55 protein-coding genes (1 of these 55 cut by a window edge) are annotated in these 56,461 nt (G+C 75.7%); 35 read left to right on the top strand and 20 right to left on the bottom strand.

Features of this window, described 5'->3' with window-relative positions:
* On the top strand, positions 1–445 hold the final stretch of the coding sequence (secA, locus tag ACI79Q_RS13245; RefSeq protein ID WP_456613633.1) for a preprotein translocase subunit SecA. It extends 2,588 nt beyond the left edge of the window; the window shows 445 of its 3,033 coding nt (coding positions 2,589–3,033); the start codon falls outside the window, past its left edge; its stop codon occupies positions 443–445.
* An 86-nt stretch (positions 446–531) separates the two neighbouring features.
* Here secA and ACI79Q_RS13240 read toward each other — a convergent pair whose 3' ends face one another.
* A complete protein-coding gene (locus tag ACI79Q_RS13240; RefSeq protein ID WP_456614826.1) occupies positions 532–1,074 on the bottom strand; it encodes an Rv3235 family protein in 543 nt (180 codons plus the stop codon).
* A 40-nt stretch (positions 1,075–1,114) separates the two neighbouring features.
* Positions 1,115–1,843 carry a LysM peptidoglycan-binding domain-containing protein gene (locus ACI79Q_RS13235; protein ID WP_456599929.1) on the bottom strand — a complete coding sequence of 243 codons (729 nt, stop codon included), beginning with the start codon at positions 1,841–1,843 and terminating at the stop codon, positions 1,115–1,117.
* A gap of 96 nt (positions 1,844–1,939) precedes the next feature.
* On the opposite strand from ACI79Q_RS13235, the gene ACI79Q_RS13230 reads away from it, so the two are divergent.
* Positions 1,940–2,509, top strand: a complete 570-nt coding sequence (locus ACI79Q_RS13230; RefSeq protein ID WP_456599928.1) for a hypothetical protein — start codon at positions 1,940–1,942, stop codon at positions 2,507–2,509.
* 4 nt (positions 2,510–2,513) lie between these two features.
* Here ACI79Q_RS13230 and ACI79Q_RS13225 read toward each other — a convergent pair whose 3' ends face one another.
* A complete protein-coding gene (locus ACI79Q_RS13225; protein ID WP_456599927.1) occupies positions 2,514–2,768 on the bottom strand; it encodes a helix-turn-helix domain-containing protein in 255 nt (84 codons plus the stop codon).
* 201 nt (positions 2,769–2,969) lie between these two features.
* Between ACI79Q_RS13225 and ACI79Q_RS13220 the strand changes: the two genes are divergently transcribed.
* The 5 genes from ACI79Q_RS13220 (at position 2,970) to ACI79Q_RS13200 (ending at position 7,702) form a co-directional block, all read left to right on the top strand.
* The gene (locus tag ACI79Q_RS13220) at positions 2,970–3,794 is read left to right on the top strand and encodes an SAF domain-containing protein (RefSeq protein ID WP_456599926.1); all 825 of its coding nucleotides are present in this window, start codon (positions 2,970–2,972) and stop codon (positions 3,792–3,794) included.
* A complete protein-coding gene (locus ACI79Q_RS13215; RefSeq protein WP_456589916.1) occupies positions 3,794–5,089 on the top strand; it encodes an AAA family ATPase in 1,296 nt (431 codons plus the stop codon). The genes ACI79Q_RS13220 and ACI79Q_RS13215 overlap by 1 nt, the downstream gene beginning before the upstream one ends.
* Positions 5,090–5,151: 62 nt before the next feature.
* Positions 5,152–6,531, top strand: a complete 1,380-nt coding sequence (locus tag ACI79Q_RS13210) for a WS/DGAT/MGAT family O-acyltransferase (RefSeq protein ID WP_456589915.1) — start codon at positions 5,152–5,154, stop codon at positions 6,529–6,531.
* A 56-nt stretch (positions 6,532–6,587) separates the two neighbouring features.
* Positions 6,588–7,100: a DUF6912 family protein gene (locus tag ACI79Q_RS13205; protein WP_456589914.1), complete on the top strand. Its 513-nt coding sequence runs from the start codon at positions 6,588–6,590 to the stop codon at positions 7,098–7,100.
* A 92-nt stretch (positions 7,101–7,192) separates the two neighbouring features.
* The gene (locus tag ACI79Q_RS13200; protein ID WP_113798727.1) at positions 7,193–7,702 is read left to right on the top strand and encodes a MaoC family dehydratase; all 510 of its coding nucleotides are present in this window, start codon (positions 7,193–7,195) and stop codon (positions 7,700–7,702) included.
* Between the two features lie 23 nt (positions 7,703–7,725).
* Here ACI79Q_RS13200 and ACI79Q_RS13195 read toward each other — a convergent pair whose 3' ends face one another.
* Positions 7,726–8,142 (bottom strand): NUDIX hydrolase, encoded by a 417-nt coding sequence (locus ACI79Q_RS13195; RefSeq protein ID WP_456589913.1) that lies wholly within the window; start codon positions 8,140–8,142, stop codon positions 7,726–7,728.
* A gap of 82 nt (positions 8,143–8,224) precedes the next feature.
* On the opposite strand from ACI79Q_RS13195, the gene ACI79Q_RS13190 reads away from it, so the two are divergent.
* The 5 genes from ACI79Q_RS13190 (at position 8,225) to ACI79Q_RS13170 (ending at position 11,618) form a co-directional block, all read left to right on the top strand.
* Positions 8,225–8,848 (top strand): DUF6758 family protein, encoded by a 624-nt coding sequence (locus ACI79Q_RS13190; protein ID WP_456589912.1) that lies wholly within the window; start codon positions 8,225–8,227, stop codon positions 8,846–8,848.
* Between the two features lie 162 nt (positions 8,849–9,010).
* A complete protein-coding gene (locus ACI79Q_RS13185) occupies positions 9,011–9,169 on the top strand; it encodes a hypothetical protein (RefSeq protein WP_456589911.1) in 159 nt (52 codons plus the stop codon).
* Between the two features lie 4 nt (positions 9,170–9,173).
* A complete protein-coding gene (locus ACI79Q_RS13180; RefSeq protein WP_456599924.1) occupies positions 9,174–9,809 on the top strand; it encodes a PH domain-containing protein in 636 nt (211 codons plus the stop codon).
* A 50-nt stretch (positions 9,810–9,859) separates the two neighbouring features.
* Entirely contained in the window at positions 9,860–10,717 is an 858-nt protein-coding gene (locus ACI79Q_RS13175) for a PHP domain-containing protein (protein WP_456589909.1), read from the top strand.
* Between the two features lie 37 nt (positions 10,718–10,754).
* Complete coding sequence (locus ACI79Q_RS13170) at positions 10,755–11,618, top strand: RecB family exonuclease (RefSeq protein ID WP_456589908.1); 864 nt, start codon at positions 10,755–10,757, stop codon at positions 11,616–11,618.
* 66 nt (positions 11,619–11,684) lie between these two features.
* Here the strand turns inward: ACI79Q_RS13170 and ACI79Q_RS13165 are convergent, their stop codons facing one another.
* From ACI79Q_RS13165 to ACI79Q_RS13150, 4 genes are read right to left on the bottom strand one after another with little or no spacing between them, the layout of a single operon-like run.
* Positions 11,685–12,560, bottom strand: coding sequence for an oxygenase MpaB family protein (locus ACI79Q_RS13165; RefSeq protein WP_456589907.1), 876 nt, complete (start codon positions 12,558–12,560; stop codon positions 11,685–11,687).
* Positions 12,557–13,477, bottom strand: coding sequence for an alpha/beta fold hydrolase (locus ACI79Q_RS13160; RefSeq protein ID WP_456597106.1), 921 nt, complete (start codon positions 13,475–13,477; stop codon positions 12,557–12,559). Before ACI79Q_RS13160 ends, ACI79Q_RS13165 begins: the two co-directional genes overlap by 4 nt.
* 49 nt (positions 13,478–13,526) lie before the next feature.
* On the bottom strand, positions 13,527–14,726 hold the full coding sequence (locus ACI79Q_RS13155) for an outer membrane protein assembly factor BamB family protein (RefSeq protein ID WP_456614825.1): 1,200 nt from the start codon (positions 14,724–14,726) through the stop codon (positions 13,527–13,529).
* Complete coding sequence (locus tag ACI79Q_RS13150) at positions 14,726–16,423, bottom strand: DEAD/DEAH box helicase (RefSeq protein ID WP_456614824.1); 1,698 nt, start codon at positions 16,421–16,423, stop codon at positions 14,726–14,728. The genes ACI79Q_RS13155 and ACI79Q_RS13150 overlap by 1 nt, the downstream gene beginning before the upstream one ends.
* A 317-nt stretch (positions 16,424–16,740) precedes the next feature.
* On the opposite strand from ACI79Q_RS13150, the gene ACI79Q_RS13145 reads away from it, so the two are divergent.
* Positions 16,741–17,391 carry a ferritin-like fold-containing protein gene (locus ACI79Q_RS13145; protein ID WP_456589903.1) on the top strand — a complete coding sequence of 217 codons (651 nt, stop codon included), beginning with the start codon at positions 16,741–16,743 and terminating at the stop codon, positions 17,389–17,391.
* 186 nt (positions 17,392–17,577) lie between these two features.
* Here ACI79Q_RS13145 and ACI79Q_RS13140 read toward each other — a convergent pair whose 3' ends face one another.
* Positions 17,578–17,820 (bottom strand): DUF3107 domain-containing protein, encoded by a 243-nt coding sequence (locus ACI79Q_RS13140; RefSeq protein WP_346619940.1) that lies wholly within the window; start codon positions 17,818–17,820, stop codon positions 17,578–17,580.
* A gap of 101 nt (positions 17,821–17,921) precedes the next feature.
* Positions 17,922–18,566 carry a TetR/AcrR family transcriptional regulator gene (locus ACI79Q_RS13135; protein ID WP_456589902.1) on the bottom strand — a complete coding sequence of 215 codons (645 nt, stop codon included), beginning with the start codon at positions 18,564–18,566 and terminating at the stop codon, positions 17,922–17,924.
* A gap of 71 nt (positions 18,567–18,637) precedes the next feature.
* Here ACI79Q_RS13135 and ACI79Q_RS13130 point away from each other — a divergent pair, with 71 nt between their 5' ends.
* The 10 genes from ACI79Q_RS13130 (at position 18,638) to ACI79Q_RS13085 (ending at position 32,318) form a co-directional block, all read left to right on the top strand.
* Positions 18,638–19,684 (top strand): alpha/beta fold hydrolase, encoded by a 1,047-nt coding sequence (locus ACI79Q_RS13130; protein ID WP_456614823.1) that lies wholly within the window; start codon positions 18,638–18,640, stop codon positions 19,682–19,684.
* A 148-nt stretch (positions 19,685–19,832) separates the two neighbouring features.
* Positions 19,833–20,606 (top strand): DUF3152 domain-containing protein, encoded by a 774-nt coding sequence (locus ACI79Q_RS13125; protein WP_456614822.1) that lies wholly within the window; start codon positions 19,833–19,835, stop codon positions 20,604–20,606.
* 71 nt (positions 20,607–20,677) lie between these two features.
* Positions 20,678–22,183: a hypothetical protein gene (locus ACI79Q_RS13120; protein ID WP_456614821.1), complete on the top strand. Its 1,506-nt coding sequence runs from the start codon at positions 20,678–20,680 to the stop codon at positions 22,181–22,183.
* A 156-nt stretch (positions 22,184–22,339) separates the two neighbouring features.
* Positions 22,340–23,500, top strand: coding sequence for an adenylyltransferase/sulfurtransferase MoeZ (gene moeZ / locus ACI79Q_RS13115; RefSeq protein ID WP_456589898.1), 1,161 nt, complete (start codon positions 22,340–22,342; stop codon positions 23,498–23,500).
* Between the two features lie 214 nt (positions 23,501–23,714).
* Positions 23,715–24,302: a TIGR03086 family metal-binding protein gene (locus ACI79Q_RS13110; protein WP_456614820.1), complete on the top strand. Its 588-nt coding sequence runs from the start codon at positions 23,715–23,717 to the stop codon at positions 24,300–24,302.
* 29 nt (positions 24,303–24,331) lie between these two features.
* A complete protein-coding gene (locus ACI79Q_RS13105) occupies positions 24,332–24,727 on the top strand; it encodes an MGMT family protein (protein ID WP_456589896.1) in 396 nt (131 codons plus the stop codon).
* 53 nt (positions 24,728–24,780) lie between these two features.
* Positions 24,781–25,494 (top strand): transglycosylase domain-containing protein, encoded by a 714-nt coding sequence (locus tag ACI79Q_RS13100; protein ID WP_456614819.1) that lies wholly within the window; start codon positions 24,781–24,783, stop codon positions 25,492–25,494.
* A gap of 36 nt (positions 25,495–25,530) precedes the next feature.
* Positions 25,531–25,692 (top strand): hypothetical protein, encoded by a 162-nt coding sequence (locus ACI79Q_RS13095; protein WP_456589894.1) that lies wholly within the window; start codon positions 25,531–25,533, stop codon positions 25,690–25,692.
* Between the two features lie 63 nt (positions 25,693–25,755).
* Positions 25,756–28,938, top strand: a complete 3,183-nt coding sequence (locus ACI79Q_RS13090; RefSeq protein ID WP_456614818.1) for an ATP-dependent helicase — start codon at positions 25,756–25,758, stop codon at positions 28,936–28,938.
* Positions 28,935–32,318, top strand: a complete 3,384-nt coding sequence (locus ACI79Q_RS13085) for an ATP-dependent helicase (RefSeq protein WP_456614817.1) — start codon at positions 28,935–28,937, stop codon at positions 32,316–32,318. The genes ACI79Q_RS13090 and ACI79Q_RS13085 overlap by 4 nt, the downstream gene beginning before the upstream one ends.
* 29 nt (positions 32,319–32,347) lie before the next feature.
* On the opposite strand, the gene ACI79Q_RS13080 is transcribed toward ACI79Q_RS13085, so the two are convergent.
* A complete protein-coding gene (locus ACI79Q_RS13080; RefSeq protein WP_456614816.1) occupies positions 32,348–33,262 on the bottom strand; it encodes a DUF4349 domain-containing protein in 915 nt (304 codons plus the stop codon).
* 405 nt (positions 33,263–33,667) lie between these two features.
* Positions 33,668–34,519, bottom strand: a complete 852-nt coding sequence (locus ACI79Q_RS13075) for an alpha/beta fold hydrolase (RefSeq protein WP_456614815.1) — start codon at positions 34,517–34,519, stop codon at positions 33,668–33,670.
* 56 nt (positions 34,520–34,575) lie between these two features.
* On the opposite strand from ACI79Q_RS13075, the gene ACI79Q_RS13070 reads away from it, so the two are divergent.
* Positions 34,576–35,988, top strand: coding sequence for a M20/M25/M40 family metallo-hydrolase (locus ACI79Q_RS13070; RefSeq protein ID WP_456589889.1), 1,413 nt, complete (start codon positions 34,576–34,578; stop codon positions 35,986–35,988).
* 30 nt (positions 35,989–36,018) lie between these two features.
* Here ACI79Q_RS13070 and ACI79Q_RS13065 read toward each other — a convergent pair whose 3' ends face one another.
* Positions 36,019–36,819 carry a putative protein N(5)-glutamine methyltransferase gene (locus ACI79Q_RS13065; RefSeq protein ID WP_456589888.1) on the bottom strand — a complete coding sequence of 267 codons (801 nt, stop codon included), beginning with the start codon at positions 36,817–36,819 and terminating at the stop codon, positions 36,019–36,021.
* Positions 36,820–36,882: 63 nt separating this feature from the next.
* Between ACI79Q_RS13065 and ACI79Q_RS13060 the strand changes: the two genes are divergently transcribed.
* From ACI79Q_RS13060 to nudC, 4 genes are all read left to right on the top strand, one after another.
* Complete coding sequence (locus tag ACI79Q_RS13060; protein ID WP_456589887.1) at positions 36,883–37,785, top strand: DUF2510 domain-containing protein; 903 nt, start codon at positions 36,883–36,885, stop codon at positions 37,783–37,785.
* A gap of 137 nt (positions 37,786–37,922) precedes the next feature.
* Positions 37,923–39,233, top strand: a complete 1,311-nt coding sequence (locus ACI79Q_RS13055; protein ID WP_456589886.1) for a M16 family metallopeptidase — start codon at positions 37,923–37,925, stop codon at positions 39,231–39,233.
* Entirely contained in the window at positions 39,230–40,594 is a 1,365-nt protein-coding gene (locus ACI79Q_RS13050; protein ID WP_456614814.1) for a M16 family metallopeptidase, read from the top strand. Before ACI79Q_RS13055 ends, ACI79Q_RS13050 begins: the two co-directional genes overlap by 4 nt.
* The gene (gene nudC / locus ACI79Q_RS13045) at positions 40,591–41,478 is read left to right on the top strand and encodes an NAD(+) diphosphatase (protein WP_456589884.1); all 888 of its coding nucleotides are present in this window, start codon (positions 40,591–40,593) and stop codon (positions 41,476–41,478) included. The genes ACI79Q_RS13050 and nudC overlap by 4 nt, the downstream gene beginning before the upstream one ends.
* On the opposite strand, the gene ACI79Q_RS13040 is transcribed toward nudC, so the two are convergent.
* From ACI79Q_RS13040 to ACI79Q_RS13030, 3 genes are all read right to left on the bottom strand, one after another.
* Positions 41,475–42,029 (bottom strand): uridine kinase, encoded by a 555-nt coding sequence (locus ACI79Q_RS13040; protein ID WP_456614813.1) that lies wholly within the window; start codon positions 42,027–42,029, stop codon positions 41,475–41,477. The genes nudC and ACI79Q_RS13040 overlap by 4 nt on opposite strands.
* 95 nt (positions 42,030–42,124) lie before the next feature.
* Positions 42,125–42,640, bottom strand: coding sequence for an ANTAR domain-containing protein (locus ACI79Q_RS13035; protein ID WP_456614812.1), 516 nt, complete (start codon positions 42,638–42,640; stop codon positions 42,125–42,127).
* Positions 42,641–42,784: 144 nt separating this feature from the next.
* Positions 42,785–43,051 (bottom strand): mycoredoxin, encoded by a 267-nt coding sequence (locus tag ACI79Q_RS13030; protein WP_456589881.1) that lies wholly within the window; start codon positions 43,049–43,051, stop codon positions 42,785–42,787.
* A gap of 189 nt (positions 43,052–43,240) precedes the next feature.
* Between ACI79Q_RS13030 and ACI79Q_RS13025 the strand changes: the two genes are divergently transcribed.
* From ACI79Q_RS13025 to ACI79Q_RS13010, 4 genes are all read left to right on the top strand, one after another.
* Positions 43,241–45,235: an ATP-dependent helicase gene (locus ACI79Q_RS13025; protein WP_456589880.1), complete on the top strand. Its 1,995-nt coding sequence runs from the start codon at positions 43,241–43,243 to the stop codon at positions 45,233–45,235.
* A 195-nt stretch (positions 45,236–45,430) separates the two neighbouring features.
* Complete coding sequence (locus ACI79Q_RS13020; RefSeq protein WP_456614811.1) at positions 45,431–45,730, top strand: hypothetical protein; 300 nt, start codon at positions 45,431–45,433, stop codon at positions 45,728–45,730.
* A gap of 269 nt (positions 45,731–45,999) precedes the next feature.
* Positions 46,000–46,215 carry a WhiB family transcriptional regulator gene (locus tag ACI79Q_RS13015; protein WP_456589878.1) on the top strand — a complete coding sequence of 72 codons (216 nt, stop codon included), beginning with the start codon at positions 46,000–46,002 and terminating at the stop codon, positions 46,213–46,215.
* Positions 46,216–46,295: 80 nt separating this feature from the next.
* On the top strand, positions 46,296–46,460 hold the full coding sequence (locus ACI79Q_RS13010) for a hypothetical protein (protein WP_456589877.1): 165 nt from the start codon (positions 46,296–46,298) through the stop codon (positions 46,458–46,460).
* Between the two features lie 303 nt (positions 46,461–46,763).
* Here the strand turns inward: ACI79Q_RS13010 and ACI79Q_RS13005 are convergent, their stop codons facing one another.
* The 3 genes from ACI79Q_RS13005 to ACI79Q_RS12995 form a co-directional block, all read right to left on the bottom strand.
* Positions 46,764–48,086, bottom strand: a complete 1,323-nt coding sequence (locus ACI79Q_RS13005) for an ABC1 kinase family protein (protein ID WP_456613778.1) — start codon at positions 48,084–48,086, stop codon at positions 46,764–46,766.
* Complete coding sequence (locus ACI79Q_RS13000) at positions 48,083–49,261, bottom strand: ThiF family adenylyltransferase (protein WP_456614810.1); 1,179 nt, start codon at positions 49,259–49,261, stop codon at positions 48,083–48,085. Before ACI79Q_RS13000 ends, ACI79Q_RS13005 begins: the two co-directional genes overlap by 4 nt.
* A 171-nt stretch (positions 49,262–49,432) precedes the next feature.
* Positions 49,433–49,558: a DUF5679 domain-containing protein gene (locus tag ACI79Q_RS12995; RefSeq protein WP_456613777.1), complete on the bottom strand. Its 126-nt coding sequence runs from the start codon at positions 49,556–49,558 to the stop codon at positions 49,433–49,435.
* A gap of 437 nt (positions 49,559–49,995) precedes the next feature.
* On the opposite strand from ACI79Q_RS12995, the gene ACI79Q_RS12990 reads away from it, so the two are divergent.
* Entirely contained in the window at positions 49,996–50,586 is a 591-nt protein-coding gene (locus ACI79Q_RS12990; RefSeq protein ID WP_456589874.1) for a M48 metallopeptidase family protein, read from the top strand.
* A gap of 5 nt (positions 50,587–50,591) precedes the next feature.
* Here ACI79Q_RS12990 and ACI79Q_RS12985 read toward each other — a convergent pair whose 3' ends face one another.
* On the bottom strand, positions 50,592–52,025 hold the full coding sequence (locus tag ACI79Q_RS12985; protein ID WP_456589873.1) for a zinc-dependent metalloprotease: 1,434 nt from the start codon (positions 52,023–52,025) through the stop codon (positions 50,592–50,594).
* A gap of 178 nt (positions 52,026–52,203) precedes the next feature.
* Here ACI79Q_RS12985 and ACI79Q_RS12980 point away from each other — a divergent pair, with 178 nt between their 5' ends.
* Together ACI79Q_RS12980 and ACI79Q_RS12975 are read left to right on the top strand one after the other, a co-directional pair.
* Positions 52,204–53,226 carry a YlbL family protein gene (locus ACI79Q_RS12980; protein ID WP_456597127.1) on the top strand — a complete coding sequence of 341 codons (1,023 nt, stop codon included), beginning with the start codon at positions 52,204–52,206 and terminating at the stop codon, positions 53,224–53,226.
* A gap of 163 nt (positions 53,227–53,389) precedes the next feature.
* Complete coding sequence (locus tag ACI79Q_RS12975; RefSeq protein ID WP_456589958.1) at positions 53,390–56,344, top strand: UPF0182 family membrane protein; 2,955 nt, start codon at positions 53,390–53,392, stop codon at positions 56,342–56,344.
* Positions 56,345–56,461: the final 117 nt, after the last annotated feature.

Below are 56,461 nucleotides of genomic sequence, written 5' to 3'. Positions count from 1 at the left end.
CCGGCAGGCCGCGGCGGCGAAGGCGGCCGCCGGTGGCGCTGCGGCCGCGACGGCGCGCCGCTCGTCGGCGCCCGCGGCACCGAACGCCCCGCTGGTGGAGGCCCCTGATCCGGCGGCCGCTGTCGCGGATGCCCCTGCTCCGGCGCCCCCGTCGGAGGTCCCTGCTCCGGCAGCTCCCGCGCCGGCTGCCGAGGCAGCCGAGGAGGCGGCCACGGCCGGCACCGGGCCGGTGCTGGCGGTCAAGGGTCTCGACGAGCCGCGCCGTGCGCCGGAGAACCTCACCTACTCCGCGCCCAGCCTGGACGCATCCCCGGCCGAGGGTGGAAAGGCCAAGGCCGCCAAGACGGCGACGGTCTCCGGCACCAAGGAGACCCCGCGCAACGCGCCCTGCCCGTGCGGGTCGGGCCGGAAGTACAAGCAGTGCCACGGGGCGGCCGGCAACTAGCAGAAGGACCCCGTCCGGACGCCACGACGCCCCGCCGACCGGCACACGGTCGGCGGGGCGTCGTGGCGTCCGGGGGCCCGCGGGGCTCAGCCGATCTGCAGCACCGTGCAGCGCCAGTGGCCGTCCATGCCCTCCAGTCGAGCCGCCACGGCGTGCGCGCGGCCGCCCCGGTGCGCGACGGCGCTGACCTCCGCGACCCCGTCCACGGGCTCGCAGACGCGCACCCGGCCGATCACCACCGGCGCGTTGCCCTCGGCGCACCACCGCGGGCGGCGGCCGGCCGACAGCGCCGCGTAGACGCCGGGCGAGGCCAGGGGCCGAACCTGGGCGAGTGGTCGCCGTCCGGCCAGCGCCTCCAGCGCCGTGGTCACCAGCCGCCGGGCCGCCGCGCCGACCGGCGGGAGTTCGTCCCGCCCCGTCAGGACGGGTCCGAACTCGTCGCGCGCGGCGGCGGGGGCCGCGACGCTCGGCCGGGGGCCCGGGCGTGGGACGGGTTGGGGGAGCGGCCGTCCCGGGTGCACCAGCCGCAGAGCCGGCAACGGGTCGGCCGGCGGCTGCGGTGTGGGGACGACGGTCAGGCGCAGGGCCGGGCGTGCGGTGGGCGGGGCGTGGCGGGACGGCGCGGTCATCGGGGCTCCCGGGAGTGGCGGTCGGTGGCGGACGGGCGGGTCACGGCAGGGCGGGCGGGCGCAGCACCTGGCCGGGCAGCAGCAGGTCGGGGTCGGGGCCGATCACCTCGGCGTTGGCGCGCCACCAGGCCGTCACGGCGGTGGCCACCTGGGCGGTGGCGGGCGCGCGCCCCGCGGTGCGCGCCAGGTGGTCTCCGGCGATGCGCCAGAGGCAGTCGCCGCGCACGACGACGTGCTCGTCGGCGGAGGGGGCCGGCGGCCAGTCGGGCGGCGCATCGGCCCGCGCACCGTCGTCCGGCGTCGGGGCGGCAGGCGGTGCCGGGGCCGGCCAGTCGGGGACGGCGCTCCCCGCTCCCGGACCGGGCCGGGCCGGGACCTCCTCCGCCGCGGCCGCGGCCGGCAGCCCGGGCGCGGCGGTCACCAGCAGCGGTGGGGCGATGCCCAGGCCGACGCCCAGGGCGAGGGAGGCGGCCCGGCGTGCGGATCGGGGGAGCAGCCCGCGGAGTGCGCCGTCGGCGAGGGCTCCGGCCGCGCCGGGCAGGGCCGAGCACGCGGTGAGCGCGAGGCCGAGCGCGCCCCAGCCCCACACCGCCCAGGCGAGCAGCCCCACCAGGTGGAGGACGAGGACGTCGGCGCCCCCCGTGTCGGCCGTGCGCTGCGCGGCGCCGAGCGCGGCGAGGGAGGCAGGGACGGCTGGTGTCAGCAGCCCCAGCAGGACGGCGATCGCGGCCATGCCGAGGCCCGTGCCGAGCAGTCGTCGCGCCGACATCCGCGCCTCCTCCGTGTTGACGTTGCATCACTAAAGCAATCAAACGCAAGCAAATGCAAGTATCCGCACGATCTAGGCTGTCGGCGGAGGTGGGAGATGCGGTGGCAACAGCTGTTCGCCGACCTGCAGGCGCAGTTCGAGGCGGCGGAGGAGGCGGAGGAGCGGGCCGAGTGGGCGTCGCGTGCCCGCGCGGAGATCGGCGCCGTCCGGCTGGCCGACCGCATCGGGGGCGCGCTCGGCGCGGAGCTCGTGGTGACCTGCCGCGGCGCGGGACGGGTCCGGGGGGTGCTCGCCGACCGGGGGAGCGACTGGCTGCTGCTCACCGACGAGCGGGCACGCGACCAGCTCGTGGCGGTCGCCGCGGTGCGGGCCGTCGACGGGCTGGGCCGGTGGACCGCGCCGGCGGAGGAGGCGGGCCCGGTGCGGGTGCGGCTGGACCTGCGGCGGGCGCTGCGCGGGCTCGCGCGGGACCGGAGCGCCGTCCAGCTCGTGCTGGACGACGGCACGCAGCTGACCGGGACGATCGACCGGGTGGGCGCCGACTACCTGGAGGTGGCCGAGCACGCGGCGGACCAGCCGCGTCGCCCGCACGCGGTGCGGCGGGTGTCGGCCGTGGTCGTGGACGCGGTGGCCGTGGTGCGCACCCTGGTGCCGGGCTGGGACTGAGGCGTCAGGCCCGCTGGTCGGCAGCCTCCTCCGCGCCGGCACCCGGAGCCGGCTCGGCGGGCACCGTGCCCGCGCGGGCCTCGGCGTACTTCTGCTGGATGAACCGCTCCAGCTCGTCCACCTCGACGCGCCACTGGCCGCGGCCGCCGATCTGGATGGCGATCAGCTCCTTGCGGCGCACCAGCGCATAGGCCTGCGACCACGAGACGTTGAGGATCTCGGCGACGTCGTCGAGGGTCAGGAAGCGAGGTGTGGGCATCGGCGTCTCCATCCGGTCGTCGTCCAGTCTGTCAGCCGTGCCGGTGGTCCGTGGCGGCCGTCCACACCCGAACGTGTGGACGGCGGATGCACGAGTACGCACGCGTGCCGCATCATCGGCACCCCATTGCCGCCATCGGCCCGTACCCGCGGGTCGACGCGCCCGACCGGGCCGGTGGCCTGCCGGCAGAGAGAAGGTCGTGTGACCGCCGTGCGCACCCCGGGCGCCGTCCCCGACGCCCCCGAGCTGCCGGCGGGGCCCACCCCGCGGCGCGTCCGGGCACCGGGGTGGCTGGACCTCCGGCTGGTGCTGGGGGTGCTGCTCGTCCTCGCCTCGGTCCTGCTCGGCGCGCGGGTGGTCAGCGCAGCGGACGCCACCGTGCCGGTCTGGAGCGCCGCCGACGACCTCGCGGCCGGGACGGTGCTGACCGCGGACGACCTCGTGGTGGTCGACGTCCGGCTCGACGACGCCGCGGACCGGTACCTGGCGGGCAGCACCCGCCCGGACGGCAGCACCCTCGCCCGCGGGGTCCGGGCCGGGGAGCTCCTGCCCCGCTCGGCCCTCGAGGAGCCGTCGGACCTGGTGCAGCTGGCGCTCCCGGTCCAGGCCGGCTACGTGCCGCCGGGCCTGCGCCGGGGGCAGCTGGTCGACGTGTACGCCGTCGCCGACCCGGCGGCCGGGGCCACCGGGCCGGCCGTCGGCAGCGTGGACCTCGTCGTCGGCGCCGCGCCGGTGCAGGCGCTGTCGGGCAGCTCCTCGGGCGTGCTCTCCACGCCGACCACCACGGTGCAGGTCGTGGTGAGCGTCGCGGCCGACGACGCCGCCGACGTGCTGGCGGCCATCGCCGGGCGCCCGCTCGTGGTCGTCGCCCACCCGGCCGGGGCAACCGCGGTGCAGCGGACCGGCACCCCGGCGCCGTCGAGCGCGGCGCGCGCCACGCCCGCACCGTCGTCCGCGCCCGGCCCTGCTCCGGGGCCGGCCGTGGCCACCGAGGGAGCACCCGCACCGGCGGGACCGACCGGCTGATGGCACTGCAGGTCTTCACCGCCGTGACCGGGGCCGGCTGGGAGTCCGAGCTCGTCGGCGCCCTCGACCGCGACGACCACGGGGTGACCGTCGTCCGGCGCTGCGTCGACATCTCCGACCTGCTGGCCGCCGCCGCCACCGGCACCGGTCAGGCAGCCCTGCTGTCGGCGGAGCTGCGCCGCCTCGACGGCGACACGGTGGCCCGGTTGCACGCGGCCGGCGTCGCGGTCGTCGGGTTGGTGGAGCCCGGCGACGACGCCGCGGCGCAGCGGCTGCGCCGGCTCGGGGTCGCCCAGGTGCTGCCGGCCGATGCAGATCCGGAGCTGATCGCCCGGGCGCTGCGGGAGGCGGTCACGGGCGTACCGGCGTCCGGCCACGACGTCGCCGACCTGCGCGCGGCGCTCCCCGGGCCCGGTGCCCCCGTCGAGCCGGCGCGGCCGCCGGGAGAACGGGGCCGGGTGGTGGCGGTCTGGGGACCGACCGGGGCCCCCGGCCGGACGACGGTCGCGGTCGGCGTGGCCGACGAGTCCGCTCGGCTGGACGTGCCCACCCTGCTCGTGGACGCCGACGTCCACGGCGGGGTGGTGGCGCAGGTCCTCGGGCTCCTCGACGAGTCGCCCGGGCTCGCCGGCGCGGCCCGGCAGGCCGGCCTCGGATCACTGGACGGCGCGGCGCTGGCCGCGCTGGCGTGGGCGGTCCGCCCCCACCTGCGCGTGCTCACCGGCCTGGCCCGCGCCGACCGCTGGCCGGAGCTCCGGCCGGCCGCGGTCACCGCGGTCCTCGAGCAGGCGCGCCTCCTCGCGCGGCTGACCGTCGTCGACTGCGCCTTCGCCGTGGAGGACGACGAGGAGCTCTCCTTCGACACCGCGGCGCCGCGCCGGAACGGCGCCACGCTGGCCGTCCTGGAGCACGCGGACACGGTGCTGTGCGTGACCGGGGCCGACCCCGTCGCCCTCCAGCGGTGCGTGCGGGCGCTGGAGCAGCTGCGCGACGTGCTGCCCGACGTCGAGCCGCTGCTGGTCGTGAACCAGCTGCGCCGCGGACCGGTCCCGGGTGAGCCGCGCCGGGAGATCGGGGAGGCCCTGGAGCGCTTCACCGGCCGGCGGCCCCGGTTCTTCCTCCCGGCCGACCGGCGCGCGACCGATGCGGCGCTCGCGGCCGGCCGCACCCTGGCCGAGGCGGCGGCGGGCTCGGCGCTGCGCACGGAGCTGCGCGCCCTGGCCGCCCAGCTCGCGGGGGTCCCCGTCCCCGTGGCCGGCCGACGCGGGGCGGTGCGCGGTCGGCGGGCGGGCTGAGCGCCGGGCTGTCCGGAACCGCGTCGCCGTCGTAGCGTGAGGGCCCCGTCGGGAGGAGCACGATGGTCGAGCGGTTGGGCACCCTGGAGGCCTCGTTCCTCTACCTGGAGGAGCCGGGCGTCCCCATGCACGTCGGCGGGGTGCTGATCCTCGAGACGCCTCCCGGTGGCCTCGACGCGCTCGCCGCGCTGGTCGAGGCGCGGCTGTCCCTGGTGCCGCGGTACCGGCAGCGGGTCGCCGAGGTGCCGGGGCACCTGGCCAACCCCGTGTGGGTCGACGACCCCGACTTCGACATCACCTACCACCTGCGCCGGTCGGGGCTGCCGCGGCCGGGCACGGAGCAGCAGCTGCTCGACCTGGTGTCCCGGCTGATGTCCCGCCCGCTGGACCGGCGGCGCCCGCTGTGGGAGGCGTACCTCGTCGAGGGCCTCGGTGGAAACCGGGTGGCGGTGGTGACCAAGACGCACCCCGCGCTCGTGGACGGGCTCAGCGCCGTCGACATCGGGCAGGTCCTGCTCGACGTCTCGCCGGACGCGCCGGCACCGGAAGCGGCGGAGTGGCGACCCCGCCGGCCGCCCTCAGGCGTCGAGCTCGTGTGGTCGGCCCTCGAGGACTACCGGCAGCGCCCGTCGTCGCTGGTCGGGCTGGCGCGCTCCGCGGCGACCGACGCGCGCGCCACCGCCGTGCGGATCGGCGGGGTGACCGGCGGCCTGCTCCGCACGGCCCGCTCGGCGATCCTCCCGGCGCCGCACAGTCCGCTCAACGCCCCGATCGGGCGGCAACGTCGGGTCGCGGTGGCGTGCGCCGACCTCGACGACCTGAAGCGGGTGCGGAAGGCGCACGGCGGCACGGTGAACGACGTGCTGCTGACCGTCGTCGCCGGCGCCCTCCGGGAGTGGCTGCTCTCGCGCGGTGAGCCGCTCGTCGGCGGCACCTCGGTGCGGGCCCTGGTGCCGGTGTCGGTGCAGGACGAGGACGGCTCCGCGGGCAACCAGGTCACCTCCCACCTGGTGGACCTGCCGGTGGGGGAGCCCAACCCGAGGGTCCGGCTCGCCCGGCTCACCTACGCCATGCGCGGGCTCACCCAGCACGGGCAGTCGGTCGGGGCGGACAGCCTGATCGCGCTCAGCGGGTTCGCCCCGTCGACGCTGCACGCGCTGGGCGCCCGGGCGGCCCGGGGGCTCTCCCGGCGGCTGTTCAACCTCGTGGTGACCAACGTGCCGGGCCCCCAGGTGCCGCTGTACGCCGCCGGTGGCCGGGTGCTGGAGGTGTTCCCGGTGGTGCCGCTGGCCCGCGGGCAGGGGCTGTCGATCGGCATGACCTCCTACGACGGCACGGTGTTCTTCGGCCTCAACGCCGACCGGGACAGCATGGGTGACGTCGACGTGCTCGCCGACCTCATCGAGCAGGAGGTCGCCGGGCTGGTCGAGACCTCGTCCTGACCCGCCGTCCGGCGGCGGCTACGGTCGTCCTTCCACCGACGAAGGGGGTCAGCCGGGTGCGCGTGTACCTGCCGGCGACGACGAACGTGCTCCGCACCCTGGTCGAGGAGGGGCACCTGCCCGCTCCGCAGACCGTCTTCGCGGTCACCCCGCAGCTGCGCGAGTTCTACGCGCTCAGCGACGCGGAGGCCGACACCGAGGAGCTGGAGTACGCCGCGCTCCTGGCCGCGGCGCGGGCGAGCCTGCGGCTGCTCGACCTCGACCCCCTGGCCGCCCGCCGCCGGGTCGTGCTCGCCGCCGACGTGCCCGACGACGCGGTGACCCCGATGGACGACCCGCACGTGGAGCGCGGCGCGGCCCGGCTGGCCCACGAGGTGCGGCTGCCCGAGGTCGTGAGCGCGCACATCGACGACGCCGAGGCCGAGGAGGACGTCCGCCGGGCGGTGGGCGTGGTCCTGGAGGCCGACCTCGGCAGCGAGGACGCGCAGTTCGTCGTCGACCAGGCCGAGGGGCACGAGCTCGGCTGGTACGCCAGGCAGGAGCTCGGACCGGTCCTGGAACTGCTCTGACGCCCGGGGCCCGGGCGCCGGCGGGTGCCGGCCCGTGCCGCGTCCGTAGGATCACCAGCCGTCTGTCAGCGTCGACGTCGGGAGCCAGCGAGATGCAGTTCGGTCGGTACTACGAGGAGTTCGAGGTCGGGGCCGTCTACAAGCACTGGCCCGGGAAGACCGTCACCGAGTACGACGACCACCTGTTCTGCCTGCTGACGATGAACCACCACCCGCTGCACATGGACGTGAACTACGCGGAGAAGACCACCGACTTCGGCAAGAACGTCGTCGTCGGGAACTACATCTACTCGCTGCTGCTCGGCATGAGCGTGCCCGACGTCTCGGGCAAGGCGATCGCCAACCTGGAGATCGAGTCGCTGCGGCACGTCGCCCCGACCTTCCACGGCGACACGATCTACGGCGAGACGACGGTGCTGGACAAGACGCCGTCGAAGTCGAAGGACGACCGCGGCGTGGTGTACGTGGAGACCATCGGCTACAAGCAGGACGGCACCGTCGTCTGCATCTTCCGGCGCAAGGTCATGGTGCCCAAGCGCTCGTACGGGGAGGCCCGCGGCGGCGAGCAGCCCGGCCGCCCGGAGCCCACCCCCCGCGGCTGACGACGGCGGGGCGTGCGGTCGGGTCAGCCCGGCAGCACGCCCCACTCCTGCAGGGTCTCCACGAGTCGCGGCGTGCACCGCAGGGCGGCGATCGTCGCCGCGTCCGCGAAGACGACGTCGAGCGCGTCGTCCCCGGCGACCGGCTGCGCCCCGGGCTCCAGCAGGGCGCACGCGAGGTCGACGACGTCGTAGACGACCGCACCGCCGTCGATGCGGATCCGGCCCACCTCCGCCCCCGCGCGGACCCGCAGCCCGGTCTCCTCGCGGACCTCCCGCTCGACGGCCTGGCCGACGGTCTCGCCCGGCTCGACCCGGCCACCGGGGAGCGACCACAGGCCCCGCCCCGGCTCGTTGCCCCGGCGCACCAGCAGCAGGCGGCGCTCCGCGTCGTGCACGACGGCGCCGACGCACGGCACCGCGGGAGGCTCGGCGGCGGTCACACCCGGGAGGCTACGCACGCCGGCCGCGGCCCCGCACCGCTGCGCTTGACGATCGGGGCCGCTCCCGCGACCGTGTTCCCCGATGAGTGCGTCACCGGTCTGCCCGCGCTGCGGTGAGCCAGTGGCCGTCCGCCCCGGATCCGAGGCGCACGCCTGGTGCCACCGGCACGGCGCGGTCACGCCGCTGCACCACACCGCCCTGGTCGCCCACGACGCGATCGCCGCCGTCACCGCCGACGCGCGGGTGCCGGCGTGGGTGCCGGACCCGGTGCCCCCGGGCTGGGCGGTGACCGGGCTGGCCTGGGGTGGTGAGCCGGGCGCCCGGGCGATCGTCGTCGACTGTGCCGGACCGGCCCCGCTCGGGGGCGCCGCCGAGCTCGTGCTGGTGGCCGAGGAACCCGGTACCGGCGTCGGCTGCGGCTACGCCGGTCTCCCGGGGCTCGACCCGGGGGACGTGATCTCCGGGCCGAGCTCGGTCGACGTCGAGGCCGCCGGCCAGCACGCCCCGCTGTGGGCGGTGCCGACGAGCCAGGACCGTGCGGCGTTCGTGGGGGAGGCCTACGGGGTCTGGCTGTGGCTGGTGATGTGGCCGATGAGCGCCGCCTGGCTGCTGGTCGAGGAGCTGCGGCTGCTCGACCTGCGGGAACGGATCTACCCCGACCTGCCGCTGGGGCCGGTGGGGGAGCACCTGCTGCCCGGCCGCTGATCCCCGGTCGCGGAACCGACCGGGCCGCTCGTGACCGGCGCGTCGGTGCGGTGCGCCGTGGGGCCTGTGTTACTCATGGGACGAACGCGTCCGCCGCACCCGGCGGACCCTCCTGCCGGCCCGGACGCCCGGGCTGCCTCGTCCCACACCACGGAGGTGGCGGTGAACCTCAAGAAGGTCCTCACCTGGGTGGTCGTCGCCTTCGTGCTCTTCTACGTGATCCAGGCGCCGGAGTCCTCGGCGGAGATCGTCCGCAGCGCCGGCGAGGCGCTCGGCGAGGCGGCGTCGTCGCTCGCGCAGTTCGTCGGCTCCCTGGTCTGAGCCGGTGGCCGATCCTGTCGGGCTCCCGACCAGGGCCGCCAAGGACGTCCGGAAGTACCTGCTCGACGACGAGGACGCGGTGGTGGTCACCCGCCGGCACTGGGCGGTGCTCGTCGTCCCCACCCTCAAGTTCCTGCCGGTCCTGTTCGTCGGCGGCTGGCTGCTCGTGCTGGACCCGGAGAACCGGGTCACCAGCACCGTCGGGATGCTCGTGGTCCTGGTCGCGTTGGCCACCTACGCGATGCGGGTCGGTGAGTGGTGGATGCGGCACTTCATCGTCAGCCGGCGGCGGGTGCTGCTGACCTCGGGCGTGATCGTCCGGACCGTCACGCTGCTGCCGCTGCGCCGGATCACCGACCTGACGTGGAAGGAGACCTTCTTCGGCCAGCTGCTGGGCTACGGCACCTTCCGGTTCGAGTCCGCCGGGCAGCAGCAGGGGCTGTCGGAGATCACCTTCCTGCCGCGCGCCGGCGACCTCTACCGCGAGGTCAGCGGCCTGCTGTTCGGCAGCGACTGGGGCAGCGCCGGCGCCGGGGACGACGAGGGCAACCCCGAGTCGCCGGCACCGGCCGGGCCGGTCGCCACCGGCGGACGGCGGGACACCGAACCCATCCCGCCGCTCCCGCCGCGAGAGCCGTGACCGGCCGCTCCCCGGGTGGTGCATGCCCGCGTGCGGCAGGCTGACCGGTGATGCGGATCGACCTGCACACCCACTCCTCGGTGTCCGACGGGACCGACGACCCCGCCGCGCTGCTGGCCGCCGCGCGGGCCGCGGGCCTCGACGTCGTGGCGCTCACCGACCACGACACGACGGCCGGCTGGGCTGCGGCGGTGGAGGGCCGTCCGGCCGGGCTGACCGTCGTCCCCGGCATGGAGATGTCCTGCCGCTGGTTCCCCTCCGACCAGCCGCCGATCAGCGTGCACCTGCTCGGCTACCTGTTCGACCCGCTGCACCCGGTGTTCGCGGCGGAGCGGGCCCGGCTGCGGGACGAGCGCCTCGGTCGCGCCGAGCGGATCGTGGCGGCGCTGGCCGCCGACGGGTACCCGGTGGTCTGGGCGGAGATCGTCGCGCACGCCGGCGGCGGGGTGATCGGCCGGCCGCACGTGGCGCAGGCGCTGATCCGTGCCGGCGTCGTCGGCACCGTCGCGGAGGCGTTCGCCGGGCTGCTGCACCACCGCAGCCCGTACTACGTCAGCAAGGCCGACACCGACGTCCGCGAGGGGATCGCCCTCGTGCGGGCGGCCGGCGGCGTGCCGGTGTTCGCCCACGGGCTGGCCACCGCGCGCGGCCGGGTGGTCGGGGACGACGCGATCGCCGCCATGGCCGCAGCCGGGCTGCTCGGCCTGGAGGTCGACCACCCCGACCACACCGCCGAGCAGCGCGCCCACCTGCGCGGGCTGGCCGCCGAGCTCGACCTGATCGCCACCGGCTCCAGCGACCACCACGGCACCAACAAGGCGACGCCGCTCGGCGCGTGCACGACGGACCCGGCGCAGTTCGAGCGGCTGCTGGCGGCGGGCACCGGCACCGCGCCGTGGCGCGACTGATCCGGAAGCGTCGCCCCCCGCGGCTACCGTGACCGGTATGCGCAACCCCACGGACGGCGGGCAGGGCGTCCTGCCCGGCATGCCCCGGCGGCTGCTGCGCGCGAGCCCGAAGTCGCTTGCCGACTTCTCCGACTGTCCACGGCGCTACCGGTTCGCCAACGTGGACCGGCCGAGCCCGCCGCGCGGCCCGCGGTTCGCCCACCACACCGTCGGCACGGCGCTGCACCAGGTGCTCTCCTCGTGGTGGGACCTGCCTGTCGAGCGCCGCACGCCCGGGGCCGCGCGGCAACTGCTCGTCGCGGCCTGGAGCCCCGCGGGGTTCCGCGACGACGAGCAGTCCGACCGCTGGCGGGCCCGGGCGGCCGGCTGGCTCACCGACTACCTCGCCGGCGTCGACCCGACCGAGGAGCCCCGCGCCCGGGAGCGGACCGTCAGCACGATGACCGAGCGGATGACGCTCTCGGGCCGGGTGGACCGCATCGACGAACGCGGCGAGGAGCTCGTCGTCGTCGACTACAAGACCGGCCGTGCACCGAGCACCGATGACGAGGCGCGCGGCTCCCAGGCGCTGGCGCTCTACGTCCTCGCCGTCCGCCGCACGCTCCGCCGGCCGTGCACCCGGGTCGAGCTGCACCACGTGCCCTCCGGCACGGTGGCCGCCTTCGAGCACACCGAGCGGTCGCTGGCCAACCACGCCCGGCGGGCCGAGGACGTCGCCATCGACATCCAGGCGGCGAGCGAGGCGGTGGCCGCCGGGCAGGACCCCGACGCCGCCTTCCCGGCGGTCCCGGGCAAGCAGTGCGGGTGGTGCGACTTCCGGCCCAGCTGCCCGGCGGGGCAGGCCGCCGGCCCGGCCCGGGAGCCGTGGAGCTTCCTCCCCGAGGACGACGCGGCCACCTGATGGAACGGCCACGCTGCAGGGTCCCGCCCCGAGCTCGCAAGGGGTGGGGGGCAGCGTGGTCCTCTCTCAGGCGGCCGGCGCCACGGGCGCGCGGACGAGCCCGGCGCGCACGATCGGTGACCGGTACGCCCGATCGGGCAGCGCCAGGAACGCGGTCCGGAACGCCCGGAGCCCGGCGGTCGCCGCGGCGTCGGTCAGCGCCAGCCCCGGCAGGGAGTACATCCTCCGGGCCCAGGCGGGCAGCAGCGCGAAGCAGAGCGCCGCCAGGGTGCCCCACACCGGCCTCGCCGGCGTCAGCACCTGCAGCCACCCGGGCATCGGCGGCAGGAAGAGGTCCCGGACACCCTTCACGGCCGCCGGGGTGGCCGCCAGCGAGGGCCGCATGCCCTCGAAGTACGCGTCGAGCTCGGCCACCGACCTCGGCACCGTCGCCAGCGGCACCCCCACGAGGTGCGCGAAGGTCACCTGCTCGTCCACGTAGCGGTCGGCCTCGTCGTCCGTCAGCGCCACCCCCGCCCGGCGGGCCGTCGTCAGGATCGACGCGACGGCGCAGGCGTGCACCCACAGGAGCAGGTCCGGGTCGTCGACCCGGTAGGCGCGGCCGGTCGTCTCCTCGACGCCGGAGAGCTTCCGGTGGTAGCCCCGCACCCGGGCGGCCATCCGGCGCGCCTCGGTCCGCCGCCCGAAGACGACCGTCTCCATGTACTGGCCGGTGCGGGTCATGCGCATCCACCAGTCGTCCTTGAAGCCGGCGGAGTTGCGCGCGACGCCGTCCATGGCCACCGGGTGCAGGGCCTGGAGCATCAGCGCCCCCATCGCGCCGACGTGGTATGCGGGGTCGCCGTGGATCCGCCAGGTCACGCTCCCCGGGCCGAAGAAGCCCAGCCGGTCCTCCTCCTCGGTCCAGTCGTCGGGCGAGGGCAGCGGTGCCAGCCGGCTCACGACCGCTCCTCGGCGCTCGACCAGAAGTCGCAGAGCACCTCGAGGGTGCGCGGCGGGTTCTCGACGGCGGGGGAGTGGATCGCGTTGTCGATCACCTCGTGCCGGGCGCCCAGCCGGCGGGCCATGTCGGCCTGCACGTGCGGCAGCCAGGCGTCGTCGGCCTCCCCGTGCGCCACCAGGACCGGCACACCGGCCTCCTTCAGCTCGGCCACCCGGTCGGGTTCGGCCAGCATGGCGTCGGCCATGCCCCGCAGCCCGGCGGCGGAGTTGCGCAGGAAGCGGCGCGAGTAGAACTCCCGGGTCGGCGCCGGTACGGCCTGCGCCTTGGGATCGGTCATCGCCAGCTGCTCCAGCGTCTCGTGGACCAGCGGCACGCCTCCGGCGTCCAGCAGGGGGCCGAGGTGGTCCAGCAGCTCGGCGCGGCGTCCGGTGAGCCGGGAGGGCCCCGACCCGAGCAGCGTGAAGGTGGTGAACAGGCCCGGTTCGGCGAGGACCGCGGCCCGGGTGACCAGCCCTCCGAAGCTGTGCCCCACCAGGTGGAGGGGCGCACCGGACTCCTCCCGCAGCACCTGCGCCACCGCGACGACGTCGGCGCCGAGGGCCGCCACCGAGTACTGGGCTGGCTCGTCGGGGCCCGGTGACTCGTACTGCCCCCGCTGGTCCAGCGCGACCACCCGGTACCCGGTGGCGGCGAGCGGGCTCAGCAGCGGGGCGAAGTCCTCCTTGCTGCCCGTGTAGCCGGCCACCATCAGCACGGTGCCGCGGGCGGCGCTTCCCCCGGTGTCCAGGGCGGCGAGCGGCCCGGCGCCACCGGGAAAGGTGCGCGCGACCGCGTCGTGCCGCGCGAGCTGGCGGAGGTCGTCGGGCGCGATGGCGAGGGACACGGGTCGGGCATCGGGGCCGCCGGGCAGGACCATGGCCCCCAGTGAACCCCGAACGCAGCGGGCGCGCCGGGGCGGGGCGGCCTCAGCGGTAGACGCGGACCTCGCCGGGCAGCGCGAGGACGACCGCAGGGCCGACGACGGTGGCCACCGCACCCTCGGGCAGGTCGCTCGCTCCCGACCGGCCCAGCTCGTCGCCGGTGCCGGGGTCGAGGTGGACGATCCCGTCGGACGTCGGGACGGGCAGCGTCGTGGTGCCGTCCGCGGTCGCCTCCCCGGGTACACCGGTGGCGGGAGCCGTCCACAACGGTCGGGCGGACTCCGGGTCGAGCGCGGTGAGCGTGCCCCCGGCGGAGACCAGCACCGCGGTGTCGGTGGCCGACGCCCGCACCGCGGACCCGGGGCCGGCGGCCAGGGTGGCGAGCAGCGAGCCGTCGGCGGCGGAGAGCAGCTGAACCTCGTCGCCCAGGCGCACCGTGACGAGCTGGTCCGCGCCCACCAGCTCGGTGGTCCCACCGTCGGATCCCGGCAGGTCGCGGGTCCAGTGCGGGGCGCCGTCGAACCCGTCCAGCAGCTCGAGCTGCGCGGTGTCGGAGCCGGCGCACTGCTGCAGCACCGCCACGCCTGCGTCGCCGGCCGCGGACCGCAGCAACCGGCAGCCCTCCGGAGGGGCGTACCGCCAGCGGATGCCGCCGGCGGTGGGGTCGAGCGTGACGATCCCGGTGGGGCTGCGGGCCAGCACGATGCGGTCGGTGGAGGAGAGGGTCGCGTCCGCGCGGAAGTCGACGTTCCGGGTCCATGCGCGGACGCCGGTGCCGGCGTCCAGGGCGACCGCCTCGTCGCACCGGTCCTCGGTCCGGAAGACCGCCACCGCGACGCCGTCGGTCGCCGTGAGCCCGCAGAGCCGGGCGTTGGCCCGCGTGTAGTGCCAGGCCTCCTCGCCGGTCGCCGGGTCCAGCCCGCGCACCCCTTGCGGCGAGCCGACCAGCACGCGCCCCTCCTCGACGACGTCCCCGGGCACGGGGTCGCCCTCGGTGGACCACGCCTCGGCGACGGTGTCGGCCGGCGCCCCCGCAGGGGGATCGGCCGCGGGCGCGGTGCTGCTCGACGTGGCGGCCGCGTCCGAGCCCCGCCACAGCAGCGCGGCGACGACGACCAGTGCGACCGTGGCCGCCGTCCAGACCCACACCCGCAGCGGCGGCGCGCCGACGGTGGTGGACCGGCCACCCGCCAGGGGTCCGCGCCGAGCGTGCGAGGCGTGGGCCCCCGGGAGGTGCTCCGTCATCAGCCCTCGGAGCCGGCGCCCGAACTCTCCGCGCCGGCGCCACCCGCGCCCGAGCCGCCGCGTCCGGCACCGCCACGCCGGCGCCGGCGGCGCGGCCTGGCGCTCCCACCCTCGGCGGAGGCCGCCGGGGTCGTTCCGGCCGGTGCGGCGCCCTCTGCCGCCGGGCCGTCGGCAGCGGCCGCCGTCTCCCCGCTGCGGCGGGTCCGCCGCCGCGGACGGCTCTTGCCGCTGCCCGCGGACTGCTCGTCGCCGGGCTCCTGGCGCTGCGCCGGGCCGCGCGAGTCGCCGCGACCCGCGGGGCGGTTCCGCTTGCCGGTCTCGCCGAGGTCCTCGAGCACCTCCGCGTCCAGCCCCTCACGGGTCCGCTGCGAGCGCGGCAGCCGGCCCTTGGCGCCCTCGGGGACGTCGAGGTCGGTGTAGACCCACGGGGAGGTCGAGTAGGTCTCCGGTGGGTCGGCGAAGTCCAGGTCCAGCGCCTTGTTGATCAGCTGCCACCGGGGGATGTCGTCCCAGTCGACCAGGGTGACCGCGACACCGGTCGACCCCGCGCGGCCGGTGCGGCCGATGCGGTGCACGTAGGTCTTCTCGTCCTCCGGGCACTGGTAGTTCACGACGTGGCTGACGCCGGTGACGTCGATGCCGCGGGCGGCGACGTCCGTGGCCACCAGCACGTCCACCTTGCCGCTGCGGAAGGCCCGCAGCGCCTGCTCCCGGGCGCCCTGACCCAGATCGCCGTGCACGGCCGCGGCGGCGAAGCCGCGGTCGACGAGCTCGTCGGCGACCTTCTGCGCGGTGCGCTTGGTGCGGCAGAAGACCATGACCAGGCCGCGGTCGCGGGCCTGCAGCACGCGGGAGAGCAGTTCGGGCTTGTCCAGGTTGTGCGCCCGGTAGATGAACTGGGTGGTCTGCGGAACCGTCGAGCCCTCGTCGTTGCCGTGAGCGCGGATGTGCGTCGGCTGCGTCATGAAGGTCCGCGACAGGGTCACGATCGGGCCGGGCATCGTGGCCGAGAAGAGCATCGTCTGCCGCTTCTCCGGAACCATCGCGAGGATCCGCTCGATGTCGGGCAGGAAGCCGAGGTCGAGCATCTCGTCGGCCTCGTCGAGGACGAGCGCCTTGACCTTGCCCAGGATCAGGTCGCCCCGCTGGGCCAGGTCGAGCAGTCGCCCCGGCGTGCCGACGACGACCTCGACACCCTTGCGGAGCGACTCGATCTGCGGCTCGAAGGCGCGGCCGCCGTAGATCGCCTCCACGCGGATGCCGCGCTTGGCGCCGGCGGCGCCCAGGTCGCGGGCGACCTGCACGCACAGCTCGCGAGTGGGGACGACGACCAGTGCCTGCGGCACCCCGTCACCGCCCTCGGCCGGCGGGACGACGCGCTGCAGGAGCGGGACGCCGAAGCCCAGGGTCTTGCCGGTGCCGGTGCGCGCCTGGCCGATGAGGTCGTTGCCGGCGAGCGCCAGCGGGAGGGTGAGCTCCTGGATGGCGAAGGTGCGGTGGATGCCCACGTCGGCCAGTGCGGCGACGATGTCGGGGTGCACGTCGAAGTCGCTGAACAGCGGGCTGTCGGCGGCGACGGGGGCGCCGCCGAGCTCCTCGACGGTCTGCGCGAGCTCCTCGGGAGCGGGCGCGCCGGTCTCGGCGTGCTCCAGCTCGGGGGCGGTGGTCTCGGTGGAGGTCTTCTCGGTGGAGGTCAAACTCTCGCCTCTGGTCTGCTGGGGACCGGCTGCGGCAGCGGTGTCGCCGCCTCGCGCCCGTCCCGGGTCGGTTGTCGCGGGATCGGTTCCTGCGCCGACGCGGCCAGCGGAACCGGGCCTCGCCACGGCCCGGGAGACAGCCCGGGGGGCGTCGTCCAGCGATCGTCAGCGCACAGATGTTCGAGCGCGCCCGGAGGCTCGCCGATTCCCATGCTAGCGCGAGCACCGGTTAGCCTCTCGGCGCCGCGCTGCCCGGTGTCGGGTGCGTCACCCCTCCGGGGCACGCGGCGCCACCGCTGCCGAGCCCAGGAGTTGCCGTGCCACCGGTCCAGAACACGGCGGTCGCCGACCTGCTGGGGGTGCTCGCCTACGCCGAGCTGACCGCGTTCGACCGGCTGGCCGAGGATGCCCGGATGGCGCCGTCGCTCACCGGCCGGGCTGCGCTCGCCCGGATGGCCGCCGCCGAGATCGCGCACCACTTCCGGCTCACCGCGCGGCTGGAGGAGCTGGGCGTCGACCCCGCGACGGCGATGGCGCCGTTCGTCTCGGCGCTGGACACCTTCCACGAGAGCACCCGGCCCAGCACGTGGCTCGAGGGGCTGGTGAAGGCCTACGTCGGCGACGGGCTGGCCGCCGACTTCTACCGCGAGATCGCCGGCTTCCTGCCCGAGCCCGACCGGGGGCTGGTGCTCGACGTGCTCGCCGACACCGGCTACGCGGACTTCGCCGTCCGCGAGGTGCGCGCGGCGATCGCCGCCGACCGCGCGGTCGCCGGCCGGCTGGCGCTGTGGGGCCGCCGCCTGGTGGGGGAGGCCATGACCCGGTCGCAGGCGGTGATCGCCGAGCACGACCCGCTCGCCGAGCTGATCGTCTCCGGCACCGGCGACCTGTCGGGGATCGGCCGGCTCATCGAGCGCATCACCAGCGCGCACACGGCCCGGATGAAGACCCTCGGCCTGAACCCCTGAGGCGATGACATCGTCGGCCTCCGGCCGACACCGCGGCCACGTGCCGTCCCCCTGGTGCGCCGAGCGCGTCCGTCGGGCCTGCGCGGGACCCTCCGGGCCCCACTCGGCACGACCATGCAGAAGGGGGCGGCTCCGCCGCAGCGGGGACGCCCCCTTCGCTCAGGTGCTGCTCGTGGCCGGCTGCGGTCAGCTGCCGGTGCCGGCGATGAAGCCCACGCGGCGCTGGTCGGCCTGCGCAATCTCCACGTAGGCGATCCGGTCGACGGGGACCAGGACCTGGCGCCCCCGCTCGTCGACCAGGGTGAGCAGGCCGTCCTTCGTCGAGCCCGACATGGCCTTGGCCACCTCGGCCGCGATCTCATCAGGGGTCTTGGGGCTGTCGATGACCAGCTCCCGGGGCGAGTGCTGGACGCCGATCTTGACTTCCACGTGGGCGATGCCTCCTCGGTTCGCGCGACTGAGGCCAACGCTAGTCCAGCCGTCGTCGCGGGCACCGTCCGAACCCGTGCGCCGTCAGCGAACGCCGCCGCTCAGCCCTGGGCCGGCTCGCCGTCGACGCGGGGGAAGCCGGAGATGCCCCGCCAGGCCAGCGCGGACATCAGCGAGACCGCCTCGTCGCGGGAGACGGTGCCCTTCCGCGGTAGCCACCAGCGGGCGCTGCTCTCGGCCAGCCCCGACAGCCCCGAGGCCAGCAGCAGCGCACGCTCCGGGTCGGCTCCGGTGTCGGCGGCGATGACGCCCGCGATGGCCTCGACGCACACCGCCGTACCGCGGTCGACGACGGCGCGGACGTCGTCGTCGTTGCGCAGGTCGGACTCGAAGACCAGGCGGAAGGCCTCGCCGTCGGCGTCGATGAAGTCGAAGTAGGCGCCGACGGCGGCGTCGACCCGGGCCCGGTTGTCGGCGGTGCGGCCCATCGCCTCGCCCACGCGGTCGGCCAGCTCGGAGACGTGCTCCTCCAGCAGCGCCAGGTAGAGCTCCCGCTTGCCCGGGAAGTGCTGGTAGAGCACCGGCTTGCTGACTCCGGCCCGGACGGCGATGTCGTCCATGGCCGCCGCGTGGAAGCCGTGGGCGACGAAGACCTCCTGGGCCGCGCGCAGCAGCTGGAGACGGCGCGCGCCGCGCGGCAGTCGGGACGTGCGCCGGTTGGCCGCGGCGGGGCGTGAGGGCTGCATGGCGAGGGGGATGGTACCGGCGGGCTGCCGGAGTGATCGACAGACGGCACTCAGCGTTACCGTCGCCGGTGATGTCCGAGGCCCCGCTCTCCACCACCCCGCTACCGGCGCTGGAGGTCGCGGTGCCGCCGTGGCCGGGCGAGGAGGTGCCGGTACGCGGCGGGGCGGTGTTCGTGCGGCGCACGCCGTGGCGGGGTCCCGTCGGGGACGGGCCGCCGGCGGGCGCGCCCCGGGAGCGTGCGCTGTACGTCCACGGTCTGGGCGGCGCCTCCACGAACTGGACCGACCTCGCGGCCCTGCTCGCGGTGCGGTTCGACGGCTGGGCGGTGGACCTGCCCGGGTTCGGCCGGTCACGGCCCCCGGCGCGCGGGCGGTACTCCATCCGCAGCCACGTGCGCGCCGTCGTCGACGTCCTCAAGCACGTCGCGGCCCAGCCGGGCGCGGGCGCCGGGGATCCGGTGCACCTGGTGGGCAACTCCCTCGGCGGCCTGGTGAGCCTGCTCGTCGCCGCGCTGCGCCCCGACCTCGTGGCGACGCTGACGCTGGTCTCCCCGGCCATGCCCGTCTACCGGGTGCCGTCGGCGTTCAGCCGGGCGCTGCTGCTCCTGCTCGTCCCCGGCGTGCCGACCCTCGCGGAGCGCCGGCTGGCCGCCGTCTCCCCGGAGGAGAGCGTCCGGTCGATGGTGCGGATGTGCTTCGGGAACCCGCATGCCGTGCCGCCCGAGCGCGTGGAGCAGGCGGTCCAGGAGATGCACGAACGGGCCCAGCAGCCCTGGGCGGACCGGGCCTTGGCCCGGAGCATGCGCGGGCTGATCACCTCCTACCTGAGGCTCGGCCCGGCCAACGCCTGGCGGACGGCCCGGGGGCTGCGGATGCCGGTCCTGGTGATCTGGGGCGGGCGCGACCGGCTGGTCGATCCCGCCCTCGCGCCGCGCCTGGCCGCGACCGTGCCGGACGGTCGGCTCCTGCTCCTCGACGACGTCGGGCACGTGGCCATGCTGGAGGCCGCGGAGCCGACGGCGCGGGCGGTGCTCGGGATGGTGGAGGGCCGAACCACGGGGCCGGGCGTGGCGGACCCGCCGGCTGTCGCCGACGCGCCACGCAGCGTGAGACGCTGAACGCACCGGGGGACGGAGCGAGCGAGCGGGGAGGCGACCGGTGGGAGGACGTCTGACCGACGGCCGACCCGTGGCCCGTCCCGGCCCGCCCCCCGCCCGCGGTCGGCCGCGGCCGACCGCCGGCCCCCGGGGTCGGCTGCGCCGGTTCGTGCGGCGCCACGGCTGGCGGGCCTACGCGATCCCCTTCCTGGCGCTCGCCACGGTCGCCGTCCTCGTCGACCTCGCGCTGCACCCTCCGGGCGCGACGCCCGCCGCCCCCGCCGCGGTGGCCACCTCGGCCCCGGCGGTCGAGACCTCCGCCCCGGCGCCCTCCCCACCGGCCGAGCCGGTGGCCCCCGCCGAGGGGGATGCCGGCCCGTCGGAGACCGCCCCGCCGGAAGCGGTTGCGGAGGAGTACGTGCAGCAGGGGGCGGGCAGCGTCTCGCTGGTCGGCGGCGGCTCGGAGGTGTACGGCACCGGCCCGCTGCAGCGGTTCATCGTCGAGGTGGAGGACGGCATCGGCGTGGACGGCGCGGCGTTCGCGGACGCCGTCACGGAGACGCTCGGCGACCCGCGGTCCTGGGGCAACGGTGGGCGCTACTCCTTCCAGCGGGTGGGCGAGGGCGCGGCGTTCGACTTCCGGGTGAGCCTGGTCAGCCCCGGCAGCATGGAGACCTACTGCCCGGGCGTGGGCACCGGCGGTTACACCTCCTGCCGGTACGGCGACCGCGCGGTGATCAACCTCGCCCGGTGGGCGACCGCCGTCCCGCACTACGGGGGCGACATCGCCACCTACCGGCGGTACGTGGTCAACCACGAGGTCGGGCACGTGCTCGGGAACGGGCACGTGCAGTGCCCCGGGCCCGGGCAGCTCGCCCCGGTGATGCAGCAGCAGACCCTCGGGCTGCAGGGGTGCGTCCCGAACGCCTGGCCCTTCCCGTGACGCCGGGTGCACGTGGCCGGGGGGCGAGCCGGCCGGTCCCTCGGTGGCCGAGTCGGTGGGCGCACGACCCGATGCTGCGGACGTTCGAGGAGCAGGTGCGGCACCGCCCGGACGAGCCGTTGTCGCCGCTGGTCGAGCACGACCTGACCGACGGGCTCGATGCGCCGGCCGGGACGCTTATGAGGCTGGGGCCGGGGCCGCGGGCGCCCTTCTGCGCCGTCGTCCTGGACGTCGCGCGGATGGCTGACGGCGGAACGGTGGTGTGCGGGCTCGCCGGCCCCGGGGGCGTGCTCGCCGGGTACCGCGACGCCGACGGCGCGGTCGTGCTGGAGGTCGAGGGACCCGACGGGCCGGTCGTGGTCGGGACGGCGCCGGTGACGCTGGCCGCCCCCTTCCGGCTGGCCTGCGTGGTCAACGAGAACCGGGTGACCGTGCTGGTGGCCGCCGACGACGGCTGGCGTCCCGTGCTCAGCCTGCGCGACGAGATCGTCCGCACGACCGACCTCCGGGACCCGCAGGTGCTGGGCGCGCTGGAGTACGCCGCAGGGGTCCGCGGCCCGGAGGGGACGGTGCTGGCCCGGCTGGCCGCCGGTTACTCCGGGGCCGTGGGGCTCCGGGATCCCCAGGTGGTCCGGCGCCCCGACGGCCGCCCGGTCGTACGCGACGGGCAGCTCTACCTCACCGCCACCAACGCGGGACTGGGCTTCTTCGAGCACGCGCACTGGGGGGTGTGGACCCTCGACCTCGCCGACCCCTCCCGGCTGACCCAGGTGGGCGCGGTGTTCTCCGAGCGGGACGGTCTGCTCCTCGGTGACCACGCCGGCGCCATCGTGTGGGAGGAGGAGTCCGACCGGTACCTGGTGTTCGTCTCCTCGTGGGGCGACCACACACCCGAGCGTGGCGTCCACGTCCGGCATGCAACCGTCACCGGCACCGACCTGCTCCGGGGGGTGCACGTGCTCCGCACCGAACGGTTGGCCCTGCCCACCGAGGTCAGCGCCTGGGATCCCTCGCTGGCCCGTGTGGGTGACCGCTGGTACCTGGCCTTCACCGAGTGCCCGTCGTTCGGGCCCCCGCGCTACGTCTTCCGCCCGGCGCTGGCCACCACGACCGCCGCCGAGCCCGTCACGGGCCTGGAGCGGGTCGGGTCCGACGACGCACTCGAGCAGGCGGAGGGCACGATCCTGCAGCGGCTCGGGCGCTCCTGGTACGTGCTGGCCAGCGACCGGGATGCCGCGGCGTACCCGGTGTACGACCTCGGCCTCCGGCGGATCGGGGCGTTGCGGGCGCCCTACGGCTCGAACATCCCCCACCCCATGGTGGTCCCGGTGGGCGACCACTCCGGGCCGTGGTGGATGGTCACCTTCGACGGCACCTCCTGGCACGAGCCGGTGCTGGGGTACGGCACCCACGGGGACCTCGTGGTGCACATCGCGCACCCGCCGTCGGCTCGGACGTCGCTGGCGGCGGCGGCCCGGGCCGCCGCCCGGCGGCTGCCCGATCCCCTCCGCGATCGCCTCGGCGTCGCCCTCGCCGCGGGCCGCGGAGCGGCGCAGCGGGTCCGCACGCGCCGCTGATCGCGGTCCGCCGCGCCCGGGCCGGGCCCCGGTGCCGACCGGCCGGGTGCGTCGGCAGGGACCTCCGGGGTCGGTGGGATTAGGGGCGCGTGCCACGCTGTTGTCGCCAACGACTACCGGCCCGTGGGGCCGTGTCCGCGACGTGAAGGAGCAAGCGTGTCCCTGCCACCGCTGGTGGAGCCGGCCGCCGACCTGTCGATCGACGAGGTCCGCCGCTACAGCCGCCACCTGATCATCCCCGACGTCGGCATGGACGGTCAGAAGCGCCTGAAGAACGCCAAGGTTCTGGCCGTGGGTGCCGGGGGTCTGGGCTCGCCGGTGCTGATGTACCTGGCCGCGGCCGGAGTCGGCACGCTCGGCATCGTCGAGTTCGACACCGTCGACGAGTCCAACCTGCAGCGTCAGATCATCCACGGGCAGTCCGACGTCGGGCGGTCGAAGGCCGAGAGCGCGCGGGACTCCATCAAGGAGATCAACCCGCTGATCGACGTCCGGCTGCACGAGACGCGGCTGGACAGCGACAACGTCCTCGACATCTTCGGCCAGTACGACCTGATCGTCGACGGCACCGACAACTTCGCCACGCGCTACCTGGTCAACGACGCGTGCGTGCTGCTGAACAAGCCCTACGTGTGGGGCTCGATCTACCGGTTCGACGGCCAGGTCTCCGTCTTCTGGAACGAGCACGGCCCCAACTACCGCGACCTCTACCCCGTGCCGCCGCCGCCCGGCATGGTCCCCAGCTGCGCCGAGGGTGGCGTGCTCGGCGTGCTGTGCGCGACCATCGGCGCGATCCAGGCGACCGAGGCGGTCAAGCTCATCACCGGCATCGGCGAGACGCTGCTCGGCCGGCTCATGGTCTACGACGCCCTGGAGATGACCTTCCGCGAGATCAAGGTCCGCAAGGACCCCGAGGGCGAGCCGATCACGGAGCTCATCGACTACGAGGCGTTCTGCGGCGTCGTCTCCGAGGAGGCCCAGGAGGCGGCCGCGGGTTCGACGATCACCGTCGACGAGCTCAAGGACATGATGGACGCCGGCAAGGAGTTCGAGCTGATCGACGTCCGGGAGCCCAACGAGTACGAGATCGTCTCGATCCCCGGCGCCACGCTGATCCCCAAGGACGAGATCCTCTCCGGCCGTGCCCTGGCGCAGCTGCCGCAGGACAAGCCGATCGTGCTGCACTGCAAGACCGGCGTGCGCTCGGCCGAGGCGCTCGCCGCGGTCAAGAACGCCGGCTTCAAGGACGCCGTGCACGTCCAGGGCGGCGTGACGGCGTGGGCCACCCGCATCGACAAGGCGCTGCCCACCTACTGAGAGGACCCTGTCCCTCCCCGCGACACGCTTCGCGCGCCGCGGGGCCCTGGGACGAGGCCGCCCTCGCCCCCGACCCTCGCTCCGCTCGGGCCGGGACCCTGCGAGGGGGCCGTTCCAGGCCCTCACCACGGGGCCGTTCCAGCAGCTCACCGGGGCCCGGTCCGCTTCCCACCAGGGGAGGCGGGCCGGGCCCTCGGCATGTTGGACTGGCGCCATGGCCGACTTCTCGCCCGTGGAGCTCCTCGAGCTCTTCCAACGCGCCCAGAACCAGTTCACCGACCGGGTCGACGCCGTGGCGCCGGACCAGTGGGAGGGCGAGTCGCTGCCCGGGTGGACGGTCGCCGACCTGGTGGCGCACCTGGTGAACGAGGCGCTGTGGGTGCCCCCGCTGCTCGCCGGTGAGCCCTACGACGTGATCGAGGGCCGGTTCCCCGACGACACCACCGACCTCCTGGGCGACGATCCGCTGCTGGGCTGGGAGTCCGCGGCCGACGGCGCGCTGTCGGCGTTCGCCGAGGACGAGGGCCTCGTCCGCACCGTGCACCTGTCGCGGGGCCCGACGCCGACCACCGAGTACATCTTCGAGATGACCACCGATCTGACCGTGCACGCCTGGGACCTCGCCCGGGCCACGGGCGGCGACACCGAGCTGGACGGCGAGCTGGTGACCGCCGCGCTGGTCTACGCCGAACGTCTCCCCGAGGACGGGGTGCCCGGGCTGTTCGACCCGCCGCTGGACGTCTCCCCGGCGGCGCCGCCGCAGACCAGGCTGCTGGCCCGCTTCGGGCGAAAGGACTTCTGACCCACCGCCCGGCGTACCACGATGGGCGCGTGACCGATGCCGCGCTCGACGTCGACGAGGCCGTCTTCGACGAGGTGGAGCGGATCCCGCCCGGGCGGGTGAGCACCTACGGCGCCATCGGCCGGCTGGTGGGCGTCGGGCCGCGCAGGGTGGCGCGGGCGCTGAGCTCCGGCGGGGGCGCAGTGCCTTGGTACCGCGTGGTGCGCGCCGACGGCTCGGCCGCCGAGCCGGTGCGCGCCCGCCAGCTGGAGCTGCTGGCCGGCGAGGGGGTTCCGGTGCGCAACGGGAAGGTGGACCTGGCGGCCGTCGGCTGGCCCGACCGGGGTGCCGGCGGTGTCCTCCCTCGGGATGATCGCGGACCGGTGCCGGATCGCCCTCCGGGGCGATGCGCGCCGACCGGGCCGCACGGTGAGCTGACCCGGTGACGTCCCCGGCCCGGCAGCAGCCCCTTCCGCCCGCTCCGGCGCGGTCCCGACCCGTGCGGTCCCGCGGCGCCCGCATCCGGCGGGCCTGCGTCCGCCTGGTGGCCGGCGTGCTCGTCCTGCTCTGCGCGGCGTTCGCCGTCGGCTGGGCGGTGACCCCCGACGTGGTCGACGCCCAGGAGCGGGTGGCCGAACGGCTGGCGGAGCACGGCGGCACTCCGACGACCGGGGAGGTGCCACCGCGCATCGCCGACGCGCTGCTGGCCACCGAGGACAGCCGGTTCGGCTCGCACCCCGGGATCGACTGGCGCGGCGCGCTGCGGGCGCCGCTCGGGCTGGTCGTCGGGCGCGACCTGGGCGGCTCGACCCTGCAGCACCAGCTGGCCCGGGTGCTCTACGAGGACGGCGCCACGGACACGCCGGCCAGGGCGCGATCGCTGGTGCTGGCCGTCAAGCTCGACCAGACCTGGACCGACGACCAGATCCTCCGCATGTACCTGGACGCCGTGTACTTCGGCCACGGGTTCTACGGGGTGCAGGCGGCGGCCGAGGGCTACTTCGAGCTGGCCCCCGACGAGCTCGACTGGGCGCAGGCCACCGTGCTCGTCGGGCTGGTGCAGGGTCCCAGCGCCTACGACCCCTTCGTGTACCCCGAGCGCGCGGCCGCCCGGCAGGCCCACGTGCTCGACCGGCTGGTGGCCGTGGGAACCCTCTCCCGGTCGGAGGCCGACCGGATCGCCGCCGAACCGTGGAACCTCACCGGCGGATGACTCCAGTTCCGGTCCCCGGCTGCCGACGACATGGACATGAACACCATGGCGTGCAGGGCAGTGGCCCAGGCCGGACTGGTCGCCGGAACCGCGTCGCTGGACCGGGAGCAGGCATTCCCGCTGCTCCTGGTGGCCGGCTGGCTGACCACCGCGGCCGACCTGATGCTCGAGCAGTCGTTGCTGGACTCCCTGGCCTGACCCACCCGCTCCATCCACCCCGCCCGTCCCCGGATCGTCGTACCCCCGTGCTTCCATCGAGAAGTGGCACAGCGCGGGGGTGAGGGCGGTCCGGTCTACCGGTTGCTGCCGGGGGAGCCGCCGCGCTCCACCGCGCCGCTGCTCGATCCCACCCAGCAGGCCGTCGTCGACCACCCGGGCGGGCCGCTGCTGGTGCTCGCCGGCCCCGGCACGGGCAAGACGACGACGATCGTCGAGGCCGTCGCGACGCGCATCGACGCCGGCGTCGACCCCGAGCAGATCCTCGTCCTGACCTTCAGCCGCAAGGCCGCCGCCGAGCTGCGCACCCGGATCACCTCCCGGGTCGCCCGCACCATCCGCGAGCCGCTGGCGCGCACCTTCCACTCCTACGCCTACGGCGTGCTCCGGCGCGCCGCCGTGCTGCGGGGGGATCCGCCGCCCCGGCTGCTCACCTCCGCCGAGCAGGACGCCGTCGTCGCCGAGCTGCTGCGGGGTGACGCCGAGGGTGAGGGCACCGTCCGGTGGCCCGACGACCTCGCGCCCGCGCTGGGCACCGAGGGCTTCCGGGCGGAGTTGCGGGAGCTGCTGCTGCGGGCGACCGAGCGGGGGGTCGACGCCGAGCGCCTGGCCGCCTGGGGCCGGGAGACCGGCCGCGAGCACTGGGTGCACGCGGCCGCGTTCCAGCAGCAGTACGAGAACGTCAGCGACTTCTGGGTGGCGTCCCGGGGTGACGCCTCCGGCTACGACCCCGCGGAGCTGGTCCGGCAGGCGATCCTCGAGCTGACCGGTGACCCCGAGCTGCTCCGCCAGGAGCGCGAGCGCGCCCGCTGGCTGTTCGTCGACGAGTACCAGGACACCGACCCGGCGCAGGTCGAGCTGCTGGAGCTGCTCGCCGGGGGCGGGGGGAACCTGGTCGCCGTCGGTGACCCCGACCAGTCCATCTACGCGTTCCGCGGTGCCGAGCCGCGGGGCATCGTGGAGTTCACCGAGCGCTTCCGGCACACCGGCGGGCGCGCCGCGTCGCGGGTGTCGCTGGGCGTCTGCCGCCGCTCGGGCGAGGAGCTGCTGCGGATCAGCCGCCAGGTGGCCGAGGGGCTGCCCGGTCCCTGGGAGCACCGCCGGCTGGCCGCGGGGGAGGGAATCCCGCCGGGCGAGGCGGAGGTGCACGTGTTCGGCTCGGCCGCGGTCGAGGCCGCCTACGTCTCCGACGTGCTGCGCCGCGCGCACCTGCTCGACGGCGTCCCGTGGTCGGAGATGGCCGTCGTCGTGCGCACCGCGGCGGTGCTCGGGCCGTTCCGGCGCGCCCTGGCCTCGGCCGGGGTGCCGGTCGCCGTCTCCACCGACGAGCTCCCACTGGCCGCCCAGCCCGCCGTCGCCCCGTTCCTGCGGGTGCTGTCGGCGCTGCTGCCCGGCCCGGACGGCGCGCCCGCCGGCCTGGACGAACCGGGCGCCGAGGCGCTGCTCTCCTCCGCCCTGGGCGGGGCCACCGTGCTCGACCTGCGGCGGCTCCGCCGCGCCGTCCGCACGGCGCTGGCGAAGCAGGGGATCGACGCCGCGGAGCGCGGCGCCCCGCTCGCCGCCGCGCTAACCGACGCGGCGCTGCTGGAGGCGCTGCCCGAGCACGTCGCCCGCCCGGCGAGCCGGGTGGCGGCCGTGCTGGACGCCGGCCGGTTCGCGCTCGCCCAGGACGGCACCGCGGAGGACGTGCTGTGGGCCATGTGGCAGCGCAGCGGCCTGGCCACGCGCTGGGCCCGGGCGAGCGCCGCCGGCGGCCCGTCGGGCGCGGTGGCCGACCGCGACCTCGATGCGGTCGTGGCCCTGTTCGACGCCGCCGCCGGCTTCGTCGACCGGCTGCCGTCGGCCGACGTGCGGGCGTTCGTCGAGCACCTCTCCGCCCAGGAGCTGCCGGGCGACACCGGCGCCGCCCGGGCGGTCGCCGGCGAGACGGTCCGGCTGCTCACCGCCCACGCCGCCAAGGGCCTGGAGTGGGACCTGGTCTGCGTCTCGGGGGTGCAGGAGGGACTGTGGCCGGACCTGCGGGAGCGCGCGTCGCTGCTGGGCGCCGAGCTGCTGGTGGAGATGGCGGCCGGCATCGACGGCGCCTCGACCGACCGGCGCGCCCTGGCCCTGGCCGAGGAGCGGCGGCTGTTCTATGTCGCCTGCACCCGGGCCCGGCGACGGCTGGTGGTGACCGCCGTCGAGGGCGCCCTCGACGGGGCCGACGTCGGTGCGTCGGCGTCCCGGTTCCTCGACCTGGTGTCCCCGCCGCCGCCCGACGGGCGTCCGCTCACCGAGCTGCCCCGGGCGCTCACCCTGCCCGCGCTCGTCGCCGAGCTGCGCCGGGCGGTCACCGACCCGCACACCCCGCCGGCCCGGCGCTCCGCCGCGGCGGCGCTGCTGCGCCGGCTCGCCGACGAGGGCGTGCCCGGTGCGGCACCAGCCCGCTGGTGGGGGCTCGCACCGCTCTCGGACGACGCGCCGCTCGTCGACGAGGAGCTGCCGGTGCGGGTGCGCCCGTCGGCGATCGAGACCTTCCAGCGCTGCCCCCTGCGGTGGGTGCTCGGCGCGGTCGGCGCCGAGGCCTCGCCCGACGCCACCCGCACCGTGGGCTCGGCCGTCCACGCCGTGGCCCAGCAGGTGGCCGAGGGGCTGCCCGCGCCCGACGCGCGCACCGTGCTCGACGCCGAGCTCGACCAGCTCGACCTCGGGCCCGGCTGGGCCGACCAGCGGCAGCGGGTGCACGCCCACGACATGCTCGACCGCTTCCTGCGCTGGCACGCCGCCAACCCGCGGGAGCTGGTCGGCGCGGAGGTCGACTTCGACGTGGTCGTGGGGCGGGCCCGCATCCGCGGCCAGGTCGACCGGCTCGAGCGCGACGCCGAGGGGCGGCTCGTGGTCGTCGACCTGAAGACCGGGAAGAGCGCGGCGAAGAACACCGAGGAGCACGGACAGCTCGCGGCCTACCAGGTGGCGGTCGCGGCCGGGGCCTTCGAGGGGCACGGCACCGTCCCCGGCGGCGCCGCCCTGCTCCAGGTCGGCACCGGCGCCAAGGCCAAGGAACAGCACCAGGAGCCGCTGCCCGCCGACGTGCCCCTCGAGGGCACGTGGGCCGGGGAGCTCGTCGCGGAGGTGGGCGCCGGTATGGGAGGGGCGACCTTCGAGGTGCGCACCGGTTCGCACTGCTCGCGCTGCCCGGCGCGGCGCAGCTGCCCGCTGCAGGAGCCCGGCCGGCAGGTGACCGGGTGACCCCGAGGCATGAGCGGCCCCGTCCAGAGGCTCGCCGCGAGCCTGCGAGCGGGGAGGAGGACGGGGTCCTTCAACTGTCCTTCGAGGACCTGCTGGCGGAGGTCCCCGCAGCGGAACCCGCGCCCCGCCGGCTGCTCACGCCCGCGGAGGTGGCGGCGCGCTGCGGGCTGTCCTACGCCCCGTCCGACGAGCAGGCCGGCGTCGTCTCCGCGCCCGCGGACCGGCCGCTGGTGGTCGTCGCCGGGGCCGGGTCGGGCAAGACCGAGACGATGGCCGCGCGGGTCTCCTACCTGGTGGCCAACCGGATCGTCGAGCCCGAGGCGATCCTCGGCCTCACCTTCACCCGCAAGGCCGCCAGCGAACTCAACGAGCGCATCCGGCTGCGCCTGGGTGCGCTGGCCCGCCACCCGGAGACCGAGGACGACCTGCGCGAACGGCTGGCGATCGCGCAGCCCACGGTCTCGACCTACCACGGTTACGCCGCCGCGCTGGTCGCCGAGCACGGCCTGCGGATCGGGGTGGAGCCCGGCGCCGGGGTGCTCGGCCCGGCGATGTGCTGGGGGCAGGCGGCCACCGTCGTCGCGGCCTGGACCGGCGACATGGCCGACGTCCCGCTCACCCTGCTCACCACCGTCGAGGACGTGCTGGCGCTGGCCGCGGAGATGGGCGAGCACGACGTGACCCCCGCGGCCCTGCGCACCTGGACGGCGCGGCTGGAGGCGCAGATCGCCGGCTACGCGGACGCCCCGAGGAAGAAGGGGCCCTACGCCGCGGTCGCCGAGATGCTCGCCCGGCAGAAGGCCCGCGTGGCGCTGCTGCCGCTGGTCGAGGCGTTCGAGGCGCGCAAGCGTGCCCTGGGCTCCATCGACTACGCCGACCAGGTGGCCCACGCCGCGCGCATCGCCGTCGCCGCGCCCGAGGTCGGCCGGCGCGAGCGCGCCCGCTGGAAGGTGGTGCTCCTCGACGAGTACCAGGACACCAGCGTCGGGCAGCTGCGCATGCTGGAGGCGCTCTTCGGCGGGGCGAGCGGCCACCCGGTGCTCGCCGTCGGTGATCCCCGGCAGTCCATCTACGGGTGGCGCGGGGCCTCGGCCGGCACCATCGAGCGCTTCGCCCGCACCTTCCCCGGGCGTCCGGGCCGCGCCGCGCAGCGGTTGACGCTGGCCACCAGCTGGCGCAACGACGAGGCGGTGCTGGCGGTGGCCAACGCCGTCTCGGCGATGCTGCCCGAGCCAGCGCAGCCGCTGCCCGACCTCGCCCCGGCGCCCACCGCCGGCCGCGGCTCGGTCACCGTCGGGCTGTACGAGACCGTCGCCGAGGAGACCGCGGCCCTGGCCGACCGGCTGGCCGCCTGCTGGGACGGCGCGGACCCCGCCGTCCCGGCGAAGGACGGGCAGCACCGCCCGCCGTCGATGGCCGTGCTGGTGCGCACCCGCAAGCAGCTGCCCGGCATCGCGGCGGCCCTGCGCGAGCGCGGACTGCCGGTCGAGGTCGTGGGGCTGGGCGGCCTGCTGGAGGTGCCGGAGGTATCCGACGTCGTCGCCACCCTCACCGTGCTGGTCGACCCGACGGCGGGTGACGCGATGGGCCGGCTGCTCACCGGTGCCCGCTGGCGGATCGGCCCCCGCGACCTCGCCGCCCTCGAGGCCCGCGCCCGCGCGCTCGTGCACGCGCGCCGGCCGGCCCGCCCGGCCGAGGGCGCGGAGGCCGGGGCGGTCGAGGTGCCGCAGGAGCGCGGCAGCATCGTCGAGGCGCTCGACGACCTCGGCGACGCCGCGCAGTACTCGCCCGCGGGCTACCGGCGGCTGCGCCGGCTGGGTGCCGAGCTCGCCCACCTGCGCGGCCGGATCGGGGAGTCGCTGCCCGACCTGGTCGACGAGGTGGCCCGCACCCTGGGCCTGGAGACCGAGCTGGCCAGCGCGCCGGGGATCAGCCCCGCCGGGGCCCGCGCCCACCTGGATGCGCTGCACGGTGTCGCGGCGGAGTTCACCGAGCTGGCCGAGCTGCCCTCGCTGCCGGCGTTCCTGGGCTACCTGCGCGACGCGGAGGAGCGGGAACGCGGCCTGGAGCCCGGGGAGGTGGCGGTCAACCCGGAGGCGGTGCAGCTGCTCACCGGGCACTCGGCCAAGGGGCTGGAGTGGGACGTCGTCGCCGTGCCCGGCATGACCGCCGACCAGTTCCCGGCGCGCACCAACGCCAGCGACTCCTGGATCAAGGACCCGGGCGCGGTCCCGGTCGACCTCCGGCTCACCGACCGGGAGGAGCTGCCCCGGCTGCGCCTGCCGGTGCCCGGCTCCGGTGACCAGGCGGTGGTCCGGGACGCCCTGGAGGAGTACGTCCAGGACTGGAAGGACTTCGGCCGGGACGAGGAGATCCGGCTCGGCTACGTCGCCGTCACCCGGGCGAAGCGGCTGCTGCTGTGCTCGGGCAGCTGGTGGCGTGACGGCGTGAAGCCGTGCGGGCCGTCGTCCCTGCTGCACACCGCCAGGGAGGCGTGCGAGGCCGGCGCCGGCACCGTCGTCCACTGGGCCCCGGCGCCCGAGGACGGCGCGACCAACCCCGCGTTGGAGGAGTGGCCGGTCGGTGTCTGGCCGGCCGACCCGCTCTCCGAGCCGCGCCGGCGGGCGCTCACCGCCGCCGCGCAGCTGGTCGAGGGCGCCGCGCCGCACCCGCTGGAACCCGAGCGGTCGCTCGGCGGGGAGGACGAGCTCGTCGGGCAGTGGGTGCGCGACGCCGACCTGCTGCTGCGCGAGCGGGCGCGGCAGGAGAGCCCGACCGTCGACGTCCCGCTGCCCTCCCACCTGTCGGTGTCGGCGCTGGTCACCCTCCGCCGCAACCCGGCCGAGCTGGCCCGCCGGCTGCGCCGCCCGATGCCGGCGGCGCCCGCTCCTCAGGCCCGCCGCGGCACCGCCTTCCACGCCTGGCTGGAGGAGCGGTTCGGCGCCGCGCGGCTGGTCGACCTCGACGAGCTGCCCGGCTCCGGCGACGAGCTCGCCGCGCCCGACGACGCCCTGGACGAGCTGCGCGAGGCCTTCCTCGCCAGCGAGTGGGCCGATCGCCAGCCCGTCGAGGTGGAGGTGCCGTTCGAGACGCCGTTGGGGCCGATCACGCTGCGGGGCCGGATCGACGCGGTGTTCCAGCGCGAGGACGGCGGCTACGAGGTCATCGACTGGAAGACCGGTCCACCGCCCTCGGGCGGCGAGCTGGCCGCCGCCGGTGTCCAGCTGGCCGCCTACCGGCTGGGCTGGTCGCGGCTGACCGGGGTGCCGGTCGAACGGGTGAGCGCCGGCTTCCACCACGTGGCCGCCAAGGAGACGATCCGGCCTGTCGACCTGCTCGACGAGTCCGGGCTGCTCGCGCTGATCACCGGAACGGGCTGACCCGTCCTTCCTCTCGGCAGGAGAACCCGTCAGCCCTGCGGCGTGGTGGGCGGGGCCGGGGGTGGCGTCGCCGGGGGCGGGGCCACCGCGGGCGCTCGCCGCCGCGCTCGGCGGACCGGCACGAGGACCGCACCGGCCACCAGCGCGGCGACGGCCACCCACGGCAGGACGACCCCGAGGACGACGGCGACCGAACCGGCGGTCGACGCCAGGGCCCGCCACCCGGTGCCCAGCCCGCCGAGGAAGCCGTCGGGCCCACCGGGCGGCGCCACGCCGAACGGCTCCAGGTGCACGCGCAGCGTCGACAGCTCCACCCGGTCGGCCAGCAGCGCGCGCCGCGACAGCAGCGACTCCAGCTGCTCCTGCCGGTCGGAGAGGGCCTTCTCGGCGGCCAGTAGGGCCTCGGTGTCGGCCGCCCCCTCCATCAGCGTCTGCAGCCGCGCCACGGAGGTTTGCAGCGCCGCGATCCGCGCGTCCAGGTCGACCACCGTCGTCGTGACGTCGGAGTGGGACACCGACACGTTCGCGACGTCGCCGAGGTCCTCGAGCTCGGCCAGCACACCGGTGAGCTCGGACGCCGGCAGCCGCACCACGAGCTCGGCGACGGCCCCTCGAGTGCCGTCCCCCGACGCCGTCTGCTCGGTGCGCTCCTCGATCCGCCCGCCGACGGACTCGACCAGCTCGCTCACCTGCTGGGCGCCCTCGGCCGGGTCCTCGACCGCCACGGAGGCGCTGGCAGTGGTCACCACCTGCCGGTCGCCATCGGTCTCGAGCGGGTCGTCCGGCGCACTTCCGAGATCCCCCGCGATCGCGGGCACGGGAGCGACCGCGCCCCCGCCGGCACCGCCGTCCGCGCTACCGGACTCCGCGCCCGGCGAGCCCGTGCAGCCGGCCAGCAGCGCCAGTGCCAGGGCCGCGGCTGCCGCGCCGAGGAAGCGCCGCACGGGCCGGACCGCAGGCCGCTGGGCCGCCACCGACCGGCGTCGATGCCCGATCGCGACGCGGACGGTTGTCACGAGCCCCGCGCGGATCCGTCGTCCGGCCATGGCGGTGCGATCCTTCCCCTCGGGTGTCTTCCCGGGGGATGACGGCCCGACGTGCCTGACACGTTCCCGCGGGAACGCGTCGCGGGCACCGGAGCTCACCCCGGCGCACGGTGACGGCCGACCGTGCGGGGGCGACGGCCCCAGCGGCTCCTGGGCGGAGGGCCCAGCCGGTGCCGACACGTCGGCTCGTCGACGAGTCGACATGTCGTCGGCGATCGTGCTCAGGACGGCGTCAGGCCGGACTGCTGGGCAGGGGGGCCGTCGGGGGCCGGTGCGAGCGGGTCGGCGTCGGCGGCGGCGCGCTCAGGACGAGGCGACGCGGTCCAGGATCGCCGCGGCCAGCTGCTCGGGCGCCTGCTCGGGGACCCAGTGCGTGATCCCGGGCAGCTCGACGAACCGGTAGTCGCCGGTCACGAACTCCTCGCACGCCTGCGCGGCCGTGCGGCCGATCGCGACGTCGGCGTCGCTCCACACGTAGGTGGTAGGCACCTCGATCTTGTCCACGCGGATGTCCGAGCTCATCGCGCGGTACCAGTTCAGCGCCGCGGTCAGCGCGCCCGGCGCCGACAGCGCCGCCACGTACTCGTCCGCGGCCTCGGGGGAGACGCCGGTCTCGCCGTCGGCGCCCAGCAGCATCCGGCGCAGCCGCCGCGCGTCGTCGGCCAGCAGCACCTCCTCCGCCTTGCCCGGCTGCCAGAACAGCCGGATGTAGGCCGAGCGCTCCTTCTGCTCCGGGTCGATCCGGAAGGCCGCGGTGTACGCCGCCGGGTGCGGCACCGACACGGCGGTCAGCGACCGCACCCTGTCGCTGTGCCACGCGGCCAGCGTCCACGCCACGTTGGCACCCCAGTCGTGGCCCACCACGTCGGCCACCGGAAGCTCCAGCGCCGTCATGAGGTCCGCCGTCACCTGCGCCAGATTCTGCATGGCGTAAGCCCCCACCTCGGCGGGCCGCGCGCCGGGGGAGTAGCCCAGCTGGTCCGGCGCGTAGGTGCGCAGACCTGCCTGGGTGAGCAGCGGCGTCACCGCGGCCCAGGACGCCGACGTCTGCGGGAAGCCGTGCAGGAGCAGCACCGGCCGGCCGTCCTCGGGTCCGTCGACGCGCACGTCGAAGGTCAGGTCGCCGACATCGGTCCGCAGCAGCTCTCCGGGCATGCCCCGGACGCTAGCCGGGCGGAGAGCGCTGCGCTGGCGGCACTACCGTCGACGCCGTGACCAGCGCCGAACGTGACTTCGTCCTCGACCACCTCGACGACCTGCACGCAGACCTCGACGCCTGGCTGCGCATCCCGTCCATCTCGGCCGACCCCGCGCACTCCCGCGACGTCGCCGCGAGCGCCACCTGGCTGGCCGACGCGCTGCGCCGGGTCGGCTTCCCGACCGTCGAGATCTGGCCGACCGCCGGCGCGCCGGCCGTCTTCGCCGAGTGGCCCAGCGCTGACACCGGTGCGCCGGTCGCCCTGGTCTACGGCCACCACGACGTGCAGCCGGTCGACCCGCTGGAGCTCTGGGAGCACCCGCCGTTCGAGCCCACCCGGGTCGAGGGCCCCGACGGCCCCGAGCTGCACGCCCGCGGGGCCATCGACGACAAGGGCAACGTCGCCTTCCACCTGCTCGGCATCCGCGCCCACCTGGCGGCGACCGGCCGCGACACCCCCGCCGTCACGGTGAAGCTGCTGATCGAGGGCGAGGAGGAGTCCGGATCCCCGCACTTCGAGGCCCTGCTCCGGGAGAAGGCCGACCGGCTCGCCTGCGACGTCGTCGTCGTCAGCGACACCGGTATGGCCGCACCCGACGTGCCCAGTGCCGTGACCGCGATGCGCGGGCTGGCCGACGCCGAGATCACCCTGCGCGGCCCGGCGGTGGACCTGCACTCCGGGTCGTTCGGCGGCGCCGTGCCCAACCCGTTGCACGCCATGGCCGAGCTGATCGCGAAGCTGCACGACGACCAGGGCCGGGTGACCATCCCCGGCTTCTACGACGAGGTGCGGCCGCTGTCGGACCGCGAGCGCGAGCTGATGGGCCGGGTGCCCTTCGACGAGCAGGCCTGGCTGGCCGGCCCGGCCGCCTCGCGCGCGACCTACGGCGAGGCCGGCTTCAGCACCCTGGAGCGCACCGGCGCCCGCCCGACCGCGGAGGTCAACGGCATGTGGGGCGGGTACACCGGCCCCGGCCACAAGACGATCATCCCGGCCGAGGCGCACGCCAAGGTGACCTTCCGGCTCGTCTCCGACCAGCGGCCGGAGGACGTCGGCCCGCGGCTGCGCGCCTGGGTGGCGGCCAACGTCCCGGCCGGCATCGAGGCCGAGGTGCACACGCCGCCGGGCGGCGTCGCCCCGTGCGCGAGCGACCTGGACTCCCCGTACATGGACGCGCTGCTGACCGCCATCGGCCAGGCCTTCGACCGCGATCCGGCCGACGTGCTCTTCACCCGCGAGGGAGGCAGCGGCCCCGAGGCGGCGATCGTCGAGGCGCTCGGTGCGCCGCTGCTGTTCCTCGGCGCGGGCCTGCCCACCGACCGCATCCACTCGCCGAACGAGCGGGTGCTGCTGCCGATGCTGTACCGCGGCGCGGAGGCGGCGGCGCACCTGTGGCGGGAGCTGGCCGCGGCGCCGCGGCGCTGAGGACCTGACGGCATTCCCGCGGGAACGCCGTCACCGCGTTCCCGGGAGGTCGTCCGGGAGCGTGCCGACGACGACGGTCGCGCCGAGGTCCTCGTCGGTCACCAGCCGGGGCAGCAGGCCGCCGCGGGTGACGACGTCGACCGCCGCCTGCGCCTGCCCCTCGCCGCACTCGAACAGCAGCGTCCCACCCGGCGCCAGCCACTCCGCCGCCCGGGCCGCGACCCGGCGGGCGAGCGCCAGCCCGTCCGCGCCGCCGTCGAGGGCGGTCCGCGGTTCGTGGTCGCGGGCCTCCGGCGGGAGGAGCCCGAGGGCGCCGGTCGGCACGTAGGGCACGTTCGCGGTGAGGACGGCGACCCGGCCGCGGAGCCCCGCCGGCAGCGCGTCGAACAGGTCGCCTTCGTGCACGGGCACCCCGGGAAGGTTGTCCCGGGCGCAGGCCGCGGCGGCGGGGTCGAGGTCGGCCGCGTGCAGCTGGATGCCCGGCACGGCCGCCGCGAGCGCGGCGCCGACCGCTCCCGTACCGCAGCACAGGTCGACGACGACGGCGCCCGGGCGGGCGAACGGCAGGGCCGCGCGGACCACCAGCTCGGTCCGGCGGCGCGGGACGAAGACCCCCGGCGCGACGGTGATCCGCAGCCCGCAGAACTCCGCCCAGCCCAGCAGCACCTCCAGGGGCGTCCCCGCCACCCGTCGCTCGACCAGCCGCGCCAGGTCGGCGGCGTCGCCGGCCGCGGATACGAGCAGGGCCGTCTCCTCCTCGGCGAAGACGCAGCCGACGGCCCGCAGCCGGGCCACGACCGCCGGGTCGGGCGCGGTTCCGGCGGGGTGCACGGCGGCCTCCTTCGACGGCGCGGGCGACGGTGCCGCCGCGGGCCACGCCCTTACGCTGAGCCCGTGACCGGAGTGGGCCAGGAAGCGGCGCCGGGCTGGTATCCGGACCCGGGTGGCGCCCCCGGCATGGTGCGCTGGTGGAGCGGCAGCGCGTGGTCCGACGTCATGATGCCCGCCGGCCCCGGGGTCGAGGTGCACCGGGCCGCCGCGCGGACCGCGGCTCCGCGGCCCCCGGAGCCGGTGGCCCCTGCGGCGCCCGTCGCCCCCGCCGGGGCCCGGTCGCGGATCCGGCGATGGGTCGCCGCGGGCGCCGTCCTGGTGCTCCTCGTGGCCGCCGTCGTCACCGTGCTGTCGCTGGGCTCGGGCGGGGACGGCGGCACCACCGCCGCTCCCGCGCAGCAGCCCGGTGCGGCCCCCGCGCCGGCACCCGGCCAGGCGTTCCCGCCGGGCACGGTACGGATCATCGACGAGGCCGCCGGCATCTCCTACCCGTACCTGGGCGAGGGCTGGCGGGAGTTCGACCTGGGCCGGCAGCTGGAGACGACCACGACCGCCGGGCAGTACTTCACGACGCAGGAAGCCACGCCCGACGGCGGGATCTTCATCTCCCAGTGCACCTCCGGGCCGGTGGCCGACGGATACGGGTGGGCGGGTCCCTCGACCCTGCAGAGCACGGTGACGACGCTGGCCGCCAGCGTCCGCGCCAACTACTACCCGTGGCCGAACACGATCGAGATCCGGCGCGACGAGCCCCGGACCGTCGACGGGCGTGCCGCCCACCTCGTCGAGTTCCAGCTGGCGTGGGACGTCGAGGGCTACGACGCCTCGGGGGAGCGGGCGGCGCTGCTGCTGATCGACGTCGGCCGGCCGGCCCCGGCGCTGCTCTACGTCTCCATCCCCAACACCCACGCCGAGCTGTACGGCGTCATCGACCGGGTCCTCGGCGCCGTCGAGGTGTTGGAGTGACGAGCTGTGCGGGCGACCGACGAGCGGAGCCCGGAGGGTTCCGGAGGAGGAACGCGGCAGCAGGGGCTCACCAGGGATGGGGACGGCAACTGGCCGCGGTGTCACCCGGAGGGTGACGTCGTCGTAGGGTCGGGCGCGTGACTGCGGCTGGTACCGAACTGACCCTGCGGCACCCGATCGAACGGTTCACGCTGGACAACGGCCTGCGGGTGGTCCTCGCCCCCGACCGCAGCGTGCCGGTGGTGGCGGTGAGCGTCTACTACGACGTCGGGATGCGCAACGAACCCGAGGGGCGCACCGGCTTCGCCCACCTCTTCGAGCACATGATGTTCCAGGGGTCGGCCAACGTCGCGAAGATGGAGCACGCGCGGCTGGTGCAGGCCGCCGGTGGCACGTTCAACGGGTCCACCCACCAGGACTACACGAACTACTTCCAGGCGCTGCCCGCCGAGGCGCTCGAGCGCGCCCTCTTCCTCGAGGCCGACCGCATGGCGGCGCCGGCGATCACCGAGGAGAACCTCCGGAACCAGATCGACGTGGTGAAGGAGGAGATCCGGGTCAACGTGCTCAACCGCCCCTACGGCGCCTTCCCGTGGCTGCAGCTGCCGCAGGTCGCCTTCGAGACCTTCGCCAACACCCATGACGGCTATGGCTCCTTCGTCGACCTGGAGTCCTCCACGGTCGCCGACGCCACCGACTTCTTCGAGAAGTACTACGCGCCGGGCAACGCCGTGCTGTGCATCGGCGGCGACCTCGACGTCGCCGCGACCGAGGAGCTGGTCCGCCGCTGGTTCGGCCCCATCCCCGGCCGGCACGTCCCGCCCTTGCCGGCCACCGGGGAGCCGTCCCCCACGACGGTGCGCTCCGCGGTGATCGAGGACCCCCTGGCGCCGGCGCCCGCGCTCGCCCTGGGCTGGCGGGTGCCCGACCCGGTCGGTGACTTCGACACCTACCTGGGCAGCGTGCTGCTGGCCGAGGTGCTCAGCGAGGGCGACGCCTCCCGGCTGGAGCGCCGGCTGGTCCACGACGACCGGATCGCCATCGCGCAGAGCAGCTACGTGGGCCTGTTCGGCGACCCCTTCGACGTCCGCGACGCGACCCTGCTCACCACGCAGGTGCACCACCCGGCCGCCGTGCCGGCCGAGCGCGTGATGGCCGCCGTGCACGAGGAGGTGGCGCGCATCGCCGACGAGGGCGTCGACGCGGACGAGCTGCGCCGGGTGCAGGCCCGCATCGAGGCGCAGCTGCTCCAGCAGGCCGACTCGGTGCTCGGGCGCACCCTCGCCTTCGCCGCGGCCGAGCTCGTCCACGGGCGCGCGGAGCTCGCCGGCGAGCTCGCCGCCCGCCTCGCGGCGGTGACCCCCGAGGCGGTGCAGGGAGCCGCCCGCGGGCTCGATCCGGGCACCGCCGCGGTGCTGGAGCTGCGACCTGCTGGAGGTACCCGATGACCGCACCCGAGCAGGTCTCGCTGATCCCGCCGCTGGGCGAGCCGCGCCCGCAGCCGGCGCCGGTGGCCGAGGAGACCACGCTGCCCAACGGGCTCCGGGTCGTCGTGGTCCCGCGCCCCGGGGTGCCCCTGGTCGAGCTCCGGCTGCGGGTGCCGTTCGCCGCGCCCAACACCCGCAACGCCGGCGTGCACGCGGCGCGCGGCGCCGTCCTCTCCGGGGCGGTGCTGCTCGGGACGCAGCGGCACGACCAGGCCGAGGTCGCCCAGCTGCTGCAGAGCCACGGCGCCGAGCTGTCGGTGAGCACCGACGCCGACCGGCTCATCTTCGGCACCACCCTGCTGCCCGGCGGTCTCGGCCCCGTCCTCGAGCTGCTCGCCGAGCTGCTCACCGGCGCCAGCTACCCGGCCGGCCGGGTGGACGGCGAGCGGGACCGGCTGGCCGAGCGGATCGCGATCGCCCGCACGCAGCCGGGCATGATCGCCCGCTCGGCGCTGGCCGCCCGCCGGTACGGCAGCCACCCGTACGCCATCCAGCTGCCCGACGCCGAGCTGGTCTCCGCCGTCCGCGCTCCGGCGCTGCGGCGGCTGCACCGCGAGCGGGTCCTGCCCGCGGGCAGCACCCTCGTCCTCGTCGGCGACCTGGACCCCGCGGCCGCGACCGACACCGCCGCCGCGGCGCTCGAGGCGTGGACCGGCAGCGGCAAGGCGGTGGAGACCCCGCCGGTCGCCGAGCAGCCGGCGCACGGCATCCAGCTCGTGCACCGGTCCGGCGCGGTGCAGTCGAACCTGCGGCTGGGCGGCCCGGCCCCCAGCCGGACCGACCCCGACCTCCCGGCGGCACGGCTGGCGGCGATGGTCTACGGCGGGTACTTCTCCTCCCGGCTGGTGGAGAACATCCGCGAGCGGCGCGGTTACAGCTACAGCCCGCGCAGCGCCATCGACCACCAGCGCGCGGCGTCGTCGTTCCTGGTCGAGGCCGACGTGGCCACCGAGGTGACCGGGCCGGCCCTGCTCGAGACGCTCTACGAGCTCGGGCGGATGGCGCTGACCCCGGTGACCGAGGCGGAGCTGGACGCCGCCCGCCGCTACGTCCTCGGCAGCATGGCGCTGTCCACTTCCACCCACGCCGGCCTGGCCAGCACGCTGTCGGCGCTGCTCGGCGTGGGGCTGCCGGCGGACTGGCTGAGCACCCACCAGCGCGACCTCACCGAGGTCACCGTGGAGCAGGTGCAGGCCGCGGCCGCGCGCTACCTGGCGCCCGAGGCGCTCACCGCCGTCGTCGTGGGCGACGCGGACCGCGTGGCCGCCGAGCTGGGCGCCCTGGCGCCGGTCACCGTCACCGGGGGCGGCGAGCAGGCGTGACCGCCGGCGGCGGCGACGGCCCCCTGCTGTCCCGGGTCGCGCACGACCGGGCGCACCTCGCCCGGGTGCTGCCCGACCCCACCGGCGGCCGGCCGGTGCGGGTGCTCACCGTCGACGCCGCCCGGACGGTGCCGGTGGCCGAAGGCCCCGACGGCCCCCGCCTGGTCTGGGACGAGCGGCCGGAGCTGCCGGCGGGCGCGGTCTTCCTCGGCGAGGCCGACGGCGTCCCGTACGCGGCGGTGCGCGGGGAACGGGCGCTGACCGTCAACGGCCGGCCGGTCGACCGCTGGGCCGGGCTGCGCGACGTCGGTGCGGAGCTCGGCGACCTGGACGCCGGCCTGCTGGCGGAGGCCGTCGGCATCCTGGAGTGGCACGAACGGCACCGGTTCAGCCCGCTCACCGGCGCCCCGACGACGGTCGAGCGGGCCGGCTGGACGCAGCGCGACCCCACCACCGGGACCGAGTTCTTCCCGCGGGTCGACCCCGCGGTGATCATGCTCGTCCACGACGGCGGCGACCGCGTGGTGCTCGGCCGGCAGGCGACCTGGCCGCCGGGCCGGTTCTCCATCCTCGCCGGCTTCGTCGAGCCGGGGGAGTCCGCCGAGGCGGCCGTCGCCCGCGAGGTCGAGGAGGAGGTCGGGCTCCGCGTCAGCGACGTCCGCTACGTCGCCAGCCAGCCCTGGCCGTTCCCGCAGTCGCTCATGCTCGGGTTCGTGGCCCGCGCCGACGGCGACCAGGACCTCAGGCTCGATCCGCACGAGATCGAGGAGGCCCGCTGGTTCACCCGCGACGAGCTCCGGGCGCCCGGCGGGCAGCTGGCGGTGCCGCCGTCGATCTCCATCGCCCGGCACATCCTCGACCGTTGGCTGCGCGGCGAGCTCTAGGCACCCCAGCGACCGCCGAGCACGAGCGCGGGGCGGTCGGCGTGGTCGGCCAGCACCACGGCGTCGGCCAGCGCCACGGGATCGACCTCGTCGTCGTAGCGGTCGAAGGCCGGGAGCGCCCAGGCCGCCTCCGACGGGGTCCTGCGTCGCCGCGCGGCGGGCGTCACCCGCAGGTGCACCACGACGTCGAAGGCCAGGCCGACCCCCTGCAGCAGGGCGCCCGCCACCAGCAGCACGCCGCCGGCGGGTGCCGGACGGCGCGGCGCCCGGGCGGCCCGGTCGCGCTCCAGGTCCCACAGGACCGGCAGGTACTCCCCGGAGCCCCCCGGCCCGACCGGACCCAGCACCTCGCGGGCGAGCGCGCCGGCGTCCAGCCAGTCGGTGTAGCGGGCGTCGGGATCGGTGCGCCCGTGCTCCAGCCGCAGCGACGCCGGCCGGTAGAACCCGGTGGCGGGGACGACGACGGCGGCCCGGCTCAGCGTCGGCAGGCGATCGGCGATCGAGCGCGCCAGGTCCTCCGGCTCCGCCAGCTCGGGGCCGTCGACGGCCACGCGCAGCGCGGTGGCGCCCGGCTCGGCGGGGAGCTCCGCCAGCAGCTCGGCCAGGCGGTCGGCGAGGGCGCCGGGGGACAGCGGCTCCGGTCGGGTCAGGAGCGGCCGTCCGCAGTGGTCACGGCGTCGGGCCGCACCGGCTCGACGCGCGGCGGCGGCGGGGGCACCGGCGCAGGCGCGGACGACGCGGTGCCTCCCGGTCCACCGGCGGGGGCGACGGCATCGGGCGCCAGGCTCGCGAGGACCTCGCGGGCGAGCTCGACCACGGGACGGCCCTGCGTGCGCGCCTCCCGGCGCAGCCCCTCGAACACCGTCCGCGGGCTGGCGCCCTGCCGTTCGGCCAGCACCCCGATCGCCCGCTCCGTGGACACCCGGGCGGCGAGCGCGTGCTCGAGCTGGGCGACGGTGCGCTGCAGGGCAGCGATCCGCACGTCGACCGGGTCGGCGTCACCGAGTGGCGTCACCGGGCCGCGGGCCGAGCGCCGGGCGGAGCGGTCGGGCTCGGGCAGACCGCCCATCTCGTCGGCCACCAGGTCGGCCAGGGTCATCCCCTCGACGAGGTCGTCGACGGGGTCACCGCCGACCGGATCGCCGTCGAGCGGGACGACCACCCACCCGCGCCCCGACCTGGTCAGGGCGACCCGCGGCCGGTCACCGGCCCCAGGGACGGCCGAGACCTCGGGGCGGGGCGGCGCATCGGGGGACACGTGCCCGTCGAGTTCGTCGGAGGGCCTGGGGCCGGGGACCACGGGTGCTCACGCCTCCGGTAGCTGTCCGAGCTGGGCCTTCACCGCGTCGATGCTCGGGTTGGTCAACGCGGTGCCGTCGGAGAAGACCAGCGTGGGCACCGTCCGGTTGCCGCCGTTGGCCTGCATGACCAGGTCCGCCGCCTGGGGATCGGTCTCGATGTCCACCTCGGCGAACTCGATGCCCTCGCGCTGCATCAGCTTCTTCAACCGCACGCAGTAGCCGCACCACGTGGTGGTGTACATCGTGACGGCAGCGCCGGGGGTCGTGGTCATCGCGGGGAGTCTCCCTGTTCGTGCCGGGTCGGTCCAGCCCCGTGGCGGGGTGGCGGTGGTGCGTGGGTCCCAACGTGGTGCTCCTGGGGATCCTTCCCGCCGTCCGTCGCTGCCGGCTGGGAGGATCGTCGCCGGGGGCCGTCGGCTCCCGGGTACGAGTCGGGTGAGGAACGGGGAGGGACGCCGGCGATGGCGCACGCGGACGCGGAGGCCGTGCTCGACGGCCTCGACGACGAGCAGCGTGCGGCGGCGCAGGCGGTGTCGGGGCCGGTCTGCATCCTCGCCGGTGCCGGCACCGGGAAGACGCGCACGATCACCCACCGGATCGCCTACGGCGTGCACACCGGCACCTACGTCCCCGAGCAGGTGCTCGCGGTCACCTTCACCGCGCGGGCGGCGGGTGAGCTGCGCGCCCGCCTGGCCGCCCTCGACGTGGGCGGGGTGCAGGCGCGCACCTTCCACGCCGCGGCGATGCGGCAGCTGAGGTACTTCGCCCCCCGGGTGCTCGGCGGCCCGATGCCCGGGCTGATCGAGAACAAGCTGCGGGTGGTGGCCTCCGCCGCTACGCGCAACCGGCTCACCACCGACCGGACGAGCCTGCGGGACCTCGCGAGCGAGATCGAGTGGGCCAAGACCACGCTGGCGACGCCGGAGGACTACCCGGCCCGCGCGCAGGCGGCCGGCCGCGAGGCTCCGTTCGAGCCCGCCGCCGTCGCCGCCGTCTACGCCAGCTATGAGCAGGCCAAGCAGCGCGACGGCGCCCTCGACTTCGAGGACCTGCTGCTGGTCACCGCCTACGCGCTCGAGGAGCACCCGGACGTCGCCCGCCAGGTCCGGGGCCAGTACCGGCACTTCGTCGTCGACGAGTACCAGGACGTCAACCCGCTGCAGCAGCGGCTGCTCGACGCCTGGCTCGGAGGGCGGGCCGAGATCTGCGTGGTCGGCGACCCGAACCAGACCATCTACTCCTTCACCGGCGCCGACCCCGACTACCTGCTCGGCTTCGCCGACCGGTATCCCGACGCGGCCGTGGTCAAGCTCGAGCGCGACTACCGGTCGACCCCGCAGGTCGTCGGGCTGGCCAACCGGCTGATCGGCCAGGCGCCTCCGCGCAAGGGCCTGCCCGGGCTTCGCCTGCTCGGCCAGCGGCCGCAGGGCCCGGAGCCGACGTTCGTCGAGCACCCCGACGAGCCGGCCGAGGCGGCGGCGGTCGCGGCGCGCTGCAAGGCCCTCATCGACGACGGCACGCCCGCCGCCGAGATCGCCGTGCTGTTCCGGATCAACGCGCAGTCCCAGGTGTACGAGTCCGCGCTCGCCGACGCGGGCGTGCCCTACGTCCTCAAGGGCGGGGAGCGCTTCTTCGAGCGGCCCGAGGTCCGGGAGGCGGTGCTGCTGCTGCGCGGGGCGGCCGCCGGGGGCAACGAGCCGGGCATGCTCGTGCCCGCCGTCCGCGACGTGCTGGCCTCCACCGGCTGGGTGGAGCACCGCCCGCCGGCCGGGGGCGCGGCGCGCGACCGCTGGCAGTCCCTCGCCGCGCTGGTCGACCTCGCCGTCGACCTGGTCGCCGAGAACCCCTCGCTCGACCTCGCCGGCTTCGTCACCCACCTCGCCGAGCGGGCCGACGCCCAGCACGCACCGACCGTCCAGGGCGTCACCCTCGCCTCGATGCACGCCGCCAAGGGCCTGGAGTGGGACGTCGTCTTCGTCGTCGGACTGGTCGACGGCGTGCTGCCGATCGCCCAGTCGCTGAGCCGTCCGGTGGCGGTGGAGGAGGAGCGCCGGCTGCTGTACGTGGCGGTCACCCGCGCCCGCGAGCAGCTGACCCTGTCCTGGTCGCTGGCCCGCAACCCGGGCGGCCGGCGCTCCCGGCCGCGGAGCCGGTTCCTCGAGGGGCTGGCGCCGGGCTCCGGGCCGACCGCGCCCCCGGCCCGGCGCCCCGCCAAGCGCCCCAAGGTGGTCCTGGAGGGCGAGGCCGGGGAGCTGTTCGAGCGGCTGCGCGCCTGGCGCAGCCAGGCGGCCCAGTCAGCCTCGGTGCCGGCCTACGTCGTCTTCTCCGACGCCACCCTGCAGGCCATTGCGGAGAGCCGGCCGGCCAGCCTCCGCGAGCTGTCCGGGTTGCCCGGGATCGGCGCCCGGAAGCTGGAGCTCTACGGCGAGGACGTGCTGGCCACCGTCACCGGCTGAGGCGGTGAGGGAGCGGTCGCCGAGGGCGACGGCAGGCGGTTCCGAGACCGGTGGGGACACCGTCCGGAGGGATCGTCGTTAATTCGATTGACCCGGAATCCGGGCGGTCATAGTGTCCCGTTCCACACGAGCTGCGCCCCGTAGCGCGCCCGGCCGACCGGCCGGGCGCGGAGAGAGGAAGGAGGGGGCATCCCGATGACCATCATCACTTCGATCACCGCTGCCTCCGCCGACCTCCTCGGCCTGGGCGGCATCGACACGCGTACGGGGGGCCTGGTCATGGCTGGTCCCGCCGCTCAGCACGAGGGCACCGGTCTGTCCTCCGCCGGCTGCGTCGGCGGCGAGTGGGCCGTCGGCACGCCGTTCGCGGCCGCCGCCCTCGACCGGCGCCCGAAGTCGCTCCGCGCTGTCGAGCGCCCCTTCGCGCCCACCTACCTGCCCACGAACGACGGCACCACCCTCGGGATCCGTTCCCCCGGGAGACCGCTGAGCTAGCCGCTCACCGGACCTCCTCGAGGCCGCGGAACCCGAACCCCGGGATCCGCGGCCTTTTTCTTTCCTCCGCGGCGCCCGGCCCCGACTTCGGTCGGCGGGCCCCCGCCGGCCGTACCCGACGAGTACGAGGAGGAGCGGCAGTGCAGCAGACGATCGACCGCCCGACGTCCCACCGCCGGCCCGGGCTCTCCCGGACCGGAGGCCCCGTCCCGCGGCGACCCCGTCCGTCCCTGCCCCCCGCCCCGGTCCGGCGCCCCCTGCCGTGCCGGGTGGAGGACCCCGAGCTGTGGTTCGCCGAGAGCCCGGCACAGCTGGAGCTCGCCAAGAGCTTCTGCGGCGACTGCCCGGTCCGGGAGGCGTGCCTGGCCGGCGCGCTCTCGCGCGCCGAGCCGTGGGGCGTCTGGGGCGGCGAGATCTTCGACCGGGGCGCCGTGATCGCCCGCAAGCGGCCACGTGGCCGACCCCGGAAGGTCGTCGCGGCGTGAGCCCGCGGTCATCCGGGTCCGGTAACCACACCACCAGCAGTTCCGTGCTCCCGTGGGGGAGCCGATCAGAGGAATCAGCCATGTACATGCTCGAGCACGAGATGGCCTGCAGCCGCATGACCGAGCTGCAGGCCGAGGCGATGGCCGTCTCGCGCGCCCGTCGTCTCTACCTGGCACGGCGGGCCGCCCGTCGCGCCGAGCGCGCGGTCCGCCGGGCCGCCCGCGCCAGCGCCGCCGTCTACTAGAAGGACCCCGTCCTCCTCACCCCTCGCACGCTCGGGGTGAGCCTCGGGACGGGGCCGCCGTCCTGCTCACCCCTCGCACGCTCGGGGTGAGCCTCGGGACGGGGCCGCCGTCCTGCTCACCCCTCGCACGCTCGGGGTGAGCCTCGGGACGGGGCTGCCGTCCTCCTCACCCCTCGCACGCTCGGGGTGAGCCTCGGGACGGCGCCGGCGGTCCTCCGGACCGCACCGCCACCACGAGCCGTCCCGGCGCCGTGGGGCCGGCGGTGCGGTCCGGAAACCGTCCCCCCGCGTCGGTCGGGGGTCTCAGTCGGCGAAGCCGGGGAGCCACTCCTCGAGGACGGCCCGCCAGTCGGCCGCGGCATCCAGCTGGCAGAGCACCCCGATCGATCCGATCGAGACCCGGTGGATCAGCAGGTACGCCGGTGGCAGGTTCAACTGCCTGCCCAGCCGGTTGGCCTCCGTCCGCGGATCGGCGATCCGCGTGGCCTGCTCCTGCATCCAGGCGCGGGTGAAGTGGAAGTGCCGCCCGGCGATGGGCTCCAGGAGGGGGAGCAGGTAGTCGAGCACCGCCTCGGGGTCGACGTGCACCCCCGGCCGCACGAAGCCCTCCGCGCGCAGATCGGCCAGCACCTCCGCCGCACGGCCGGCCAGGGCCCAGCGCAGCAGCCGCCCGATCGGCTCGGGGTGGCCGTCGGGGAGCCGGGCGATGGCCCCGAAGTCGATGACCCCGAGGCGGCCGTCGGGCACGAGCCGGAAGTTGCCCGGGTGCGGGTCGGCGTGCAGCAGCCCGGCGCGCTGCGGCGCGGAGAAGTGCAGCGTCGCCAGCAGCCGGCCGGCGCGGTCCCGCTCCTCACGGTTCCCCGAGGTGATGACCCGGGACAGCGGCGTGCCCTCGAGCCACTCGGAGACGATGACCTTGGGTGCGCTGGCCACCACCCGCGGGACCGCGATGTCGGCGTCCCCGGCGTAGGCGGCGGCGAACGCCCGCTGCGCGTCGGCCTCCAGGCCGTAGTCCAGCTCTTCCACCACGCGCGCCTTCAGCTCGGCGATCAGCGGCTTCACGTCCAGCCCGGGGAAGACGGCGGCGAACAGCCGGGCGAACCGGGCCAGCTGGTTCAGGTCGCTCATCAGCGCCGTCGCCGCGCCCGGGTACTGGATCTTCACCGCCACGTCGCGGCCGTCCCGCCACGTCGCCCGGTGCACCTGGCCGATGCTCGCCGCCGCGGCCGGGGCGTCGTCGAAGTCGGCGAAGCGCTGGCGCCACGAGCCGCCCAGCTGCTGCGCGAGGACCGCGTGCACGGTCCGCACGGGCATCGGCGGCGCCTCCTCCTGCAGCTTGGTGAGGGCCTCGCGGTACGGCGCGGCCATCTCCTCGGGCACCGCCGCCTCGAACACCGACAGGGTCTGGCCCAGCTTCATGGCGCCGCCCTTGAGCTGCCCCAGCACCGCGAACAGCTGCTCGGCGGTGCGCTGCTGCAGCTCGGCGTTCACCGTGTCCGCGGACTGCCCCGACAGACGCCTGCCCAGGCCCATGGTCGCGCGGCCCGCGGCGCCCAGGGGGAGGGAGGCCAGGCGCGCGGTCCGCGCGACCGACCCCCGGGGCATGGCCGGTCGCTCGTCACTCACACGTCCTCCTCGCCGGCGTCTGGTCGGAGCGGCGCCGTGTCGTGTCCGGTGAGCCCGTGAGCTCGCTCAGCGGCCATTGTCGCCCGACGAACCGGGATCCCGCCGGGAGGGCGTCCCTCGCCGTCCGTGGAGTCGGTCTCCCCGCCCGCCGCCGCGCCGCAGCCGCAGGACGGGTGCGGCGGCCATCGGCGCAGGCGGGGCAGCAGGTCGGGTGGGCGCAGCTCCACGGTGGCGTCCAGGGTGACCGGTGCACCGCGTCCGTCGACGCAGGCGAGCACCTGACCGGCCGCCAGCAGCGCGGTCAGCAGGCAGGTGAGCGTGTCCCCGCTGGCGGGCGGCTCCGCGGCGGTCAGCTGGGCCGCCAACCGGGGCCAGCGCGGATCGGCGTCGCGCCGGTGGAGGTCGCCGCAGCGCAGGCAGCTGGTGGCACCCGGGATCACCAGCGGCCCGACGACGCCCGTCTCACCGCGCACCGTGGCCACCAGGTGCGGTCCCGGCACGGCGGGGACCAGGGGGTCCGATGCGTCCCAGGGGCGGGTGAGGACGACGACGTCGGGCCGCAGCCCCGCCGGGAGGGGCCCGAGATCGGTCTGCGGGCTGGCCCGGCGGACGGCGTCCGCCGCCGCGACGGCGCGGGGTCGCCCCTCGTCGGCGGCGGTCAGGCCGCCGACCATCGCGTCTGCGGCGGTGACCACGCCCGCGTCCCGCACCACGACGCGGCCGATCCCGCTCGCGGCCAGGACAGCGGCCAGCGGGGTGCCCACACGTGTCGCACCCTCGACCACCACGGTGGCTCGCCGCCTGGTCCGCCAGCCGGCCGTTCCCGGGGTGGAGCCGGCCGCCGGCAGCTCGACCGCCGCGCGGGCGGCGGCGGCCGGACCGGGACCGATCGCGAGCAGATCGGCCGGGTCCAGCTGCCGCACCAGGCCCGCCGAGGTGAGCGCGTCGAGGGCTGCGTCCACGAGGCCGGGCGCCAGGCCCGCGCGGGCGGCCTCGGCCCGGACGACCCGCCGCGATCGACGCCCGTCGAGCGCGCGGAGCAGCGGAGCGAGCCCCGCGGCCGGGTGGAGGAGCAGCCCGTCGGTGGAGTCGACCCCGCCGATCTGGACGCCCTCGTCGTCACCGACGAGCAGCGGCGTCGCCGCCGGGAGGAGGGGATGGGCGTTGTCGCTCACCCCGGCAGGGTGGCAGCTGCGCGGCGGCGGCGCGCTCGTCGTCCACAGGGCCGGAAAGGACGACGACGGCGGCGCCCCTTCCCGGAACGCCGCCGACCGCAACTGCCTGGAACGGCCACCCTCCAGGGGCCCGCGCCGAGCCTGAGAGGTGCGGGGAGGAGGGTGGTCCTTCTAGGCCTTGCCGAGGATCCGGTTCATCTTGGTGCCGCAGACGGGGCAGGTGCCCTGCGCCATCCGGCGGCCGGACTCGCTGACCTTGACCTCACCGTCGAAGTCGCGCTTCTCCTTGCACTTCACGCAATAGCCGTTGTAGCTCTCCGCCACGGGATCTCCTCGTCTCCGGGGTGCCGCGGCTCGCACGCCGGGCACCGTTGGGCGAGCACGCTACCCGTGCCCGGTGGTCGCCATCCCCGTCGGCGGCCGCCCGGCGGCGAGTTCCCCGGCGGTCGGGGGCCCTCCCTTCCCCACAGCTGTGGACGACGCTGTGGATGCCATGGGGACGGCATGGCGTGTCCCTGTGCGGAACCGAGGGAGGGGCCGGGGACGGATCGCCCGCGGTGACCCCCGCCGCCCCGCCGACCAGCACAGACGTCCCCGTACGGGTGTGGACGCCCGCGTCCGGCCACCGTGGTCACCGGCTGGAGCGGCGGCGATGTCCACCGTCCGTGCGACCTGCACCCGAGCGGGTGTCTCCGCGCAGGCGCCACGCCGAGGCGGTGTCCTACGGTCTTCCCGTGCCCCGAACGCCCCCTGACGCGAGCGCCCTGCCTGGACCGGGGGACGGCGACGTCGTGGAGGTCCGGCGCAGCAGCCGTCGGCGGCGCACGGTGACCGCCTACCGGGAGATGGGCCGGACCGTGGTGCTCATCCCGGCGGCCTTCAGCCCGGCCGAGGAGCAGCGCTGGGTCGCCCAGATGGTCGCCAAGCTCCGCACGCGCGAGGAGCGCCGCAAGCGCTCCCTCGGTGGTGACGCCGAGCTCCTGGCGCGGGCGCGGGCGCTGTCGGCGGCGCACCTCGACGGCCTCGCCGAACCGGCGAGCGTGCGCTGGGTGGACAACCAGCACCGGCGCTGGGGGTCCTGCACCCCGGCCGACCGCACCATCCGCCTGTCGAGCCGGTTGCGCTCCATGCCGGAGTACGTCGTCGACTACGTGCTGGTGCACGAGCTGGTGCACCTGCTCGAGCCGGGTCACGACGAGCGCTTCTGGGCGCTCGTCGCCCGGTACCCCCGCGCGGAGCGCGCCCGCGGCTTCCTGGAGGGCGTCGAGCTGGCGGCTACCGCAGGCGCGGCGGGAGCCGAGCCGCCGCTCGACGTCGACGGCTGAGCCGGCTACCCCTGGCCGCCCGGCTCGCGCCGGTCCTCGCCCTCCTCGGGGTCGGAGCCCCTCTCGGTGTCGGAGCTCCCTTCGGCGTCGGACGCGCGGTCCGGAGCCCGCTCCGCGTCGTCGGCGGTCAGCGCGGCGAGCTCGTCGTCGAGGCCCTGACGGGCGACGAAGTCCAGCGGCTCGTCCAGGTCCTCCGAGGTCGGCAGGAGGTCCGGGTGCGACCACAGCCGGTCCCGCTCCGCGCTGCCGTGCTGCTGCCCCATGGCGCCCCAGACCGTGGCCGCGTCGCGCAGCCGGCGGGGACGCAGCTGCAGCCCGACCAGGGTGGCGAAGGTCTGCTCCGCCGGCCCACCGGAGGCCCGTCGGCGGCGCATCGTCTCGGCGAGAGCGTCGTGCCCGGGCAGCCGGTCGCCCGCCGCGGCGGCGACCACGGTGTCCACCCAGCCCTCGACCAGGGCCAGGAGCGTCTCGAGACGGCGCAGCGCCATCTGCTGCTCGGGCGTCTCCTCGGGCTCGAGCACGCCGCTGCCGAGGAGGCGCTGGATGCTCTCCGGGTCGCTGGGGTCCAGCCCCGCGCCCATGCCGCCGGACATCGCCTCGTTGATGCCCCGCTCGATCGCCTCGCGGTCGATGGTGATGCCGCGGGCGTAGGCGTGCACGGCGTCCTGGAGCTGCTGGCGCAGCCAGGGGACGTGGGCGAACAGCCGCTGGGAGGCCGCCTCGCGCAGCGCCACGAAGAGCCGGACCTCGTCGGCCGGGCGGTCGAGCCCCTCGGCGAACGTGGCCAGGTTCTGCGGCACGAGCACGCCGGTGCCGGCCGGCGCCAGCGGCAGCCCGACGTCGGTGCTGGTGAGCACCTCGCCGGCGAGCGTGCCGAGGGCCTGCCCCACCTGGGCGCCGAACATCAGCCCGCCCATGCGGCCCATGATCCCGGCGACCGGCCCGAAGGACATGGCCGCCTCCTGCGGCAACGCGCTGGTCATCGCCGCCACCACGCGCTCGGCCAGCGGATCGATGAGCGCAGCCCACGCCGGCTGGGTCTGCTCGACCCACTCCACCCGCGACCACGCGGCGGTGCGCTCGATCCCCGACGGCAGCTCGGTCACCTGGTCGAGCCACAGGTCGGCCAGCCGGAGCGCCTCGGCGGTCGCGGAGCGCTCCTGCTCCGACGACGGCTGGTGCCCGGCCGCCAGCTGGCTGATCGCCCCTTGCCGGGCCAGGTCCCAGTTGACCGGGCCCCCCGACCAGTTCATGAGCTTCTGCAGCTCGGCGAACAGCGGCATCTTGCCGAGCACGTCCTCGGGCGACCCGCCGCCGGCCATGCCGCCGAAGAGGGCGCCGAGGCCGAACGGGTCGCCGCCCTGGTCACCGCCCTTGCCGGGCTCCCGGCGCTCGGGGTCGCGGTCGGGCAGGCCGAAGCCGAACGGGTGGTCGCTCATGCGTCCACGGTAGACGCGTGATCTTCGGCCGTGGGGCGGGATCGCGTTCGCCAGGAGCGCACCAGGTCGCGCGGGCGCCCCGCCGGCGCGCGGTGGGGGACGGCCGGAGGGCTCCCACCGGCCCCGCTGCCGCGGGCTCGCGACGCGCCCCGGCGACGGGGCCCTAAGCTCGCCGGTCGTGACCCGTCGGATCGCCGTCCTCAGTGTCGGCGCCGTTCTCCTGCTGCTGTTCGGCGTGCTCGGCACGAGCGTGCCGGTGCCCTACGTGGCACAGGTCCCCGGCCCGACGTTCGACACGCTCGGGGAGGTCGACGGCGAGCCGATCATCGCCGTGGAGGGCAGGGAGCGCAACGAGGTCGAGGGCGACCTCACCCTCACCACCGTCGGGGTCAGCCGTGGCGGGCTGAGCCTCGTGCAGGCCGTGCGCGGCTGGTTCGACGACGAGGTCAGCGTCGTCCCCGAGGAGTCCGTCTACCCGCCCGACCGCACCGAGGAGGAGACCCGGCAGGTCAACCGCCAGGCCTTCCTCACCTCGGAGCAGGCGGCCGAGAGCGTCGCCCTGGGCGAGCTCGGCTACCCGCAGAAGGTGGTCGTGCGGGAGGTCCCCGAGGGCTCGCCGTCGCAGGGGCTGCTCGAGGAGGGCGACGCGATCGAGTCGGTCGACGGGCAGCCGGTGCCCGACTCGGAGGTCCTGACCGACGTCCTCGCCGGCATCCCGCCCGGGACGCCGGTCACGGTCGGCTACACGCGGCTGGGCGAGCCGGGTACCGCGACGGTCACCACCCAGGCGGCCGAGGAGCGGGAGGGCTCGCGGCTGGGCGTCAGCGTGCTCGACCAGCCGTCCGCGCCGTTCGACGTGGACATCCAGGTGGCCGATGTCGGCGGCCCGTCGGCCGGGCTCATGCTCACCCTCGGCATCCTGGACCTGGTGGGCGAGGAGGATCTGACCGGCGGCGCGGTCATAGCCGGCACCGGGACGATCGACCTGGCGGGGAACGTGGGACCGATCGGCGGTGTCCCGCTGAAGATGGTGTCCGCCCGCGACATCGGCGCCGAGCTGTTCCTGGTCCCCGCCGACAACTGCGCCGAGGCGCTGGCCGCTCCCGACACCGGCGTCCCACTGGCCCGGGTCGCCACCCTCGACGACGCGCTGGCGGCCCTTGCCGACGTGCGCGCCGGCCGGACACCGGAGAGCTGCTGACCCGAGCTCACACGGCGCCGACGCGCCCCCACCGGGAACCCCGCGCCGTCCGGTGCGTTGTCCTGGGGGCCGGGTCCGCCCGGCGCCGCACCACCCGACCCCACGGTCGATCGTCGCGTGGCCGAGAGACCACGCCTGCAAGTGAAGGAGACCGCTCGTGGCCATGCGGCCCCCCGTGCCGGTGCCGACGCTGTCCCGGCGCGCGAAGCTGGTCATCGGTGCCATCGCCGTGCTGCTGGTGCTGTTCACCGCCGTCGGCACCCTCACCAACGTCTACGTCGACTACCTGTGGTTCGACGAGACCGGGTACACCGAGGTCTTCTGGACCGAGCTGCAGTCACGCGTGCTGCTGTTCGCCGTCGCCGGCGTGGCGACCGGCGGGCTCACCGCGCTGGCCGTGTACCTGGCCTACCGGTTCCGGCCCACCTTCCGGCCGATGTCGCTCGAGCAGCAGAACCTGGAGCGCTACCGCCAGTCGCTGGAGCCGCGGCGCGGCCTCGTGCTGACCGGCATCGCCGTCGTCCTCGGCCTGTTCGCGGGGTTCACCGCGCAGAGCAGCTGGGAGACGTGGCTGTCGTTCCGCAACAGCACCGACTTCGGCCGGACCGATCCCCAGTTCGGCATCGACCTGTCGTTCTTCGTCTTCGACTACCCCTTCTACCGGCTGCTGCTCGGTTTCGGGTTCGCGATCGTCATCCTGGCGCTCATCGGCTCGCTGCTGACGCAGTACGTGTTCGGCGGGCTGCGGCTGCAGACGCCCGGGCAGAAGCTGACCGCCGCGGCGCGGGTGCAGCTGTCGGTGCTGCTGGGCTTCTTCCTCGCCCTCAAGGCCGTCGCCTACTGGCTGGACCGCTACGGGCTGGTCTACTCCAACCGCGGTGGCGTCTTCACCGGTGCCAGCTACACCGACGTCAACGCGCTGCTGACGCCCAAGACGATCCTGGTCTTCGTGGCGGCCGTGTGTGCCCTGGCGTTCTTCGCCAACATCGTCGTCCGCAACTTCCTGCTGCCGGCCGCGGCCCTCGTGCTGCTCCTGGTCTCCAGCCTGGTCATCGGCGTGGCCTACCCGGCGATCGTCCAGCAGTTCGTCGTCAACCCGAGCGCCAACGAGAAGGAAGCCGACTACATCGAGCGGGCCATCCAGTCGACCCGGGAGGCCTACGGTCTCGACGACATCGACTACGTCCAGTACGCGCAGGAGACCACCGGCAACGAGGTGGACCCCGACGTCGCGCTGGCCGAGCTGCGGAACGACACCGAGACCATCCCGAACGCCCGGCTGCTCGACCCGAACGTCCTGACCGACACGTTCACGGCCCGCCAGCAGATCCGGAACGTGTACGGCTTCCCCGAGAAGCTCGACATCGACCGCTACACCATCGACGGCGAGACCGGGGACTACGTCGTGGCGGTGCGCGAGCTGGACAGCGCCGGGCTGTCGGAGAACCAGAGCACCTGGATCAACCGGCACACCGTCTACACCCATGGGCACGGCTTCGTCGCCGCTCCGGCGAACGAGGTCGTGGCCGGCTCCGAGGGCGGCGAGCCGAACTTCACCACCGGCGACCTGCCGACCCGGGGGAACATCCCGGTCGAGCAGAGCCGGATCTACTACGGCGAGCTGATCCAGGACTACTCGGTGGTCGGGGCTCCGGAGGGCAGCGCGCCGCGGGAGTTCGACCTGCCGGAGGGCGGATCCGAGGATCGGCAGATCAACAACACCTACGACGGCGAGGGCGGTGTCTCGGTCGGCAGCTTCTTCCGGCAGCTGACGTACGCGATCTACTACCGCGAGCGCAACTTCCTGCTCTCCAGCGCGGTGAACGAGGAGTCGAAGGTCCTCTACGTCCGGGACCCGCGCGAACGCGTGGAGAAGGCGGCGCCCTTCCTGGAGGTCGACGGCGACCCGTACCCCGCGGTGATCGACGGCCGGGTGACCTGGATCCTCGACGCCTACACGACGTCGGACTCCTATCCCTACTCCGAGCAGATGCAGCTCGGCGAGGCGGTGGCGGACGCGCTCACCGGCACCGGGACGACCGCGCTGCCGAACGAGACGGTGAACTACATCCGCAACTCGGTGAAGGCCACCGTCGACGCCTACGACGGCACGGTGACGCTGTACGCCTGGGAGGAGGAGGACCCGGTCCTCCAGACCTTCATGAAGGCGTTCCCCGGCGTGGTCGAGCCGAGGAGCGAGATGAGCGACGAACTGATCAGCCACGTCCGGTACCCGGAGGACCTGTTCAAGGTGCAGCGGGACATCCTGACCCGCTACCACGTCGATGACCCGATCGCCTTCTACGAGGGCAGCGACCGGTGGCAGATCCCCGACGACCCGACGCGGAACATCGAGGAGAACCAGCCGCCGTACTACATCCTGGCCCAGCGACCAGGTGACGACGAGGCGACGTTCCAGCTGACCAGTGCGCTGAACGCCTTCCAACGGGAGAACCTGTCGGCGTTCGTCTCGGCGTCGAGTGCGCCGGAGACCTACGGCGCACTCCAGGTGCTGCAGCTACCCGGCAACACTCCGTTCCGGGGTCCCGGGCAGGTGCAGAACGCGTTCATCACGAACAACCAGGTGCGGCCCGACCTCACGCTGTTCGACAGCCAGAACTCCGCTGCCGTGTTCGGCAACCTGCTGACGCTGCCGATCGGTGACGCCGGGTTGCTCTACGTGGAGCCGCTCTACGTGGAGAGCACCGGGGAGGGCGGCTTCCCGCTGCTGCAGCGGGTGCTGGTCAACTTCGGTGACCGCATCGGCTACGCCAACACCCTTTCCGAGGCGCTGGACCAGGTGTTCGGCGACGGCGCAGGGGTGGTCGCGTCCGACGCCGACGGGGTGCCGACCGAGGCGGAGCAGGGGGAGGACAACCCCGGCGTGGAGCAGCCGGCCGATCCCACCGACGTGCCGATCCCGCCGGACGGCACGGACGGTCTGCCGGCCACGCCGGACATGGAGCAGGCCGTCCAGGACATCAACGCCGCGCTCGAGGCGTTGGCCACCGCCCAGCGGTCCGGTGACTTCGCCGCCCAGGGGCAGGCGCTGGCCGACCTGCAGGAGGCCGTGACGGCCTACCAGCAGGCCCAGCAGGCGGCGACCGGAGGCGGGTGACCGCTGGCCCGCGGGGGGGGGGGGGGGGGGGGGGGGGGGGGGGCGCCCCCCCCGCCCCCGGCGCGGCGTGGGTCGAGATCGTCCTGAGGCTCGCCTTCGAGATCACCACGTTAGTCA

It is taken from the genome of Blastococcus sp. SYSU DS0828, from assembly GCF_054050975.1.
The sequence above is the reverse complement of the archived record's forward strand: the minus strand, read 5'-3'. Positions and strand labels throughout refer to the sequence as shown.

Bases quoted from the DNA above. Each gene is read 5' to 3' on its own strand.
- ACI79Q_RS13240 (WP_456614826.1), bottom strand. From the start codon at position 1,074: ATGACCGCGCCGTCCCGCCACGCCCCGCCCACCGCACGCCCGGCCCTG.
- ACI79Q_RS13235 (WP_456599929.1), bottom strand. From the start codon at position 1,843: ATGTCGGCGCGACGACTGCTCGGCACGGGCCTCGGCATGGCCGCGATC.
- ACI79Q_RS13230 (WP_456599928.1), top strand. From the start codon at position 1,940: ATGCGGTGGCAACAGCTGTTCGCCGACCTGCAGGCGCAGTTCGAGGCG.
- ACI79Q_RS13225 (WP_456599927.1), bottom strand. From the start codon at position 2,768: ATGCCCACACCTCGCTTCCTGACCCTCGACGACGTCGCCGAGATCCTC.
- ACI79Q_RS13215 (WP_456589916.1), top strand. From the start codon at position 3,794: ATGGCACTGCAGGTCTTCACCGCCGTGACCGGGGCCGGCTGGGAGTCC.
- ACI79Q_RS13210 (WP_456589915.1), top strand. From the start codon at position 5,152: ATGGTCGAGCGGTTGGGCACCCTGGAGGCCTCGTTCCTCTACCTGGAG.
- ACI79Q_RS13200 (WP_113798727.1), top strand. From the start codon at position 7,193: ATGCAGTTCGGTCGGTACTACGAGGAGTTCGAGGTCGGGGCCGTCTAC.
- ACI79Q_RS13190 (WP_456589912.1), top strand. From the start codon at position 8,225: ATGAGTGCGTCACCGGTCTGCCCGCGCTGCGGTGAGCCAGTGGCCGTC.
- ACI79Q_RS13175 (WP_456589909.1), top strand. From the start codon at position 9,860: ATGCGGATCGACCTGCACACCCACTCCTCGGTGTCCGACGGGACCGAC.
- ACI79Q_RS13170 (WP_456589908.1), top strand. From the start codon at position 10,755: ATGCGCAACCCCACGGACGGCGGGCAGGGCGTCCTGCCCGGCATGCCC.
- ACI79Q_RS13160 (WP_456597106.1), bottom strand. From the start codon at position 13,477: ATGGTCCTGCCCGGCGGCCCCGATGCCCGACCCGTGTCCCTCGCCATC.
- ACI79Q_RS13155 (WP_456614825.1), bottom strand. From the start codon at position 14,726: ATGACGGAGCACCTCCCGGGGGCCCACGCCTCGCACGCTCGGCGCGGA.
- ACI79Q_RS13135 (WP_456589902.1), bottom strand. From the start codon at position 18,566: ATGCAGCCCTCACGCCCCGCCGCGGCCAACCGGCGCACGTCCCGACTG.
- ACI79Q_RS13130 (WP_456614823.1), top strand. From the start codon at position 18,638: ATGTCCGAGGCCCCGCTCTCCACCACCCCGCTACCGGCGCTGGAGGTC.
- ACI79Q_RS13120 (WP_456614821.1), top strand. From the start codon at position 20,678: ATGCTGCGGACGTTCGAGGAGCAGGTGCGGCACCGCCCGGACGAGCCG.
- ACI79Q_RS13110 (WP_456614820.1), top strand. From the start codon at position 23,715: ATGGCCGACTTCTCGCCCGTGGAGCTCCTCGAGCTCTTCCAACGCGCC.
- ACI79Q_RS13095 (WP_456589894.1), top strand. From the start codon at position 25,531: ATGAACACCATGGCGTGCAGGGCAGTGGCCCAGGCCGGACTGGTCGCC.
- ACI79Q_RS13075 (WP_456614815.1), bottom strand. From the start codon at position 34,519: ATGCCCGGAGAGCTGCTGCGGACCGATGTCGGCGACCTGACCTTCGAC.
- ACI79Q_RS13050 (WP_456614814.1), top strand. From the start codon at position 39,230: ATGACCGCACCCGAGCAGGTCTCGCTGATCCCGCCGCTGGGCGAGCCG.
- ACI79Q_RS13030 (WP_456589881.1), bottom strand. From the start codon at position 43,051: ATGACCACGACCCCCGGCGCTGCCGTCACGATGTACACCACCACGTGG.
- ACI79Q_RS13025 (WP_456589880.1), top strand. From the start codon at position 43,241: ATGGCGCACGCGGACGCGGAGGCCGTGCTCGACGGCCTCGACGACGAG.
- ACI79Q_RS13020 (WP_456614811.1), top strand. From the start codon at position 45,431: ATGACCATCATCACTTCGATCACCGCTGCCTCCGCCGACCTCCTCGGC.
- ACI79Q_RS13010 (WP_456589877.1), top strand. From the start codon at position 46,296: ATGTACATGCTCGAGCACGAGATGGCCTGCAGCCGCATGACCGAGCTG.
- ACI79Q_RS12985 (WP_456589873.1), bottom strand. From the start codon at position 52,025: ATGAGCGACCACCCGTTCGGCTTCGGCCTGCCCGACCGCGACCCCGAG.
- ACI79Q_RS12975 (WP_456589958.1), top strand. From the start codon at position 53,390: ATGCGGCCCCCCGTGCCGGTGCCGACGCTGTCCCGGCGCGCGAAGCTG.